Here is a 57,671-nt window from a genome sequence, read left to right as displayed (position 1 = left end):
ATTGAAGCTAGACAGGCTGACAAAAATATAGAAATAACAGTTCGAGACACAGGTCTAGGTATGACCGAACAGCAAATGGCAAATTTGTTCCATCCACGTATTACAGCCAGCTTTAAAGGAACCGCAGGTGAAAAAGGTGCGGGTCTTGGTTTGAGTCTTTGTAAGCGTTTTGTGGAGATTAATCAGGGGCAAATTAATGTCAGCTCCAAAGAAGGCGTAGGAACGTCATTTAAAGTTTTATTACCTTCTGCTCAGGAAAGCCACGAGACTCATGCCGAACATTACTCTTCAGCAGAAGCAAAATTAGTCTAATCCCTTTTCTTACCGCTACTCGAACTGCTATAACTAAAAACAGAGTACGAGGAAAAGAGCTTTTTATATGAATGCGGAGCAGTTACAAAAAACATTGCGTGCTAGTCAGTACGCAGAACAAGTTTTAGGCCTGCATCAGGCTGTTTTAGAACAAGATTACCAAATAGATCAATTTACTGCACCGCTCTCGACTGAACAGATTTATCAATTTGTAGAAACCACATTAGATGGAATTGGGGACGAAACGTCTTGGATGCGTGGATTACGCATTTTAAGAAGTCGTTTAATGTTCCGTTGGATTTGGCAAGATGCCAATCAGCTTACCGATGTTGTCACACTCACACGCGAACTTTCTGATTTTGCCGATGCCAGTATTTGTGCGGCAAAAGATTTTGCACGTGTAGCACTTGTGGCTAAACACGGTGAACCGATGAGTTACTCGGGCAAAGTTCAAGATTTGATTGTTATTGCCATGGGTAAACTTGGTGCGCAAGAGCTTAATCTGTCGAGTGATATTGACTTGATTTTTGCCTTTGATGAACAAGGTGAAACCAATGGTCGTAAATGCATTGATGTACAGCAGTTCTGTATTTTATGGGGACAAAAGTTAATTTATTTACTTGAACACATTACCGCAGATGGTTTTGTATTCCGAGTCGATATGCGTTTACGCCCTTGGGGGGATGGCTCGGCATTGGCGATTAGTCATGCAGCTCTGGAAAAATATTTAAGTCAGCATGGTCGTGAATGGGAGCGCTATGCGTGGATTAAAGCACGTGTTGTAACTGGTGGTAAAGAAGGGCAAGACTTGTTGGAAATGACTCGTCCTTTTGTGTTCCGTCGCTATGTTGATTACACCGCTTTTGCCGCTATGCGCGATATGAAAGCGATGATTGAGCGTGAAGTGTTACGTCGCCATATCGAGGATGATATTAAACTCGGAGCGGGTGGTATTCGCGAAATTGAATTTATTGTTCAGGTGTTCCAGTTGATTTACGGTGGCTCTAAACGTGAATTGCAAGACCGCCAGTGTTTAGTCAGTCTTGAGCACATTGGTGAAGCAGGTTTGTTAGAACGACAAGCCGTTTTAGAACTAGAAGATGCCTATTTGTTTTTGCGCCGTGTTGAACATGCGATTCAAGCCCTCAATGACCAACAAACCCAGCTATTGCCAGAAGAAGCAGACCTAAGACAACGCATTATAGATACCTTGGGTTTTGCGAGTTGGAATGAATTTATTGATGTTCTTAACGAGAAACGCCAGAAAGTAAAAGTTCAATTTAAGCAACTCATTGAAGATACAAGTTCAAATGCAGCAACTGAAAATTTTGGGCAATTAGAGCAACAGTTAGATGAAGTGCTAGATGACAAGGCGAAAAATCTGATTCATGAGTTCTGGCACGGGCACGCAATCAAAAAACTACCTTCAAACGCGGTTCAGCGATTAAAGACATTCTGGCCTCATTTAATTGAAGTGATTTTACAGTCTGACCAACCTCAAACTGCACTTTTGCGCTTAATGCCACTGATTGAATCGGTCATGCGCCGGACCGTGTATTTAGTCATGCTGATTGAAAGTAAAGGGGCATTGCAACGCTTAGTGAAAATGGCGACGGTAAGTCCATGGATTTGCGAAGAGCTAACGCAATATCCAGTACTGCTTGATGAGTTTTTATCGATGGGCTTTGAGTTGCCAAAGCGTAAAGACTTAGAAGACTCATTACGTCAGCAGTTGCTTCGTATTGAGATCGATCAGGTTGAAGACCAAATGCGAGCACTTCGACTGTTTAAAAAGAGCAATGTACTCACTGTTGCTGCAAGTGATGTATTAGCTGAAAGCCCACTCATGAAAGTGTCTGATGCATTAACTGATATTGCGGAAGTCAGTGTCAATGCAACCCTTCATTTGGCTTATCAAACAGTAGCAAAGCGCCATGGCTATCCATGTGATGTCGAGGGGAAACGTTGTTCACTCGATTATAAAGCCTTTGCTGTTATTGGTTATGGCAAGGTGGGTGGCATTGAGCTTGGCTATGGTTCTGACTTAGACCTTGTCTTTATTCATTATCTAGATGAACAATCCGATACGGATGGAACTAAGTCTATTAGTGGCTTTGAGTTTGCAATGCGTGTTGCTCAAAAGTTTATGTCGCTTATGACCACTCAAACCCTTGATGGCCGTGTCTATGAAATTGATACACGTTTAAGACCTTCCGGTGAGGCCGGTTTATTGGTGACAAGTTTGAAAGCCTATGAACACTATCAGTTGAAAAGTGCATGGCTTTGGGAGCATCAGGCACTCGTTCGTGCGCGCTCTATTGCTGGCGATGAGGAGCTTTGCCAGAAATTTGAAATATTTCGCCGCGAGATATTGACTCAGTCTAGAGATGAGGCTTATGTTCGTGAAGAAGTGTTGAAAATGCGTCAGAAAATGAAAGACCACCTAGGTTCATCTTCTGAACAGAAAAAACATGGTATTTTTCATTTAAAACAGGACGCAGGTGGTATCGTAGATATCGAATTTATGGCACAGTATGCTGTACTTGCATGGAGCGGGACTAACCCTGATCTCGCCCATTATTCTGATAACGTAAGAATTTTAGAAGATGCTGCTAAAGCAGACTGCTTATCCAGTGAAGATGCCACAGCATTAATTCGAGCCTATCTTAGTGAACGTGCCGAAAGCCACCGCTTAGCCCTTGCAAATCAATCCATGCAAGTAAGCGCAGCGGACTGGCGTAGTACCCGTGCGGTCGTTTGCAATTTATGGCAAAGATTAATAGACCCAACCGCCTCGGTTGAGTTGGATAGTGAATGATTTTATAACAATTTGGAGTGTTCCATGAATTTGGCTGATCGTGATGGTTTTATTTGGCAAGATGGGCAATTAATTGATTGGCGTGATGCAAAGATTCACGTTTTAACACATACTTTACACTACAGTATGGGCGTATTTGAGGGTGTTCGTGCTTATGAAACCCCTAAAGGTACTGCCATTTTCCGTCTGCAAGACCACACAAAACGTTTGTTAAATTCAGCAAAAATTTATCAAATGAAAGTACCGTATGACCAAGCAACACTTGAACAAGCACAAATTGATGTTGTACGTGAAAATAAACTAGCTTCTTGCTATTTACGTCCGCTTATTTGGATCGGTTCAGAAAAACTTGGTATTGCAGCAACGAATAACACGATTCATGCTGCAGTTGCAGCATGGGCGTGGGGCGCATACCTTGGTGATGAAGCAATGGCGAATGGTATTCGCGTTAAAACTTCATCATTTACTCACCATCATCCAAATGTGACCATGTGTAAAGCAAAAGCATCTGGTAACTACACATTGTCAATTCTTGCTCATCAAGAAGTTGCACATTCTGGTTACGATGAAGCGATGTTAATGGACCCACAAGGCTATGTGTGCCAAGGTTCTGGTGAAAACGTATTCTTGATTAAAGATGGTGTTTTACATACTCCAGATATTGCTGGTGGTGCACTTGATGGTATTACACGTCAAACAGTAATGACGATTGCTAGAGATCTTGGTTATCAAGTTGTTGAGCGTCGTATTACACGTGATGAATTCTACATTGCAGATGAAGCATTCTTCACTGGTACTGCTGCGGAAGTAACGCCAATTCGTGAATATGATGACCGTCCAATTGGTGCAGGTGGCCGTGGCCCAATTACTACTGAAATTCAAAAGACTTACTTTGATGCAGTTCAAGGTAGAAATCCGAAATATGAACACTGGTTAACTTACGTAAAATAAGTTAATCCGTTAACATAAAAAGGCGAACATAAGTTTCGCCTTTTTATTTTTGGCTTCGGGAGCTTTTATGCATATTGTCTATGTCTCTGATGGTAAGGCAGGGCACCGTTCACAAGCATTAGGCTTGTTTCAGGCAATGCAAAGACAACAGCCAGAAACAACTTTTGAAGAGGTCCTCATTGCTGATTTACCGATTATTTCTTTAATTCAGGCGCTTTTCTCTTCAAAAAAATCTTTATTAAAAAAAGTACCCGATTTTATATTTGGAGTGGGAAGCCACACTCATTTTCGTGTTTGGCTACTCGGCAAAATTTTTAGAAAAGCCAAAACTATTATTTTGATGAAGCCTAACTTACCTGTGGTTTGTTTTGATTATGCTGTTATTCCAGAGCATGACGGTATTCATGCAGATAGCCATGTGATTGTTACGCGTGGTGCATTAAATCCAATTCTTAATGAAAACCGCCATCAAAAAGACCGAATTTTAATTGCTTTAGGTGGTTCCTCTAAACGACATCAATGGAATCAAGATAAAGTATTAAGCAGTGTTCAAAAAATTGTTGAGAATAATCCAGACGCTGAAATTATTCTGACGACGTCACGCCGAACGCCACCAGAATTTATCGATATTTTAAGACAGCAAAGCTTTGCCCCGCATTTACAAATATTTCCGGTTGAGCAAACCCCTCAAGGCTGGATTTTCGAAGAAATGCAAAAAGCAGAAGCTGTTTGGGTGACAGAAGATAGCGTATCTATGATTTTTGAGGCGCTTACTGCGGGTTGTCGAGTTGGGGTAATGGCAATGGACCGTTTGAAAGATGACCGCATTACCCACTCAGTTGATCAAATGTTAGAATCAAAATTAATTTCACAGCAGACTTGTGTTGTACAGTTACCACAACCTTATGCTTTTAAAGAAGCAGACCGTGTGGCAACATATCTTTTAGCGAAAAATTAAATTTTTTATTTTGAGTAAATAAATGAAAATATTGCATATTGCGAATTTTGGCTTTAATAAACAAGGCGCCCATTTTTACTGTACAGACCGTAAAATTTCTGCCGGATTAATTGAAAATGGCCATTTCGTTTATGATTTTAGTTTTCGTGACATGGCTCGAATGGGAACCATTTTTAAAACAAAAAAACTGGGTGCCAATTGGGCCAATAAAGAAGTATTAAAGGTCGTTAATAATATTGAACCTGATCTGGTACTCATCGGGCATAGTGATTTAATGAGTCCGGATGTTCTCAGACAGATTAAAGAATCTTATCCAAATACTAAAATTGCATTTTGGTATGTTGACCCGCTTTATCTTGAAAGCAAACTCGACTTTGTTAAAGCATTCTCGCCATATTTAGATGCTATTTTCTGCACAACCGGTGGCGAATATCTAGAAAAATTAAAACAACCTCATTTAAGCGTGGCCTATTTGCCAAATGTTGGTCATCGTAATGTAGAGACCCTACAACAATTTTCAAACCCGAACACGGACAAGACCTTTATTTTTTGTGGCGTGGTTTATAAAGAACCTGAGCGTGAAAAGTTCTTAAAGGACTTGGCAGATGCATTGCAACAGGGTCATGTGAACTATCAATATTACGGCTGTTTTGAGCAGCCGGGTGTTTACGGTAAAGCGTATTATAAAGTTTTGTCTGAAACAAAAATGGGACTCAATTATTCACGCCGTAACGATGTAACCTTGTATAGTTCTGACCGTATTGTACAACTGACTGGTAATGGTTTACTCACTTTTAGCCCAAGAATTCCGGGTTTTGAGAAACTCTATACCGAGCAGGAAGTTGTTTACTTTGATGATCAGTTTGATTTAGCCAAGAAGATTCAATTCTTTGATCAGAACCCAGAGCAGGCTGAAAAAATAGCGAAAGAGGGGTGGGAGAAAACACGCAAATCTTTCAATGCTAAGCGCATCACCCAATTTATGGTTGAAGTGACATTTAAGCAGCCCCTTTCAGAAGATTATGAATGGTCACATGAGGTGTATGCATGATGTGGTTTTTGTACGTTGCGGTAGGCCTACTAGCACTTGCTGCACTGTTATATGTGCTGGGTAATTATACTTTCTGGCTTCCGTTTCGTTCGAACAAATTACCACGCATTGTGATGTTGCATCAGGTCACTCCTAAAGATGCAGCCTCTGGTATGAACATGCCTCCGGAAAAGTTTGAACAACTCTTAAAGTTGTTGACGCGTAAAGGAGCTACTTTTTGTTTTGTCTCTGAGCTTGAACAATATCGTAATCAAAAAAATGTCGTTGCTTTAAGTTTTGATGATGGCTTTATGGATAATTATCTTTATGCCTATCCATTACTTAAAAAATATAATGCAAAGGCAACCATTTATTTGGCGACGCAAATTGAAGGCATCGAAAAGCTCACTCATGAACAAATTCATGAAATGGCGAATTCAGGGTTCATTGAGTTTGGTGCACACACACAACATCATGTGAACTTACTTAAGCTTGACGATCAAACCGCTTATGATGAGATGCTTCAGTCTAAACGTGACGTTGAAGCATTAGTTGGGAAGTGCCCAAGCTTTGCCTATCCATTTGGTCGATTTAACGAAAAACATCAGAAAATGGCCGAAGAGATTGGCTTTAAAAACGCTGTATCGACGCGTAAAAAAATCGAAGCGTATGAGGCAGGCAATCAATTTAATATTCCACGTGTCAGCACGCATGGTGCCATGAATGCTTTACAGATGCGTATCGCCCTTGCTAAAGGACGTTATAAGTTATGAATAAAATTCCATGTAGTGTTTACATTGTCACTTTAAATTGTGGTGCTTGGTTAGAGCGGACTTTGCAAAGTGTCAGTGAGTTTGATGAAGTTATTATTTTAGACTCAGGTAGTACTGACAATACTTATGAAATTGCACAGCGCTTTGATAATACGAAAATTTCTCACCAAGACTGGCAAGGCTATGCTGGGCAAAAAAGTTTAGCTTTAGCACAATGCCGAAATGATTGGGTACTGAACTTAGATGGCGATGAAGTCCTATCTGAAGAGTTAAAACAAGAGATAGTTGAAACGATTCAGCAGAACAAGCTTGATGCTTTAATCACGCCGATTAATGATGTATTTTTAGGTGTTCCCAACAGCAAGCATACTAAAAAACATGCAAAGGTGCGCTTTTTTCGCAAGTCTAAAGGGCATTATGACCTTGCAAATAAGGTCCATGAAAATGTGATTGTGGAAGGTGAATCACAGCGTGCGCAACATGATATTTATCACTATGGCGAGTCGAGTATTTTCGTTAAAGTCGAAAAAAATAACCAATATTCTAATTTAAAGGCTTTAGAAAAATACCAAAAAGGAAAATCTCCAAGCGTTGCAAAATTGGTTTTGGTCATGCCAGTGACTTTCATGAAGTCTTATTTTATTCGCCGCAGTTTCTTAAATGGTTGGCGTGGTTTCGTAAATAGTATGATTAACGCGTTTTATGCTTTTTTAAAAGAAGCCAAACTATTTGAACAGACCATGAATAAAGATAAAAAATAAGTAGGCAAGCTATGAAAATTGTTCAGGTATTGGCAACTAGCGGTGGAGTGGGTGGATTAGAGCAGCATACTTTTAACCTTGTTAATGAGCTTGCTTTAAATCATGAAGTACATGTGATTGCACATCCTTGCTATCTAGACAAGTTTAGCCAACAAGTACATTTTCATGCTGTCGACTTTGCCCGTAGTCGCTGGAATATTTTTTTACTTTGGCAACTTAAAAATCTTATTCAGCAAATCCAACCCGCTATTGTTCATGCACAAGCAGGAAAGGCGGCTGAGCTGATTGCCCGAATTAAACCATTTTTAACTGGTCCAAAATTTGTGACGACTGTACATGGTACTAAAAAGAATAAATCTGCCTATTTAGCAGGTGATGCGGTTATTGCAGTGAGCCAAGCACTAACACAAGGTATTCCAGAGTCTAAAGCACACGTGGTTTATAACGGGGTATATCCTCAACCTGCTCTTACAGCTGAAAATAAAGAAAAGCTACTTCAATCGATTCAAAAAGATTTTGCTGAACTAGATGCAAACAAAAAAGTTGTTATGTGTATTGGGCGTCTAGAACCAGTAAAAAATATCAGTTTACTGATTGAGTCGATGCAACAGATTGATGCCAATTTATGGATTGTAGGCGATGGTTCACTTCGAGCAAGTTTAGAGAAACAAGTCAGTGAACTGAATATGCAAAATCGGGTCGCTTTTCTAGGATTTAGAACTGATGCGCGTGATCTGGTCCAGTTAGCAGATGTTGTGGTTTTATCATCAGACCGTGAAGGTTTTCCATTAGTGATGGTAGAAGCTTTACAGGCCGATAAAGCAATGGCTTCCACTAAAGTGAATGGCGTGATCGAGTGGTTACCAGAACAATATCTAGCAGAAATTGGAGATGCAGAGGGTTTGGCAAGCGCAATTCAAGCTGTACTTAAGCCCGATGCGCAAAATGACTTTAGTCCTTTGTATGCAAAAGCCAAGGCTGAACTGACTGTACCAGCCATGGCTGAGCAGACGCTTAATATTTATAAAGATCTGCTGAAGACTTAATTATTTTTTGGCGTAAGGCGAATGGCATCAAGTACCACGAAGTTATCTTCGACATTAATAGTATGGCAACCGTCATCTGCCTGATCCCAGTCTGGTAAAACCACTTCTAGTAATTTTTCTTCATAGACTGTTGGGCTAAGTTGAGTAATCGCTTTTAATTCGATATTGCCGCCATATCGTTTTAACGAATCTTGGCTTGGTCGAACCAGTTTTCCTTTATAAATAAAAGGTTTACCCGCCATACGGAATTGCTGACTGCCTCGGCACACTGGATTCATTGGGTGCTCTTGCCAGTTAGGATTTAAAATATCTTCGGTAAAGAATAGATCTAAGCGATCACCAAACTTCTTACAATCACGCCGTGTTGAAGTAAAAAGATACCATAAGCCTTCATGATAAAAAGGTGTGCTGTCGACTGCTTCAATATTCTCGATCAGATTAGAATGCTTTTCCCATTTCAGCGGAAAATCCGTACATTTCCAAAGTTCAATCGTCTTGTTGGCAGAAGTTTCTGGGATCATGTACCAAGTATTATCTATTTTAAATACACAAGGATATGAAAGGTGGTAATCGAGTTTTAAAATAGTCTCAGGTGGGGTGTAGGTGCCATCTTTAAAAACTTCCAAGACCGAAAGAAAGCCCACAGGGTGTTCCTCATCCACTTCTTCAAAAAAAATGAAATGACGGCCATTTTCTTGAGCATAAAAGCTATCTGCAAATGTAAACTTTTTAGGGGAGTGGATCTCAAACAGGGAATGTAATTGCTCAAGTGTTGTAAAAGGTTGTTCTAACCAGCCAAAACGCATATACCAATGAGAGTTAAAAGATTTTGCTTTTTTTGATTGTTGGTATTTATACCATTTTTTTTGAATCAGGCGATTTAGCATTAAATTTTACACTCGATATAACTATAATTAGATAGACTATCCCTGACTCATTTTAACATTTGAATGAAATGAAAAAATATTTAATCAGTATTGAATCTGCTAATAGTGAACGTTTAAAAAAGTTGTACTCTCAAGCAACATTTTACAAATATCGCGATGAATTTAAGCAGTTTGGGGTAATCGGTAAAAATTTAAGCGTCAGTGAATATTTTCAACAAGGTGTAGCAGGCAAGAAAAAACCGATGACGCCTGGTGAGCTTGGTTGTGCCATGTCTCATATTGCTGCACTAAAAGATTTTTTAAGCTCTGATGAAGAATATGCCATTATTTTTGAAGATGATGTGATCGAGCGTTTTGAAATTGATTTTCGGGATTTAGAAAAACACATTCGTTCTTTGAACCTAGGTCCGTGCTTTTTTCTAAGCTTGGGCGGTATTCAAATGAAAATATGCAATCGCGTTCGTGGAAAATATTTACCCGAAGAGTTGTATAACCAAAAAATTCTAAAAGTTGATTACGACTATCTCGAAAAACTAGCGTATGCGTATGCCTATGTTGTAGACCGTAAAATGGCCCAGATGTTAGTTGATTATCATCAACCGATAAAAATTTATGATCACTGGCAAGATCTTGTTGGACGAGGTGACTTTAGTTTCTATGTCTGTTTTTTATTCGATCACCCGATCATCGAAAATAATGATGCGTTAAGTTATTTAGAAAAGGAAAGAAGCTTAATTACTCCTACTTCACAAGATGACAGTGATTTTTTACGTTACTTAAGAGTTAAATTAAAGAAATATATACTTAATAAATATATAATTTAACCGTTTTTTTTAGGTTTTATTATTAGTTTTATGATTAAGCAAAAAAATATTATTATTGGGTCAGCAACTGGATACAGTGCTGATCTTATTTCTTCTTTTGTATATTCTTTGGAAAAGACAGACTTTGATGGCATTTTGACTTTAATTATCTATAAAGAGCAAATGCCAGAGTTTGTGAATGCATTTTCAGATATCAAAAATTTTAAAATTGAATTTAAAGTTTCGACTATTGGGAAATTTAAATCGAAGTCAAAATACTCAGGTATTTACAAGTTTAAGTTTATAAAAAATATTCTTAAGAAAATTATTGGATTAACTGTAAATGAAGCGCTTCCTGATTCAAAAATAAAAGCCCTTAAAATCACAGGCTATCCGCATGTGAGTCGCTTTTTTGAATATAAAGAAGTTGTAGAAAGTCATCCTGATGCTTCACATGTGCTGCTTAGCGATGTGCGAGACGTTTTTTTTCAGGGTAATCCTTTTAAAGATCTCGGCAAAGGACTCTTTGTTGGTATGGAAAATCCAGATTATACGATAGGCACTGAGCAATATAATCAAAAATGGATTATCGATGCATATGGAGATGGTTTTTATAATAGTGCAAAAGATGAGCAGGTTTCGTGCTCAGGCGTCACAATTGGAGATATGAACTCGATTAAAGTCTATATCAATAAAATGATTGAAGAGTTCTGCAAACAGCCATATCAAAAAATGTCTGAAAGAATTTATGATCAGGCAATGCACAATAAATTATTAATTACCAATGATTTAGATGGTGTAACTCGCTGTCAGCCGTTTGAGTCTATTATTGTAACTCTTGGATTATATCGAATAGATCAAATTACGATTAATGATCAAGGTTTCATTATTAATCGCAACCAAAAAATCATTCCTATCGTCCATCAGCATGATAGACATCCAGAATTGATACAGTTATGCGATAACTATATTAGGAAATAAATTTTAGGCTTATCTAAATTTTATGATGAGATGCGGATATTAATTTTTATCCGCATTTCCTTTTAAAACCATATAAATCAGCGCAACAAAAATAAGTAATGCACCTGCTAAGCTACTTACGCAGAAATAAAGAATACGTTGACTTGTAGTAATGTTAAATAATTCATTTGCAAGGATATAGCGCATGAGAAACCATTGCGCAAGAGAGAATACAATTACGATTAAAGCATGTCGACGTACATCAGGGCGCATTGCCATAATGAATCACCAAGGGAGAAAAAGTGGGGATATTATGCCATTTGCCTACTCTCAGCTCAATAGAGCCTTATTTTAAACAATTGTGTAGAAAAAATAAAAAATATGAATAAATTGTGAATTTTTATTAACATTAATAAACCTTAAATTCCATTTTTTATCTAAGATTTTCTAGTAAATTTCTGTACTTATTTGGATATATGTTTAATGCAGCCTGTTGATTTTGTAATGATTTGGGTGGATTCAACCGATACAAAATGGCAGCAACAATATATATATTATAAATCCAAAGAAACTAAAACCAATCTAGTTGAACTTGCTGAGCAATGCCGCTATCGCGACTGGAATAATCTTCATTACTGGTTTAGATCTGTTGAGAAATTTTGTCCATGGGTCAGAAAGATCCATCTGGTGACTTGTGGTCATTTCCCTGAATTTTTAGTCAAAAATCATCCTAAATTAAATTTGGTTACTCACGATCAAATTATTGAACCAAACTGTTTACCGACATTTAACTCACATGCCATTGAAATCAATATTCATAAAATTGAGGGGTTAGCAGAGCATTTTGTCTATTTTAATGATGATACCTTTATTAATAGGCCTTTAGAACCTGAGTTCTTTTTTAGAAATGGTTTACCTTGTGATGGCTTGCATTTACAGCCTCTCATGGTGGTAGGTGAAGAGAACTTTCTGGGGGCAGTTGCCCTAACGGATGTTGCGATTATTAATAAGCATTTTGATAAGCGAAAATTATTCCATAAAAATCCTTATGCACTTTTTAACTATCGCTATTCTATGAGCAGTAATTTAGGAAATCTTTTAAGTTTATATAATCGAAAATTTTCAAGTTTTTATAGTACTCATTTGCCTCAACCTTTTTTGAAAACCGTATTTGAAGAAGTTTGGAAAACCGAAGAAGCTTACTTAAAAGAAGTATCAAGTCATCGATTTAGACAGCCTTTAGACGTTAATCAGTATCTTTTTCGGTTGTGGCAGTTGTGCTCATCTCGTTTTTATCCTGTCAATATATTTGAGCGTGGACAAAACTTTAACTTAAGGCTACAAAATCTTCCTGAAATTAATCAGGTTATTAAGAATGAACAACTTCCACAAATTTGTCTAAATGACGATGAACACGTGGTCGATTTTGAAAAGCTTAAAACAGAAATCATTCAAATTTTTGATCAAAAATTTAAAACACTCTCAAGTTTTGAAAAAGAAATATCCCATTAAAATTTGAAAATTACTCATTAAAAAACCCTGCATAAGCAGGGTTTTTTAATTTAAAAATCTAAAAATTATTTAGGTTCTTCAGCTTTTGGCTTTTCACGTAAGCGAATGCCCAAGTCACGAAGCTGATTTGCTTCAACAGGAGCAGGTGCTTGAGTAAGTGGACATTCAGCAGTCTTGGTTTTAGGGAATGCAATAACGTCACGAATAGAAGTCGCGCCAGTCATTAACATTACTAAACGGTCAAGACCAAATGCCAAACCGCCGTGAGGAGGAGCACCGTAACGAAGCGCATTTAATAAGAAGCTGAATTTCTCTTCTGCTTCTTCATCAGAAATACCAAGCGCTTCAAAAATCGCTTTTTGCATTTCTAATGTGTAAATACGTAGAGAACCACCACCAACTTCAGTACCGTTCAATACCATGTCGTAAGCAACAGAAAGTGCTTCACCTGGATTGCTCTTCACTTCTTCTACGCTTGATTTTGGTAGAGTGAATGGATGGTGAACAGAAGTCCATTTACCATCTTCAGTTTCTTCAAACATTGGGAAGTCAACAACCCAAAGTGGAGCCCACTCACAAGTTGCAAGATTCAAATCATGGCCAATCTTCACACGAAGAGCGCCCATTGCATCATTTACAACTTTAGCTTTATCAGCGCCAAAGAATACGATATCGCCATCTTGCGCACCAACACGTGCTAATAGTTCAAGTACAATCGGTTCAATGAATTTCACGATTGGAGATTGAAGACCTTCAATTCCTTTAGCGAGTTCATTAACTTTGATGTAAGCCAAACCTTTTGCACCATAGATGCCAACGAATTTGGTGTATTCATCGATTGCACTACGTGGCAATGATGCTGCACCTGGAACACGTAAAGCAACAATACGACCTTTAGGATCTTTTGCAGGGCCAGCAAATACTTTGAACTCTACTTCTTGCATTAAGTCTGCAACGTCAACGAGTTTCAAAGGAATACGCATATCAGGTTTGTCTGATGCATAGTCACGCATTGCATCTGCATACGTCATACGCTGGAATTTATCAAATTTAACGCCAAGAAGTTCATCGAACATCTTCACAGTCAGGACTTCCATTAAGTCCATGATGTCATCGTCACTCATGAACGATGTTTCAACGTCGATTTGAGTAAATTCTGGTTGACGATCAGCACGTAAATCTTCGTCGCGGAAACATTTTGCGATTTGGTAGTAACGATCAATACCACCCACCATCAATAATTGTTTGAATAATTGTGGTGATTGCGGAAGTGCGTAGAAACTACCATTTTGTACACGACTTGGTACTAAATAGTCACGCGCACCTTCAGGTGTTGCACGTGTCAAAATAGGTGTTTCAACGTCTAAGAAACCATTCTCTTCGAAATAATTACGAATAAGATTGGTCAATTTAGAACGGAAGCGTAAACGATCCAACATTTCAGGACGACGAATATCTAAGAAACGATATTTCAAACGAATTTCTTCAGAAATATTGGTATTTTCATCATTTAACGGGAATGGAGGTGTTTCTGAAGCGGCAAGAACTTCGATGTCTTTACCTAAAACTTCAATTTGACCACTCACCATGTTGGCATTTTCAGTACCTTCATAACGGCGACGAACACGACCTGTAATTTTTAATACATATTCAGAACGTGCTTTATCTGCAGTTGCAAATGCTTCTGGAGTATCTGGATCAATAACCACTTGAACGAGACCATCACGGTCACGCATATCAAGGAAAATAACACCGCCATGGTCACGGCGACGATGTACCCAACCGCATAGTGTAACGGTTTGGTCGATTTGGGCTTCAGTTAAAGAGCCACAGTAATGAGTTCGCATCATGATGAAAAATATCCAAACTATATTGGCTGAAAAGACGGATGCGTAAACCGCGCACCGTCAAAAAAATAAGTTTTCGATTATGCCTTGTTGCATGGTTTGCCACAAGAACTAGATCAAAAAACCGCGGAAATTAAGCTGAAAATGAGCAATTTGGCAGCAAGTTTTCCAATTTATCCCATTCTTTGTTGCCGATCTAAAAACAAGAATAATAAGCATCCTAAGCTAAAGGTACTTAACCAACCTTGCATAAACTCATTAATAGAACGCCCTGTAAAATAATAGGTATCGGCATGCCAAACTTCATGGGGAATGTAGCGCGCATAATCCCAAAATGAAAATAAACCTAAGACTGTAGATAGAATAAACAGAGACCACGCGAAAATTTTAATTTTTTTACTTACTTTCCAGTGTTGTTTGTAGCGCTGGTAATAGTGAATACACATCCAACCAAGAAAAGGTAAGGCAAGAGCAGAGGTGCCAAGTTGTAAAAGACGATGCAAAGGGTAGGGATGACCAAAAAGATGAATAGTTGTCGCTAATACATCTTTAAATACAAACGTTCGAAAGTCTGAATGTGTTAAACCATCCCAAATCAGATGAGTCGCAATACCGACAATGAGTGCAAATATAACTCCAATAAAAAATATAAAAATACGTTTTAAAGAGCTGAGGCCAAGATCATGTTGCACACCGAAAAAACGGTACACCACTGGACGATAAAGAAAATACCAAACTGCACAAAAGACGAGGCCTAATGCAAGGTTGGGATAAATCAGACCTTTCCATTGGTGCGTCAGCATGCTGGACTGAACTGTAAATAAGCGGTAAAGATCGGGTGTCATACTCCCAATTGCTAACGCAGCAATCGGTAAAGCGTTTTTGCTAAGCTTGGACAGAGGTGGAGCTATAACGGCATGAGAGATCGTAAAAGGCATTAGAAATCAAAAATTACTCACATCATTTAGGTGATCAGTCTAACGAATCGTCTAATTAGAAATGTTTTTTATTGCAATACAACTGGAATGTTATAATATAACAAAATAAAACATATCGTGATCCGGGACACATCCAATGCAGTTTTATAAAAATATTTTGACCTTATCCATTTTAGCTGTCATATCCGTTCCTTCGTTTGCAGCAGAAAGTGAAAATGTTGAAAAGTTAGAAACCATTCGAATTAAGGCTCATCCACTTGAGCAAACTTCACAAGATTTTGCAGTTGCAGATACTGTTGTTGATCAAAAGCATTTATCGCAAGGGGCCGCCACTATTGGGGATGCGCTCAGTAGTGAAGTGGGAATTTACGCTAATCAGTTTGGGGCTGGCTCGAGTCGACCAGTGATCCGTGGACAAGATGGACCACGTGTTAAAGTACTCCAAAATTCATCAGAAAATATTGATGTTTCGACTTTGTCACCTGACCATGCTGTAACTGTAGATCCTGTACTTGCAAAGCAAGTGGAAGTGATTCGAGGTCCTTCTACTTTACTGTTCGGTGCAGGAACTGTCGGTGGTTTAGTCAACGTTATTGATAACAAGATCCCTACGCAAATGCCTGAAAACGGTTATGAAGGACAAGTTGGCTTACGTTACAACACTGGAAGTGATGAAAAACTAGCGAGCGCGGGTGTAACTGTAGGATTGGGTAGCCAAGTGGCTTTACGTGTTGAGGGGTTAACACGCGATGCGAATAACTACATTGCGCCAAATTATATTCATGAAGGCGAAAAAGAGCACCGTGTAGACAATACTTTTGCTCAGGGTGACTCTGTTAACGTCGGGTTATCTTGGATTTATGACCGTGGTTATACGGGTATCTCTTATAGCAACCGCCGAGACCAATATGGCTTACCAGGTCATAGCCATGAATATGAAAGTTGTAGTGCTCATCTAGGCGGAAGACCACATTTAGATTGTGGCGATCATGACCATGATCACGAAGGTCACAGTGATGAAGAAGCTCACGATCACGAACATGGCGGCCCATGGATTGACTTAAAATCTGAGCGTTATGATTTTAAAACTGAGTTAAATGATCCATTTGCAGGCTTCCAAAAATTACGTGCTCAGGCGAGCTATACTGACTATCAGCACGATGAAATTGAAGAAGGAGCAATTGCAACCCGATTCCAAAACAAAGGCTATGATGGGCGTATTGAATTAGTCCATAACCCTATTGCTGATTGGGAAGGGGTGATTGGTGCACAGTTAGGTCAACAAAAACTCAATTTAACTGGCGAAGAAGCTTTTATGGCTCCGACCACTACCAAAAAGTGGAGTGTATTTGCTTTAGAGCATAAACAATGGAAAGACGTACATTTTGAGCTTTCTGCACGTGCAGATCAGCAAGAAGTTGATGTGGACGATAACTCTAAACAAGATTTTGATGGGTCGGCATTTTCTTACGCAGGTGCTGCGAATTGGGAGTTTGCACCGAACTACAAACTTTCTTTTGTCGCTTCACATCAGGAACGTTTACCTTTAGCTCAAGAGTTATATGCAAATGGTGGGCACTTTGCGACAAATACTTATGAGTTAGGAAATGATCAACTCAGTAAGGAAAAATCGAATAATGTTGAGTTAGGTTTGCATTTTGATAATAACAAACTTGATTACCATCTTCATGTTTACCATAACTGGTTTGATGACTACATCTATGCGCAAACCCTTGACCGTTATAAAGACTTCCGTTTAGTTCAATACACTCAAGATAAAGCACGCTTCTATGGTGCAGAGGGTGAAATTGGTTATCAAATTACCCCAATGTACAAGATCAGTGCTTTTGGTGACTATGTGCGCGGTAAAATTGATGCAGAAGATAACGCTCCGCGTATTCCAGCAGGACGCTTAGGGACTAAAGTCGACGCAGATTTTGGTGATGGCTTTAGTGGTTCTGCCGAGTATTATCATGTCTTTAACCAAGATAAAATCGCGGCCTACGAGACCGAAACCGAAGGCTATAACATGCTCAATCTTGGTCTGGCATATTCTGGGCAATATGGTGCAAAAACAGATTACCGTGTTTATATGAAAGCCAACAACTTGTTAGATGACACGGTTTATCAACATGCTTCGTTCTTATCAAATATTCCGCAAGTTGGACGTAATTTTACAGTCGGTGTTGATTTTACCTTTTAAGGCTTTAACACGAAACTAAACTTGAAAAATCAATCCAAAAGACCTAATTTGAAAGCATCAAGTTAGGTCTTTTTTATGCGTATTTTTCAACGAATTCATCAAAAAATAAATTGGTCAGGGCGTCGTTATATGGCGGTATTACTTTGCGTTGTTGCTATTGCATATCTTGCATCGGCAATTTACCACACAGTAAAACCATTGCCACAAGGGATTAACTTTAGTGGCAAGCTTAGACATGCCGATGTCAAATTTTTAGCTGATAAAACCTACCTAGATGCGAAAGGGCAACAACAGGTCGATCAGCACATTTTTGATGAAATCTTGAAAATGATTGATGAGGCAAAAACCACGATAGTAGTGGATATGTTCTTGTTTAATTCAGAAGTGGGTGACTCAACACTGAAGCAAAGACCATTAATGCAAGAGTTAACTGATGCATTAGTAAGTAAAAAAAGACAAAACCGCCAAATTCAGATTGTGATGATTACCGACCCGATTAACTCTGTTTACGGAGGCCTAAGCCCTGAACACTACCGTCAGTTACGTCAAGCGGGTGTTGATGTGATTGAAACCAATTTAGCTCCTTTACGTGCTTCTAATCCATTCTGGTCAGGATTATGGTACATCTGCTGTCAGAATGTTGGAAATAACCCTGAAAAAGGCTGGCTACCCAATCCATTCGGTGATGAAAAAATTACACTGCGCAGTTATTTGAACTTATTTAACTTTAAGGCGAATCACCGTAAAACTGTAGTCGTCGATACCGATGCTGGTTGGAAGTCACTGGTGACTTCAGCAAACCCTCATGATGGTAGTTCTAGACACTCAAATGTTGCTTTGGTGGTAACAGGAGCGACAGCCGCAGACGTTTTACAATCTGAAGCCGCGGTTGCGCGAATGTCAGGTAGTAGTTCTCCATCGCTCATTTTAGGTGACTTTGAAAAAGACGTAACTAAACCTCAAGTTCAAGTGTTAACTGAAGAGGCGATTTATCAATCTGTATTGAAATTGATTAACTCAGCTAAGCCTAAAGAGCATCTTGATTTAAGTATGTTCTATTTATCTGAACGCAAGATTATTGAAGCTCTAAAAAGTGCTCAACAAAGAGGTGTGATTGTCCGAGTTTTACTTGATCCAAATAAAGATGCATTTGGCCGACAAAAGAATGGTATTCCAAACCGTCAAGTTGCCTCGGAGCTACACGCGGCAGGCATTCCAATTCGTTGGTGTGACACACATGGCGAGCAGAATCATAGTAAAATGATATTGAAATATAACGCCCAACAAGCTGAGTTGATTGTAGGGTCTGCTAATTTCACTGCCCGTAATTTAAAAAATTATAACCTTGAAACTGACATGTTGGTTGTGGGTAATGTTCAAGATCAAGTCTTTAAAGATGCGCAAGATTACTTCAATACCTCTTGGTCAAATCTACAAGATAAACAGATGAGCGTGGATTACGCGAAGTATGCAGATGAGTCTAAAGTGAAGTATTGGATTTATCGTTTTATGGAATGGTCAGGGTTGTCGACTTTCTAATTCTATTTTTTATATAAACGTTGAGGCGATATGTACACGACGAGGTCTTACTTAGTTTTATTCTAAACTTAGAGCTCATTCGTTACCGTGATTTTGTACACAATTGGGACGGTAATTGGCGACATGGATGTTGCCGTTTCACTGTGTTGCAGGGAAGCAACATCAGTGAAACAAAGGTTTTTGTCACTTTTGACCTCTCAAAAGTGAGGCATTAGCCTATACAAAAGACATTAGAACATCCCAGTAAGTAAAGGCTGTGCCATCAGTCCGACTTAAGGCGCAGGCGGAATCAACTGATCCAAAGTCTTATCATCTAACTTTTCTAATTCACTCAAATCAGTCTTAATTTTCCATTGCGACTCATCATCTACAGGATTTGGTAAACGAGCTTCAAGCCAGTCACAGACCACATCTGGGTTAAACTCAGGATGGTTACACTGAATAATCCACGATAAAAAGTCTTTTGCTTCACCATTCATATAAGGTGGTGGTGAAACAGGGAAGAATAATGTGGGTAGGCGTTCATTTGTCGAGAGATAATTTAAAACGTGACCGAGTTCTTGAACTGTTTGCCATGCTAGCGGATGTTCTACATCAATACTGAACTTAAACCACCAAGCATGTTCGCCGTCTGCTCCATGAGCCATGATACGGGCTTCTTGTACGGTTGGAACTTTGCAAAAAAATTGATGAAGACGTTCAAAACTGATTTCAGACACAGCAATTGACCTAGTTTGAAAAATGGTAATGGTAGCACAGATACAGATTCTTCATATTTTCTTTATAGTCATTACAAACAATATCAATCAAAGCTGTTTTATTCATGGTTTCTCCTTGACTCTCTTTTAATCTAGCTTCAGATCAAGATAAAAGGAAATAGGGCATGAAAAAGCCAATCATTCTTGTACTTTCAACATTAATGTTGGGTATGTCAGCTACTGCGATGGCCGATACAAATCATCGTTGGGATAATAATCATGGTAAAAACTATGATCGATATGAGCATCGTGATGACCGCCGTCATGACTACCGAAATGATCATCGCGCTCCACAGTGGTCAAATGCCGATCGCGGTAAGCACTATGGTCGATATGTAGCATTTAAACGTGGCGATCGTATTCCTGCTGAATATCGCAATAGCCGCTATTATATTTCGGATTGGAGAGCGCATCGTTTATATGCGCCACCACGTGGATACCATTGGGTTAAAACCCCTAATCAATATTTGTTAGTCGATTCAAGACACAACATTTATCGAGTTCGTTAAATGTAAAATAAAAAAAAGGCCTCAATATTGAGGCCTTTTTTAGGCTAACTCATCATCTTGAGGTTGTGGTGGCTTTAACGTTGTTGGTGTTTTTGCATGTTTTTCTTTCATCACTGAAGGATAATTCCAAGATGCAAAACGGACCACCAATATAGAAAGGGCTAAAATAAGAATTGAGCCTGTAATAATGACTTGGTCCATATCTGCTTTATGGTCATGTTGAATATCTGAAATGAGTAGGCGGGTTAATGCTGTAATCGCAACATAAATAAGAAAGCGTACTGGCATATGATTGGTTTTAAAGTAAATTCCAACCATTGCCCCCAGTTCTAAGTATATAAATAATAATAAAATATCATCAATCGAAGCATACTTTTTGACGGTCAAAATTTCAAAAACAGTATTGGCTGCCGACCAAGCCACCATACATCCAATAATAAACAAGGCTAAATAGTGAAAGGCTTCTACGGCGTAATGACCAAAACGGTCAAGTATTCGCTCGTATTTTTTAGGATCAGGCATAGTAATATCTTTGTTTGCTTTGTAATGTTTAGAAATTAAACAAATTTCATGCCAATGGAAATAGTAAATACAAAATAAAAAAGCGCCTGAATATTCAGGCGCTTTTTTTTAATTTTAAATATTAAGCTTGGTTCGTGAAGTAATCTTCACTAAAGCCCATAATTAAGTCAGAACCCGCTTTAATCTTAGCAATACGCGCATCAATATCCGGCAAGATACGTTCAACAAAGTATTGAGCTAAAGCAAGTTTGTTTTGGTAGAAATCACCAGATTTATCTTTTGCTGCCGCTGCGATTTTAGCAAACATATATGCAAAGCTGAGTAAGCCGACTGCATGTAGATAATCGACTGCCGCAGCATTCGGGAAGTCTACGTTTTCAGCAGCTTGTTCAATAATAAACTGAGTGATTGCTTCAATTTCAGTTGCAGCATCTAAAGTTGCATCTTTAATGAAGTTTAAATCGGTGTCTAGATCATTTGCAAAGTCACGAATTTCAGTGATGTATTCAGCAATGAAAGCACCGCCACATTTAATGGTTTTACGGCCAATTAAATCTTGAGACTGAACGCCATTTGTTCCTTCGTAGATTTGAGCAATACGAAGATCACGGATACATTGCTCCATACCCCATTCACGGATATAACCGTGACCACCAAACACCATCTGAGCATCTAAAGTTGCTTGGAATGCTGTATCTGTAAGGTAAGCTTTAGCAATCGGTGTTAAAAGCGCAACACGATTATTAGCTTTTTTCACAGCTTCGGCATCAGTTGAGAATTTAGTGATATCGAGCTGTTGACCTACATAGACTGCAAATGCACGCGATGCTTCATTGTTCGCACGTACGTTTAACAACATACGACGCACATCGCCATGTACCAAAATGCTGTCAGCAGGTTTATTTGGTGATTGAACACCAGCTGCACTACGACCTTGTAAGCGGTCAGTCGCATAGTGTGCTGCATTTTGATATGCAAACTCAGATGCACCTAAACCTTGGATACCCATAGATAAACGTTCGTAGTTCATCATGACAAACATGGCAGCAAGACCTTCGTTTTCTTTACCAACGAGGTAACCTTTAGCCCCATCAAAGTTCATCACACAAGTTGCAGATGCTTTAATCCCCATTTTATGTTCGATAGAACCTGGACCAACGAGGTTACGTTCACCTAATGAACCATCTTCATTTACCAAATATTTTGGTACGATGAATAGTGAGATACCACGTGAACCCGCAGGGGCATCAGGCGTTTTAGCAAGTACCAAGTGAATGATGTTTTCTGCTAAATCGTTGTCACCGCCAGTGATAAAGATTTTAGTACCCGTAATATTATAAGTACCATCTTGATTAGGTTCTGCTTTGGTTTTAATAATACCTAAGTCAGTACCTGCATGTGGCTCGGTTAAGCACATCGTGCCTGACCATTCACCTGAATAAATCTTTGGTAAGTAAGTTTCTTTTTGTTCTTGAGATGCATAGCTGCTTAAAGCCATGCCTGCACCCACAGAAAGAAGCGGGTAGAGCATAAATGATGGGTTAGTTGCAAATAACATTTCATCAGAAAGAACGGTGAGCATTTTTGGCATGCCTTGACCGCCCCATTCTTCATCGGCACCTAAGCCAATCCAACCACCTTCTGCATATTGACGGAATGCATCTTTAAAACCAGCTGGTGTGAACACCTCGCCGTTTTCATAGCGAGCGCCTTCTTCATCACCAGTACGGTTTAACGGATGAGTCACGTTCTGAGCAAATTTAGCCATTTCTTCTAAAATTGCTTCAGCTGTTGCAGCATCTACATGAGCGAGTTTCTCATTAGATTGCCAAAATTGTTCTGCTTTAAATACATCATTTAAGATGAATTTCATATCAGCTAAAGGAGCATTGTAAATTGGCATAATCGTTCACCTTTTTTGTGCACATTGGCCTGTGCTAGATATCCTGTAAAACGAAATGGATATGGAATTTAAAGTGTAAATTTATCATTGATTTTATAAAAAAAGGACCGTCAAAACTGAGCAGTCCTTTTTTGTTTTTTAACATTGCATATCGCAACTAACTATGGTTAGAAAGCGAAATGTTCAGCATCTAATGACATCAATGGGTCTAGACCACCTGCAATCACATCAACATGTGAGCGAACACGTGGCAAGATTTTTTTGAAGTAGAATCGAGCTGTAGTGACTTTTGCGTTGTAGAAGTCAACATCGCTAGTACCTGCTGCCAACTTCTCTTGTGCAACAAGTGCCATACGAGCCCATAGGTACGCTAAAGTAATGTAACCTGAGAAGTAGAGGTAATCTACAGCAGCAGCGCCTACTTCATCTGGGTTTTGCATTGCACGCATACCAATTTGCATGGTGAGATCGCCCCATTCTTTGTTAAGAGCAGCAAGCGGCTCAACAAATTCTTTCATGGCAGCGTTGTCTTTATTTGCTTCAACAAATTTGTGAATCATTTTTGTGAAGTCTTTTAGCATTGCACCTTGAGTTTGCAATACTTTACGACCTAACAAATCGAGTGCTTGAATTTCGGTTGTACCTTCATACAAGCAAGCAATACGTGTATCACGTACGATTTGTTCCATGCCATGCTCAGAAATAAAGCCATGGCCACCGAAGACTTGAACACCATGCTTAGCAGATTCAGAACCTGTTTCAGTTAAGAATGCTTTTGCAATTGGAGTCAATAACGACAAGATGTTGTCAGCAAACTTACGCTCTTCTTCTGTTTCGCCTTTTTCAACGATGTCAGCGTATTGAGCAAGTAAGTAAACAAGTGCACGGCCACCTTCAGCAAACGCTTTTTGAGTTAAAAGCATGTTACGTACAGCTGGGTGAACAATGATTGGATCTGCTTCTTTTTCTGGAGCTTTAGGACCAGAAAGTGAACGCATTGCCAAACGTTCTTTTGCGTAAGTCAACGCACCTTGGAAAGATGATTCAGACGCTGCTAAACCTTGAACAGCAGTACCAATACGTGCTGTGTTCATGAAGGTGAACATACAGTTCAAACCACGGTTCTCAGGTCCAATCAAGTAACCTTTAGCTTGATCAAAGTTAATGACACAAGTTGCGTTACCATGAATACCCATTTTATGTTCGATTGAACCACAACGTACTGCATTACGCTCGCCTAGTGTTCCGTCTGCATTAACGTTGAACTTAGGAACGATGAATAGCGAAATACCTTTAGTACCTTTTGGTGCACCTGGTAAACGAGCAAGAACGATGTGGATGATGTTTTCAGCCATATCATGTTCACCAGCAGAGATAAAGATTTTCTCGCCAGAGATTGAATAGCTACCATCAGCATTTGGTTCTGCTTTAGAACGAATAATACCTAAATCTGAACCTGCATGAGATTCAGTTAAGCACATCGTACCTGTCCAAACACCTGAAACAAGGTTTGGTAAATAAGTATTTTTCTGTTCATCAGAACCATGATGTTCTAATGTACGTACAGCTCCGTGAGATAAGCCAGGGTACATACCCCATGCCCAGTTAGAGCTACCTACCATTTCAGAAATTGCAATGCCTAAAGAGTTAGGTAAAGCCTGGCCACCGTATTGTTCTTCTGCTGATAAAGACGGAAAGCCGAGTTCAATATATTTTTGATAAGCTTCTTTAAAGCCTGTTGGAGTGGTAACTACGCCATCATTCCAAGTACAACCTTCGCGGTCGCCAACTTGGTTTAAAGGAGAAAGTTCATTTTCACAAAAGTCTGCCGCAGCTTCTAAATATTGATCAACCAATTCACGGCTTACGTTACCTTGGAAATCAGGTAATTTTGCATAGTGTTCTTCAGCATTTAATAATTCATGCAAAACGAATTGCATATCACGTAAGGGCGCTTTGTATTGTGGCATATCGGGTTCCTCAATACTGGTGAAACCAGAGTTATAATCTTAATCTATGAGAATGTGCCATAAGGCACCTTGGACTATTACATCGTGCAACAACTTGCATAACTGCACAAGCACCTCAGGACCTTTACTTTGTGACTGCAAAGTCAAGAAAAAAATGCTTAAACTAGCTAAGTGCTTTGAGTGTAAACACTTTTGGTTATGTTTATATGATACAAATAGTCAAAATCGTAAATAGTTATGTATAAACAAAAGGCGCCTATAGGCGCCTTTTGTTTCACGATTTTTAGAATTATTTTGCTTGAGCTGATGCAGGAGCAGGGGCGTTAACTGGTGGTTGAGGGCGCTTTGGTTCAAAACGAAGGTTACAAGTACCTTCAAGTGTCTTATCTCCAACTTGCACATTTACTGCTTGTCCGTTGGCCTTGCCATCGCATGCTTTTTGGATTTGTTCAAACCGAGCTTGACGTTCTGCACGGTGCTGTTCCCATGCTGCTTTTTGTTCTGGTGTGAACTCACGATGTTTCATACGGTGGTGGCCTTCACGTGGGCCATCTTGCATCATGCCACGCTCTGGCTTTGGCGGTTGAGTCGTCGATTGACACGCCGCTAAACTTCCCATTGTTACAATTGCCGCACTGAATAATGCAAGTTTTGCCGTCATTTTCATATTTAAAGCCCTCTAATGTTGTGTTTACTGATGGCTTAAAGATTAGATAATAAAGATGTAGAAACAATGGAGAGTTTTTCTTTTCGTTGTTGGTTACAATGCCAAATATAGGGTAAAAATGAGAGAGTGCTTTTGAACGTTCTACGTGTTCCCATTGCATTGCGGTTATTTTTAACAGTCTTGCTCACCACATTGCTTATTGCGACTGCAAGCTTGAGCGTTTTGCACTGGACCATGCAAAAGAACTTTGCCAAATATGTGGCCGACGTTGAAATGCAGAAGCTCGACCGTCTCATTACCAATCTGGGCGATGTTTATAGGGTGTACCATGATTGGGGAAATGCGATTCAGGCACAGATTTTACAAATTGAAGGGAATGCGGCTCCCGATGACTATGACCGCCTCTCACAGTGGTGGCTTCGTCGCCAATATGATATTGCTATACAGCAGCATTCTTTCGATGAACATGCTCTTATCAATCTTTCACCTCAAGTTGCATCGACAAATAAAAATACTATTTTTAGTGATGAAGAGTTAAGAACACTCGAACAAAATTTACCTTCTCAATATCAACCCTTTGAAGGATTAAGATTCCCTTTAAGTGCAAACCAGTTTCGTCCAAGTGATGATAAAAATAAGTCAAAGAAAGGGAGCTTAAAAGATATTGAAACTCAAAATGGTAAAAAGCGTTTTATTGCTTTGCCTGACCGTTTGGGTTTGAGCTCTCGTTTATCTTTATATGATGCACGTCACCAGTTTGTGGTTGGTGAGCCGCCTTCTTCAGATCAGATGTCGTTTCGCCCGATTATCTTAAACAATCAAGTTGTAGGTTATTTAGGCTTAAAACCTGTTTTAGATAAAGAAGATGCTTTGAGTATTAATTTCTTTAGTAATCAAAAGCGCTATTTACTCTTAATTTATGCTTTAACCTTACTTTCAAGTTTAGTTGCAGCGCTATTGATGGCAACTTATTTTAAGAAACCGATTCAGCGTTTATTAAATGCGACAAATGAATTAACGAAAGGAAATTATCAACATCAAGTTGTTATTAAGCGAAATGATGAGTTGGGTGATTTATCAACTCAATTGAACCATTTGGCAGAAATTTTACACCAGCATGAAGAATCACGACGTCAATGGGTGGCAGATACTTCTCATGAGTTAAAAACACCACTCGCTGTATTACAAGCGCAAATTGAAGCGATGCAAGACGGGATTCGAAAAGCAACTCCTGAACATTTAGATGCGATGATGCGTCAGGTTTCAAGCCTGAAAAAATTGACTCAAGACCTTGCAGACTTGGCACAGGCAGATGCCCAGCAGCTTAAGTGTTATTTGAGTTCTGTAAACCCGTGGGAAGTGGTATTACAAGAAGTTGAAAACTTTAAACCGAAACTTGAGCAGGCTGGTCTCGAAATTCAAGTTGAAGGAACAAGTTCTCCGTTATTGTTAGACTGTGATCGCTTTAAACAGATTATTGTTAATTTAATTAGTAATAGTATTCGTTACACAGAAACAGGTGGCAAAATTCATATTCATACAGCTCAAACTCCGCAGGAGTGGAGTTTGTATGTCGATGACAGCCCATTTGGTTTAAACGATGAGCAGTTGTCTCGTTTAGGTGAACGTTTCTATCGCGTAGATGATTCGCGTACGCGTAGTACAGGTGGAACAGGGCTAGGCTTGGCTTTGTCTTGTAAAATTGCGCAGGCGCTTGGTGGTACACTCAGTTTTGAACATTCACCGCTAGGTGGTTTACGTTGTGTGCTCACTTTTAAAAAGCAGAGTTAAATATAAAAGGAAAAATATCTCATGAAACATGTGATGTTGGTTGAAGATGAAGTCGAACTAGCGCATTTAGTGCGTGATTATCTTGAAGCTGCCGGTTTTGAAGTAAGTATGTTTCATGATGGTCAAGATGCCTATGCGAGTTTCCAGCAACGTAAACCGAATTTAATGGTTCTGGACTTAATGGTTCCAAGAATGGATGGTTTGACCATTTGCCGTAAAGTTCGTGAACAATCAGATTTACCGATTATTATGGTGACTGCCCGTACTGAGGAAATTGACCGGGTATTAGGTCTCAACATGGGTGCTGATGATTATGTCTGTAAGCCATTTAGCCCAAAAGAGTTGGTGGCTCGTGTGCAAGCAGTTTTACGCCGTTTAGAACGTAAGGCAGAGCCTGAACAAAATGATTCTTTCCGAATTGATAAAGCACAGCAAAGAATTTGGTATCAACAAAAATCGTTGAGTTTAACGCCAACCGAATTTCGCTTACTTGAGCTATTTTTAGAGCATGTAGGACAAGTATATTCACGTGCACAATTATTGGATCATATTAATCCAGATAGTTTTGACGTTGCCGACCGTGTAATTGACAGCCATATCAAAAACTTGCGCAGAAAAATTAGTGAAGCAGCTGAAACTGGTAACCGTCATGAATGGATTCAAGCTGTTTATGGTGTAGGTTACCGCTTCGAATATCCTGAAGAGTAAAACACTAGCGAAAGTTATTCTGTGGATAACCACAATGTTATCCACAGAAAATGTGGATAGTTTTAAAGATTTTATGGATAAATTATAATCTTCGTATGATCGGGTACTAATTGCCAAATCTCGTCTATATCTACATTTCTAACCGCGATACATCCTAATGTCCAATCCTTATGTGGCATATACGTCGAGCTAAAAGGCATCGATAAAAAGGATTTTGGAACTGATCCATGAATCATGATATTTCCACCCGTTGGTTGGCTATGTTGCTTGGCATAAGCAATATCTTTCATATCGGGATAGGAAATATGCAAAGATTTATAGTACGCACTTTGTGGATTTCTCCAGTCTATCGAATAAACACCTTCAGGTGTTTTGCCATCATTTTCAAAGTGTTTATGTCCGTTAGGATTAAAGCCAAGACGGAGAGGATAACGGCGAATCACGTCCTGATTACTCTTGAGCAGAAGTATGCGTTGACTTTTGAACACTTCAATTGAAGTGATGGGCTTTGTCTTGATAAGTTCTACGATCTCTTCATTTGAAAGTGCTTGATGGCTTGGCGTAAAAGTTGGTAAATATTTTTCATAATTATAAAAAGCGATTCCGAGTGGAACTATAAGAAGTGTACAAATAATGATAGGTCTAATTTTCATATATTATTCTTTGATGTTTAAGAAACTCTCTTAAGCGACTTAAGAGAGTTTTAGTCTTTAAAGTATTAAGAAGAACAACTGACTGCTACGTCTGGTACGTCACTTGGTAAAGGACCTAAATCTTGTGGCTGTTCCAGCTCTGATTGTCTTGTATATGGCTGATCAAGTAGTTTGAATAAACGATCTACTTCGCTAAAATCATCTCGTTCCGCAGCTTCAATAGCACGCTGTGCCATATGGTTACGTAAGATATAAACTGGATTTGCTTTTTCCATATTCGCATCAAGTTCATCGGTATCTTGATGTTCACGGATGCTTTGATATTGCGTAATGAAAGCATCAAATTGTCGGATATCAAGGCAATCATCTCGTAGAGTTTTATATTCTTTATTTTGAAGTCGAATAAAGCTCTGAGTGTAATCGAGTTGTTCAGTTTGTAAGATTTTTAAAAAACTAAAACTACAATCAAGACTGTCTTTATGAAAATGGGGAAGTCCCATTTTTTGACATAAACCAGTTGTGTAATGTTCAATAAAAGTCGGTTCAAATTGTTCTAAGCAACGCGCTAACTCTTCTTTGAACTGATCCTTTTGCTCAGGTTCAGCGAGAGGAATTAAGTTGTTTAACCAAGTCCATAAATTCCAATGACCTATGCTTGGCTGATTTTGATAAGTATAACGGCCTTGATAATCTGAGTGGTTATTGATCCAATTCGGGCGGAAGCGTTCCATAAAACCATATGGACCAAAATCGAGTGTTGAACCGGTAATATTTAAGTTATCGGTATTCATTACGCCATGAGCAAACCCAACCAATTGCCATTTCGCAATCATGATTGCAGTCCGTTCTATTACTTTCTTTGCAAAAGATAAAATAGGATTCTCAGTTTCTAGACATTCAGGATAATGCCATTCAATACATTTTTGAGTGAACTCTGACAGTAACTCTGGAGCGTATTGATTAATCCATTCAAAATGTCCTAAGCGGATATGACATTCAGATGTTCTGAGTAGCATTGCTCCCAACTCTAGTTTTTCACGCTGTACCCCTTGAGTAGAGGTCGTAAAACCTACCGCGTGACTAGAAGCGACGCCTAAGGCATTTAATGCATGCCCAGCTAAATATTCGCGGACGACAGAACGCAATACCGCGCGCCCATCTCCCATTCTTGAGTAGGGTGTCGGGCCTGCACCTTTTAGATGTAAATCTATAGTTTGGCCCTTTGTATTCAGTATTTGCGCGATAAGTAAGCCGCGTCCATCACCAAGTTGTCCTGCCCACTGTCCGAATTGGTGGCCAGCATAGACCATAGCAAGAGAAGGGAATTCAGGGAAAGTACGCTGCCCGCTACAAATTTCAACCCATGCATTTTTTTCGTCCTCTGACCATCGCAGTTCATCTGCCAAAGCGGTATTAAAATGTCCCGCTTTTGCACCACGCAAAGGTGATGGCTGCTGAACATGGAATAATTTAGACGGAAGTGAAGGGTAGAGCGGATTAAATTGCATGGGCTTGGCAAAATAGAGAGAGCGGATTTCACTATACCATAGTTAAAAAGCAGGCATAAAAATAGCTCCCGAAAGAGCTATTTTAGATCAGAATTTATTTTAGTCTGATACCACATTAGTATTCTTTTTAACACTACGCATAAGTGTTTCTAAGCATTCGCGGTGATGACTTAGACGGTGTTCAAGCAATTGAAAATCAACTTTAAGCTTGTGATCCATTCTATGAATCTTTTCAGCCATTGCTGCTTTTTTCACTTGCAACTCTTGTTCTTTAAGTTTTGCCCAATCATTTAAAGTATGAGTAAATGCTTCGTATTCTTGTGCAATACGTTGCTTCATTTGACTAATGTCAGCATTTACATCATGACCATAAATAGCAAGATCTTGCTCGGCATATTTAAACTTCATCGCCAGTTCAGCTTTCTTAATATTAAAGCTTGGAATACGACGTAAATTTTTAGCTAAACCAAGTTTAGAACAAGACCAAATCAACCATTTTGTTGGGTCATATTGCCACCATTTTACCCCATTACGATAATCGTATTGGAAGATATGGTGGTAGTTGTGGTAACCCTCGCCCCAAGTGGCGATAGCTAACCAGAAATTATCACGTGCTGAGTTTTCGTCTGTATAAGGACGTTTACCCCACATGTGGCAAAGCGAGTTAATGAAGAAAGTCACTTGATGGCTAATGATTAAACGCAATAGACCACCTATGAGAACTACACCCCATAAATCGCCAGTTGCCCAACCAATTAAACCTAAAATTCCAACGTGAACTGCAACTACGAGTAAACCGTAGTATTTATGCTGGAACATAACCAATTTATCATTGAGCAAGTCAGGTGCATTTTTAAAGTCAGGCTCAGATGGTGAATGATCACGGATCATCCAACCCATATGGGCATACCAAAAACCACGCTCAATTGAATATGGATCTTCGTCAACATCATCAACATGACGATGGTGGGTACGGTGACCAGATGCCCAAAACAAAATACTATTTTGCACGGCAAATGTTCCACCGATCATTAAAAGAATTTTAAGCGGTAACGACGCTTCGTAAGCTCGGTGAGCCCACAGGCGGTGATAACCAGCAGTAATCCCCATACTACTTAGAGCTAAAAGAAAAAATAAGCTTACCCATGCGCTTACACTAAAATCATAATAATACGCGTAAATCGGGATTATGATTGCGGCAAGAATTGGTAAACCAATTAAGGTAATGCTAGCGGTCCAGTTAATTGGGGCTTTGAGTGGGGCGGAAGTCATATCCGGCAGCGCTCCTAGAATCCTTGTTAGACAAGGTACAAAGACAAAACGACATAGCAAAACCAATCATCAAGATATATTGCTATTCTATCCCTCATATTAGCACGTGCTTAGTGAGAATCACTAACATTATTGTACAGATGTATTGAAAGAACGGTAACAGATTTAAACTATGTCACAGAGTTTTTCAAGTAGGAGAAGTTGTTTAATGAACGTACAACGATTGAAAAAAAAGAACAGCATTGATATTGCAAGAAAATTATCATTGAAGTGTATCTTGGTCACAATCAGTCTTGTATTAGCCGCATGTCAAAGTGCCCCCGATCAAAATACAAAAAAAGTTCAAACAAAAAAAACAGTTCATCATGTTCAACCTCCAGTTGTAAAAAAGCGAGTGAGTACCGATGGCATTCAAGATATTGATTGGCAGATCACTCAAATCAGTGGTCATAAAGCAAAATTCTTTACACAGTGGCCGACTCTTTCTTTAAATTCTGCGATCAAAACAGTATCAGGCCATACTGGCTGTAACGGCGTTTTTGGTCGATATACATTTGATTTCAGCCAGCAAAAACTTGATATGCAGGTAAATGCAGGGCATTTAAGCTGTGATGGTGCTTTGGCTCAAGAGGCAGAGTTGGTGGATGCTTTACAACGTATTCAACGCTTCCAGTTAGTAGGTAATACCTTATATCTGCTCGATCAGAGTGGACAACGCCTTATTCAGGCACAAAAGAAATAAAAGGTGGGTTTACCACCTTTTTTATATTTATAGGGCTTGTAACATCGTGGTTGGAATATCTGTAATTAGCCCTTGTACATCTAAATCCTTGAGCCTTTTTGCTCTTTCTACATCATTGACTGTCCAGACACTAATATTTAAATCGGCCTGCTGGGAAAGTTGAATCATTTCATCTGTTGCGAGTTGATCATGCCAGCCAATATGACAGCAACCATATTGATGAGCGAGTTCAATTGCGATTGCACCCACTGGAAGCTCAACCAATAAGCCTCGTTTAAATTGAGAATTTATCTCACCTAAGGCCGTTAAAATTTGAAGATCAAAACTTGTGATAGTGACAACTTTTTCATAACCCTGTAATTCAATCTCAAGCTTTTCAACAATTTTTTCTGCTAAAGCCATGTCTCTTACAGCTTTAACTTCAACTTCAATATGTTCAAAGTTATCAAGTAATTTTAAAACGCCTGTAAGGGTAGGTGTTGGTTCTGAATTTGGCCAGTCAGGCCAGTTTTGACGATGATCAAATGACAACGCTTGAGCCAAATTAGATTGCTCAACAATGTGGTCGACTCCAGCTGTACGTAAAAAATTATCATCATGGATCACGACCAACTCTTCGTCTTGAAGTTGACGAATATCAAATTCGACACCACGAATACCTAAATTTTTTATGTGCTGAAACCCACCTAGTGTATTTTCAGGAGCTTCTCGGCGTGCACCACGATGACCAATAATGCGCATAATTTTCTTCTATGAAATATTTTGACTATGGTCTCTCAAAAGAACAGAGACCATTCTTAATCTAATCTATTTTTAAATAATCTCATTAATATTTTTTTGCCAAAGCACTTCTTGTCCACCTTCCGCACGTTGTAAAGCACGAGATGCGACAAACAACCAGTCAGACAGGCGGTTTAAAAGTTGGAGCGCCGTGGTTTGAATATTTTGGTCGCGTGTTTGTACCGACAGCAGTGATCGTTCTGCGCGGCGGCAAACGGCACGGGCTTGATGGGCATAACTGCAAGATAAAGAACCAGACGGGAGAATAAATTCTTTAAGCATCGGCAAGTCTTCATTCATACGGTCAATTTCTTTTTCAAGAAATTCAATACAAACAGGCTCAAGCAAATTGTAGTTTGGAATACAAACCTCTCCCCCTAAATCAAAAAGCCAGTGTTGAACAAGACTCAGGCTTTTATCCCAATCCGCTTTATTGGTCACTTGACTAGCTGTGATTTGAGCACGAAGTACCCCAATAATGGCATTGAGTTCATCGACATCACCAAGTGCTGCAATTCGTAAATCATCTTTGGCAACACGAGAACCATCGCCTAAACCTGTTGTGCCTGAGTCGCCTGTGCGTGTATAGATTTTGCTTAAACGGTGTCCCATGATGGATATCCTGAACATAAAAAAGGGATAATGTCGGTCAGAACATTACCCCGAAACTGGAGTTAAGAAAATATTTTTATAATCAGAGTGAAAAATTAATAACGGAAAGTGACCCCAACAGAAGCTTGGCGGCCACCATTCACATACCAATTACCAAAGTTGTAAACCGTTTTATATTCAGAATCACCCACATTTTCGATATTAGTAAATACTTTAACGTTTGGATTGATATTCCAGTAAGCATTTAAATCGACAGTAGCATAGCCTGGGACTTTTTGTGGATTAGCACTATTTTGAGCATTAGAGTTAGAGCGGGCAATAAGTGAAGCACTGATACCGTAAACAGTATTTTCTAAACCTGTAGTTAAGGTGAGTGTTTGCTTAGGACGATAAGCAATCTCTAAACCAGTTTCTTTATTTTCGGTTTTTACATAGGCATATTCAGTCGATAAAAATAGATCATCTTGTTTCCATTTAAAACCAACCTCTCCACCAGAAAATTGTGCTTTGTTTAGATTTTCATAAGTACTTGTCGTTGTGTTAGTTGCAGCATCAAAACTAGAACTTGATGCAATTAAATTTTTGACGTCTGTTTTGTATACCGATAAATATGCTGTTAATGCAGGAGTAAACTGATGGTCTAAGCCAATTTCATATGAAGTACTTTCTTCTGGTTTTAGATTGGTATTCCCATAAGTATGATAAATTCCACCAGAACCATAATCAGCTTCGCTGTGATAATACAATTCAGTAAGTGAAGGAGCTCTAAAAGCTGTTCCGATATTTGCATAAATACTGGTTGACGGTAATACAAAATAACGAACAGCTCCTTGCCCCACATTATGTGTTCCAAATTTTTCATTATCTTCGAGGCGTACGCCTAATTGCGTGCTGATTTTATCAGTTTTATATTGGTGTTGTAGATAATAGCCAGTAGAATCAATATCTTGCTTTCCATTTAAAATAGAGGCATCCTGATACTCTGTATTATCAATACTTGCGCCAACCAAGATATTTTGTGCCTGTGTAAATTGCCACTTAACATTTAAATCACCTTCATTGCGTTTAGTGTCAGCATGATAAGGTGATGATTCACGATACTCTTGTGTATCTTTAAAATTAGAATATCTTGTATTGATAGTGATATTAGATGTCGGTTTGTATTCGACTCTGGTACTGACTAACTGATTGTCAAACTCACGTTTAGCTGTATTGCTTATGCCACCATTGTCTGAATAATTATTAGCGCCCTTATTTTGAGAAATTTCAACACTTGTATTTAAATTATTCTTATTGTCATAACCTAATTTTGCGCTATAACCTTTTTGATCATAAGCAGCTTTTAAATTGTCTGGTTGTGTGTTGAAAATATGTGTTCCATCACTTTCCATACTTTGCCCACGAATCTGAGCAAAGAATCCTGCATCACTGACTAAATCTGTTCCAATAATCGCCTTATACGTATTATCCTCACCATAAATACCTGTAACGAATGCAGAGTTTCTTTCAGGTGTAGATGTAATCATTTGGATCACACCACCAATCGCATCAGTACCATATTGAACTGATGCAGGACCTTTTAAGATTTCAATGCAGTCAAGATTAGTTGTATCTAAAAGTTCAGGATAAATTGGGGAAAGGGTATTTGGAGTATTTAGACGTGCCCCATCTTTTAATAACAGTACATGATTTGGATTTGTACCACGAATCAAAAGATTAGTACCTTGCCCAAGACCACCATTTTGTTTTACATAAATAGATGCATCTTTTTGCAAGATATCAGATAGATTTAAAGCAGGATTTTTTTCAATTTCTTCTTTAGAAATCACTGAAATTCGCGCCGGAACCTCACTCGCTTTTTCAGCACTTTTTGAAGCAGTGATTACAATTGGATCAAGCTGAGTTGCGTTCGTTGTATCTTCAGCAAAAATAACAGGTGAAAACCCCATCGCAATAGCGATAGCCCCTACCAGACGAGTAGGTTGAAAAGTCTTAGACATAACATGCTCCATACATTCACCCCACGTGAATGATCGGGTAGATAGATGAAACAAGTAGGTCTCCGGACTTCAACGCCATATTTAATTTATGGACATATTCACCTTCCCACATTACTGCAGTGGTGTAAGTCGATAGCGACTTAAAAAATATGCTTTACATTGTTACCGTTGCGGGGGCAGTGCCGGACTTTCACCAGCTTCCCTAAAGCATTAATTGCTTACACTTGCTTCTAATTTTACGCAGTATAAAGTGGCGATTTATTTCATACAATGTCATTTAGTCCAATTCCCAGAGAACTTTTACGCAAGGGACAAAAATTGCATTACAATGGCGTTTATTTTAAGAAATGGTTGTAGTTTAGGCAGATCATGAGCCCTTCAAACCAAAAACGTACACGCGCAAAAATCTGTGGAATTACTCGCATTCAAGATGTTCAGGCAGTTGTTACTGCTGGAGCAGATGCGATAGGTTTTGTTTTTTTCCCGCCAAGCCCAAGACATGTAACAGTTGAACAGGCCCAAGAATTAGCAAAAGTAATTCCACCTTATGTACAAATGGTTGGTCTGTTTGTTAATGCAAGTGCCACTGAAATTCAGGATGTACTTGATTGTGTTCCCCTAGATGTATTACAACTACATGGCGATGAAACTCCAGAACAATGTCAGGAAATAGCTCGCCATTGTAAACGTCGCTGGTATAAAGCGATTCAGGTTAAACCTGATTTAGATGTAATTGCTGAAATTCAAAAATATCAGGCGGCAGGAGCCAGTGCTGTATTGCTCGATGCGTGGCATCCTGAGCTTAAAGGCGGTACAGGACATCAGTTTGACTGGTCTAAATTTCCAAAACTTGATATTCCATTAATCTTGGCAGGCGGGTTAACCCCTGACAATGTCATTGACGCTATTCATACTACCGGTGCTTTTGCAGTAGATGTGAGCGGAGGCGTAGAATCCGCAAAAGGTATAAAAGACCAACAACTCATTGAACGATTTATGCAAGGAGTCCAACGTGGATCAGCAAAACAATGTGATTGACTATACACAGTACCCAGATGCTGCAGGGCATTTTGGTATCCATGGCGGACGTTTTGTGTCAGAAACTTTAATGGCGGCATTAGAAGATTTAGAAAGTCTCTATTCTCGCATGAAAAATGATGAACAGTTTCTGGCAGAATTCGACCGCGATCTCGCCTACTATGTAGGTCGTCCTAGTCCACTTTATTATGCTGAGCGATGGTCAAAAGAGTTAGGTGGTGCGCAAATTTATCTTAAACGTGAAGACTTGAACCATACAGGCTCACATAAGGTAAATAACACGATTGGACAGGCATTATTAGCAAAGCTTTCTGGTAAAAAACGTATTATTGCCGAGACTGGTGCTGGGCAACATGGTGTAGCAACTGCAACAATTGCAGCGCGTTTAGGGCTTGAATGTGTTGTTTATATGGGTGCCGAAGACGTTAAGCGCCAAGCGATGAACGTTTATCGTATGCGTTTGTTGGGTGCCACAGTTGTTCCTGTACAAAGTGGTTCTAAAACGCTGAAAGATGCCATGAACGAAGCGATGCGTGATTGGGTAACCAACGTTGATACGACGTACTATGTAATTGGTACAGTTGCAGGCCCACATCCATATCCTCAACTCGTTCGTGACTTCCAGTCGATTATTGGCCGTGAAGCACGTAAACAGATCTTGGAGCAAGCAGGTCGCTTACCAGATGCATTGGTTGCATGTGTGGGTGGCGGTTCAAATGCAATGGGCTTGTTCTATCCATTCTTAAACGATACCAACGTGAAAATGTATGGTGTTGAAGCTGCTGGTTTGGGTATTGAAACTGGTAAGCACTCCGCGCCGTTAAATGCAGGCCATGTGGGCGTATTGCACGGTAACCGTACTTACTTGATGAGTGATGAGCAAGGTCAGATTATTGAGACACATAGTATCTCAGCGGGCCTAGATTATCCGGGTGTTGGTCCTGAACATAGCTTCTTGAAAGATATGAAACGCGTAGAATACGTGCCGATTAATGATACAGAAGCTCTGCAAGGTTTCCGTGATTTAACCAAAATCGAAGGGATTATCCCTGCACTTGAAAGCTCGCACGCAATGGCATACGTTTCTAAGCTTGCACCAACAATGTCTAAAGATCAGATTATTATTGCGACTGTTTCAGGCCGTGGTGATAAAGATTTAATGACAGTTGCACGCATTGATGGCGTAGAAATGGTCGAGATGTAAGAGAACTATAATGCCAAGCTTGTTTATGGTGATGTTAGGTGGGCGTCATGCACGCGCTAATACAGAAGTTCATGATGTAGTCATGGCTGTAGGGGATACTTTGGAAGAAGTTTATCCTCAACTTAAACAGGCTTGGTTTGGTGAGACTCAAGGATTACATATTGATGCTTGGGCTAAACTCTCTGGTGTTAGCTCTCAAGGGCAAAATTATCAAATTCATTTTACAGATGCTGCTCCACAACCAGATGATTTAAAATTATATTTAATTAATCTGGGTGGATATAATGCTCGTGAATTCGGTGAACTTCACCGTTATGAGTTTGTAGTTGCACCAAATACTGTCATTGCTAAACAATTAGGTAAACAATTTATAGATCAACAGTGGCAAAAACCACACACAGATCGAGTCATTGATATTGATGACTGCTTAGCGATAGATTGTGTAGCAGGGCGCTATATTCATTTAATAAAAGGCGATTTTGCTGCAACGATTTGGGAAAATACGTATTTGACCGTGGTATAGGTCATTTGAAATCTAATATTCATATGGAAGTGGGTAAATGGATTTAATTCAAGAAAATGGACAGCCTCGTTACGGGCGTTTTGAATCTGTACCGTCAACCATTCATGTACAACATTATATTTATAAAACGCCTTATGGTAAGGTCTTAAAAGGCTGGCGTAAGCAATTAAAATATAAGAAATTTAAATTCTGCGGCATTCAACATAAACACTATAGTATTGGTCTGGCAATTGCAGATATCGGCTGGGTTGGGCATGGTTTTTTCTATATTTATGATCATGAAACTCAGCAGGTCATTGAGTGGAATGCAATTCAGCCTTTAGGACATAAAACCTATCTTGATGAACAGCCGTTGTTTAATCAAAGCTATTTTTCTAAATCGCCTTATCAGTTTGATATCCAGCATGGCAATGGTGTGCGATACATTCGAGTCACTAAATATGGCGAGATTCAACTTAGCGCTCGAATTTTTTGTGCTGGAACCGATATCTTAAGTTTGTGTACACCGACAGGAATTAACGGTTGGACCTATACCCAAAAGCAGACCACGCTAGGTGTAGAGGGGATGTTTATTAATAAACAAAACCAAGTTGTACAATTTGATGAAAAGACTTTTGCATCGCTAGATGATACTTGTGGCTTTTTGCGACCTGAAACGGCTTGGTTCTGGCTTTCATGTAATTTCTGGGATGAGCAAGGGCGGCGTATCGGTTTAAATTTAGCTTCAGGGGTTAATGAAAGCTTTGGTAATGAAAATTGCTTATGGATTAACGGAGTTTTATTTCCACTGACTGATGTTTTATTTGAAAAAGTAAATGATGAGCTTTGGAAAATTAGCTCTCTAGATCAAAAACTTAATCTACAGGTCCATATTGGTTGGTGTCGATACGAAAATATTAATTTAAGAATGATTGGAAGCCAGTTCAATCAGTGGCAAGCTAAAATTAGCGGCACGATTGAGCATGAGGCAACCGATATAATCAATTGCAATGAGCAATACGGTTTACTCGAACAACATTATGCAAAATGGTAACAAGCAGGTTATAAACCTGCTTGCCAAAATGCTTCACCAGCTGCAATAGGGTCATTTGTCTTTTCGAGTGTTTCAATCCAAACAGGGTATTGACGAATGACCGGATGTTGACTTGGATGAAAATCTTTTTTAAACCAATCTAAATATTGGCTTTTCATGGCGGTTAATGTGCCATTTTTACCAAAGAACCAAGGTAAGCCTTTAAGGTTCATTAAAAGTCGTTCTCTAGAACTAAAGCCATCACATTTCAACATGATATTCGTGCGATAGAGCGTAAAACCAAACATCAGAACCGTCGTAAGAACTAATACAAAACGACGAGTCGACTCTGGTACTTCACCGACCTGTTTCATAACATCAAAAGCAACATCTCGGTGCTCCATCTCTTCAATGGCATGCCATGCAAACAGCGCTCGGACATACGGATGTGCATTTTCCAATGTTTTTTTATTGCTATAAAAGGTTTCTGCCATTAATGCAGTTAAATGTTCTGCCGCCGCCGTCATCGCAATATTGTATTGCGGTGAGCGTTTGGTAAGTTCAAAACGAAAAATTCTTTTTAGTGTGGTTGTGAATTGGTCAACAGGCATACCTTGCTCTTTCATGAGCTGATTCATTTTGTCATGAGCAATACCGTGTTGAGCTTCTTGTTTAATAAAGTCCACAACTCGTTTTTGTAGTTCTGGATCATCAATTTTGTCTCGGAACATACGAACACATTCGATAAAATAACGCTCTCCATCTGGAAAGGTTAAGCTGAGTGCATCAAACATACGAGTCAAAAAAGGATCATTATTAAACCAAAAGCGAGGTGCTTCGTTTAAGTGAAAATCTAGATCTTTACGAACCACTGGCTCGACTTGATAAGAAACATGTGCGTTCATATTTTTATTTCTCGCATCTAACTTGTTTACTAGTATGTCGCGGCTAGTCGGCTTTGTTTTGACAGTTATTGCCAATTTTTATACAGTTTGCGACAAGATGGCAGTAAAAAAAGGATGCGCCATGCAGGATTTTACGATTTCAAATGGATATTTTTACCTTTGGAATACTTACTTAAAAGAAAGGAAAATGGACTGGCAGGCATTAAATCTGACGGATGTTCAGGCCCGCCAAATTCAAAATATTTTAGCTTCGTCTATTGATGCTCAATCATCTTTAACTTTTTTTCTTGAGCTTTTAGAGCTAACCGAATCTCAGCTACAAGTTTCCAATTTAGCTCTGGAAATGGCCACTTGCATTACACCTGCCAATTTTGGAGTGTTGGGCTATATGGCATCCCGAAGTGGCAGTTTTGCAGAGGTTCTTGAATACATTATGAAGTTTCACCGTCTGGTGATTGACGGTGAGCAAGTGGTACCTATGCAAATTGAGCAAGATGCTTCAAAAATTCGTTTGTATTGGCCCTTGGTTGATGACAGCAATATCATACTTTGTGAATTGACCTTGGCAGCGATGGTACAGCTTGCTAAACAGATAGCTCCACTACATGATTTTCTCTTGCAACAAGTTGAGTTCGTTCACCGTGCACGTGGTCCGTTAGTGCACTATCAGCGTTTCTTTCAATGCAAATTATCATTTGAAAAACCTTACTATGCATTAACTTTTGCAAGTGAGGGATTAAGTATACGCCCTCAGCATGCAGACCCGACCTTAATACAACTTTTGGTGAAACAGGCAGAAGAAGCGTTAGCTCAGCGTAAAATACATACAGATTTAGCTCAGCAAATTCATTGGATTGTTCATGAATATTTTAAGCAAAGGCAGCAGGCCCCTAAAATAGAAGATATTGCCATCGAGTTGAATATTTCAGTACGAAGTTTGCAGCGCCAACTACAGTCATTAAACACTTCATTTAAATTAATTTTAGATGCAGAGCGTATGAGACGCTGTGAGATATTACTTAACCAAAATGCCAGCCTCACTTTAATTGCTGAACAATTGGGATATTCGGACCAGTCAGCACTTGCACGTGCCCATAAAAATTTGACAGGACAAACTCTATTAGCAAGAAAAAGACAATTACAGCTAACAAATAAAAATGCAATAAAATAGCCTTTCTGTGGCGATTTTCTATTCAGATGACGATCTAATAATGGCTCGAAAATAGGAAGCTTTGATCATTGAGAAAAGTTTCAAAATATTGATAAATGTACGCCATGGGTTGTATGAATCATACAATCGAATATCGCCATAACGTTAGACCTGTTCAATGGACAAAAAATAGCGTTAAAATGCGATGTTCTTGTATTTCTACAAACAACTCCTCAATTTTAAATAATTCAAGGAAAGCACAACCCTATGTCACGTCTTGCCACCCGTTTTGAAAAGCTTAAGTCCCAACAACGTAAAGCGCTTGTATCTTATGTCATGGCGGGTGATCCACAACCGCAAGTAACAGTTCCGTTACTGCATAAAATGGTTGCGGCAGGAGTAGATGTCATTGAGCTTGGTTTACCATTTTCAGATCCAATGGCCGATGGTCCAGTAATTGCGCTTGCAGCTGAACGTGCGCTTGCAGCAGGGACTAACACATTAGATGCTCTTAATATGGTAAAGGAGTTCCGTGAACAGGATCAGGATACACCTGTTGTTTTAATGGGTTATCTGAATCCGGTTGAAGTGATTGGTTACGAGAAGTTTGTTTCTCATGCGAAAGAGTGTGGTGTAGATGGCTTATTACTGGTGGATTTACCGCCAGAAGAGTCAAAAGAGTTTGGTGCTGTGTTGAAGCAACATGACATGGATCAAATCTTCTTGCTCGCACCCACTTCTACAGACCAACGCATTCAGCATGTGGCAAATCAGGCAAGTGGATTTATCTACTATGTTTCACTTAAGGGTGTAACGGGAGCCGCAACACTAGATACGGCAGAAGCTGCTGCACGTATTCAAAAAATCAAAAATGCCACTGATATTCCAGTAGGTGTTGGTTTTGGTATCAGTGATGCTGCTTCAGCAAAAGCAATGGGTAGCGTTGCTGATGCTGTGATTGTAGGTAGTGCTTTCGTTAAAAATTTTGCAACGTTGGCAGCGGATGACGCTGTTGAACAGACGGTGAATAAAGTCAAGGAGCTTCGAGCAGCGCTCGATGAGTTAGTATGAATCAAGAAGTGAAATCAGGGAAAGTTCTTAGCCCTTCGACACCATGGACAAAACGTCCGGTTCCAGGTATTGAAGTCGCAAATGAGCAACAAATTCTCAAAGCAACATTTACTGAGCCAACGATTGAATGCCCTGAATGTCATGCTCTAGTGACACGTACAGCAATCTCTTTCAATGCATATGTTTGTCCACAGTGTGATGAACACTTACGAATGAAAGCTCGTGATCGTTTGAACTGGTTCTTCGACAATGTCGTAGCAGAATTAGGGCAAGAATTTAGCGCGAAAGATCCGTTAAAGTTTGTCGACACCAAGCCATATCCAGAACGCATGCGTGAAGCGCAAAGCAAAACTGGTGAAACAGAAGCTTTAATCGCCATGCAAGGTAATTTAAATGGCGTGGATATGATTGCTTGTGCTTTTGAGTTCGACTTTATGGGCGGCTCTATGGGTACTGTAGTAGGCGACCGTTTTGTTCAGGCTGCTGAACTTGCTATTGAAAAACGTCAACCATTGATCTGTTTCGCAGCTTCTGGTGGCGCACGTATGCAAGAAGGCATGTTGTCACTTATGCAAATGGCGCGTACTTCGGCTGCGATTCAAAGATTAAAAGATGCAGGCTTACCTTATATCGTGGTGTTAACACATCCGGTGTATGGTGGTGTAACTGCTTCTTTAGCAATGTTGGGCGATATTCATATTGCTGAACCTAAAGCGATGATTGGCTTTGCTGGTAAACGTGTAATTGAGCAGACTGTACGTGAAACGCTAGAAGAGCCGTTCCAACGTGCTGAATATTTGCTTGATCATGGTGTAATCGATCAGATTGTTCATCGTCATGCTTTACGTGATACTGTATCTCGACTTGTATCGAAATTGATGAACTTACCTTGAATCAACAAGCTCCACTTTCAATAGACTCTTTAGATACATGGCTCAATTATTGGAGCCATGTTCACGTTACAGGGATAGATCTTGGTCTGGAACGTGTAATTCCTGTTGCAGAAAAGCTGGGTGTAACTCAGCCTACTGCTAAAGTTTTTACAGTAGCCGGAACGAATGGTAAAGGCTCAACTACAACCACACTGGCCGCGATATTAAACGCACAGGGTTATAAAGTTGGGTTATATCAGTCACCGCATATCTATCGCTTTAATGAGCGAGTCAAATTGGGTGGAGTCGAAGTCGATGATCAAAGTCTGATTGATGCTTTTGTTCAAGTCGATCAGGCTCGTCGCGATTGTGATTTAAGCTTATCTTTTTTTGAAGCAACCACTTTGGCTGCTTTTGTTATTTTTAAACAACAACAATGTGATGTATGGGTGCTCGAAGTCGGTTTGGGCGGGCGTTTAGATGTCGTTAATGTCATTGATCCCGACGTTGCAGTTATTACTAATATTGGCTTAGATCATACTGACTGGTTGGGCGATACTATCGAAAAAATTGCTTTTGAAAAAGCAGGCATTATTCGTCCACAAATTCCAGTTGTCTTTGCTGGCGAACAGCTTTTACCGCAAGCAATTCAAGATAAAGTAGAAAGTACGCAAGCAATTTTATGTACCGTTAATCGTGATTATTTTTATAAACTCGCCGATGATGGACAGAACTGGTACTTTGCCTCAGAAGGAACCACTTTAAAGCTTCCTTTAGGTCATTTAGCTATTGAAAATATTGCGGGAGCGGTTGCAGCTATTTTAAATAGCGGACTTGAAATTTCTCAGTCTGCTTTAGAAAAAGGTATTCGAGCTGCACGTTTAGCAGGACGTTTTGAACAGCGTCAAGTGGAAGGGAAAACGGTAATTTTTGATGCCGGACACAATCCACATGGTGTTGAATTTTTGTTAAAGCAATTGCGAAATTTCTTAGAATACAATAAACAGTACACAGAAGTTGTCGCAGTATTTTCAATGCTGGCAGATAAAGATATAAAATCAGTAGTCGATTTATTGAAACCTACTGTTTTACATTGGAAAATTGCTGAGTTGAATGTGCCGCGTGCTGCATCAATTCAGCAACTCAATGATGCCTTGCAAGGTCAGAGAGTACAACAATATGGCAATATCAAAGAGGCTTTTAAATCAGCGCTTGAGCAAACAAATAACAATCAGCTGATTTTGGCCTGTGGTTCGTTTCATACTTTAGAAGCGATTTGGGAGTATTTGGAAGAATGTCAATGAATAACAAACAACGCTGGATGGGTGGTGTTGTTTTACTGGGAGGTGGTGTTTTATTGGCAGCATTACTTCTAAAAGGAAATGAGGAAATAAAACAGGTTGAAGTTCAACCACCCGCATCCACATCGCCAAAAGCTCAAACTAAACCAAAACAAGCAACCGAAGGACAAATGGTACAACTACAACCTCTAGCGGTTGATGTTGAAACAGAAAAGCGGTTGCTAGAAGAACAACGTCGTTCACGTGAAAAAGCTGTTGCAGAACAAGAAGCACGTGCAGCGGAGTTTTTAGCAATGCAGCAGCAAGCTGAAGCTGATGCGGCTCGTAAAGCTGCAGCAGAGTACGCTGCAATTAATGCACGTCGTACAGCAGCGCAAGAAAGTTCAGATAATATTCCACCAGAGTTAGTGGGTGAGGCGAAAGCTAAAAATCAGCAAACCAATACGGCGAATAAACCAACTGATACTTCAAAAATAGATGCAGACAAAAAAGCAGCTGAAGCAAAACGCCAAGTAGAAGCTGATAAGAAAGCAGCTGAAGCAAAACGCCAAGCCGAAACTGATAAGAAAGCAACTGAAGCAAAACGCCAAGCAGAAGCTGATAAGAAAGCAGCTGAAGCAAAGCGACAGGCAGAAGCTGATAGGAAAGCAGCTGAAGCAAAACGTCAGGCAGAAGCAGATAGAAAATCAACTGAAGCAAAACGCCAAGCAGAAGCTGATAAGAAAACAGCTGAAGCAAAACGCCAAGCAGAAGCCGATAAGAAAGCAGCTGAAGCAAAACGCAAAGCTGAAGCAGATAAAAAAGCCGAAGCTGAAAAAGCACGTGAACTGCTTGAAAATGGTGATAAAAAGTGGATGGTGCAGGTTGCATTGGCTGCTAACCAAGCAAACGCAGATGCCGTTGTTTCTAAATTACGAGCTAAAGGCTATAAGGTAACCACGAGTCAAACTAGTAAGGGAATCCGTATTATGGTAGGACCTGCGAAAGATCGTGATACAGCAGATGCAGCCCGTAAGAAAATTACTTCTGATTCAAGTTTAAATATGAAATCGGCTTGGGTCATTGATTGGGTGCCGTTAGACCAACGCTAGTCAAATCAAAGTTTACACTCAAAAAATTATTAAGATGGATTCGACAGTTGCTGTTGAATCCATCTTACATTTTCAGGTGTAAATAAACGGTCAATGTTCTTCCAAATAATATGATAACCATAACCCCCTTGTTTCATTTCTTTAATCGCATCATCAATTGCCCAATTCTCAAAAATAATTCGATACATCGCAACACTAGCTCCTGTACGGTCTGAACCATGGTAGCAGTGCAATAAGACACGTTGATTATTCTGTTTTGCAATCTTAATTTGTTGCATGACTTCTAATAAGTCTTGTCGGTCAATAGCCCATGTATTGATAGGAATATGCACAAGATTAAAGTTTTCATTTTTAAAAACTAAAGTATCTGCATCTTTAGCTCTTAAATTAATAATAGTTCCAATTCGATTACGTTTTAACTCAGGAATCATCGCTGCATCGGGTTGTTCACTGCGAAAAACATCATTACTAATTTGATAAAAATTATGAGTCTGCGCGACTATAGTGTCCCATTCTTGTGGTCGATGCTCATGTGCAATATTTTCATGCTGCATACATCCCTGTAAATTTATACAGATGAGCAGTGTGATGAGCGTTAATTTTTTCATTTTTGATACCGGTTAAGCTCATAAGGATCATGAGCACAAATTATTTCAATCGTTGGCTCATGTTGAGCTAAATGCTGTAAGCGTTTGAGATTAACAAGGCGTTTCTCATTATCCTCTGCAAATGTTTTTTCCAGCAGACTGAGTGATCTTAATTTATTTTTAGGGTTTAGCTCTAGGTGAGAGTAGTAGGCATCCCCACAAAATAATAACCATTGATTTTGTTGTTTTATCGCAATTCCACAATGGCCGGCTGAATGCCCTAATAGAGGCACCATTAAAATTTCATCTTGAAACTGAGGAAAGCCTTTTACTTTTTCGAGGTTAAACCATGCTTCACCTTGCTGATATTCAACAAAGTTCCAGTAGCGATGATCTTTATATTGATTGGTTCTATAACGAAGTTTGCCCTTAAAATTAGGAAGTTGGGCTGCGTTATATTCTGCTGCTAAAACATGCACAGTGGCATGTGGAAAATCTGAAATTCCGCCTGCATGATCAAAATCAAGATGAGTGACAAAGATGTGTTGTACATCCTTTGGATTAAACCCGAGCTTTTGAATTTGCTGAATAGCACTAAACTCAAGGTTAGGCTCAATTTTGCCTAAACGTTTAACTAATGAACCTAGGCGTTGTTTCATATGTAAGTAATCTTGCAAGCCAAAACCTGTATCGATAAGCACTAGACCCCGATCAGTTTCAACCAGAAGGCAGTGACAGATGACTTCAGCCCGGAAACCTTTTTGACCAAAGAGTGGAGCGCAAACTGGGCACATGCTGCCACACTTTAAATGATGAATTTTATAGATCATAATTTTTATTTTTTATACCGAATCGCTTCGAGTTATAACTGATCTGAACAGTAAAAACCATGTGTATTCAATACATAAATAAAAAGCCATCGCGTTGGATGACTTTTCAAGGGTGGGATATTTACTTATTTTGCTTAAGATTTACTACGCGCTTCGTTTATCTCGTAGCCAACTTTTCGAATGCTTGCCTACGCGCTTCGCTTGTCTTGCGCTTCAATTAAAGCCTTTTTAAAAGCTTTAATCTTGCTCAGGCTGTGGCGTTAAGCGTAGATAAGGCTTAACCGCTGTATAACCTTTAGGGAAACGTTGTTTAATTTCTTCTTCATCTTTAAGTGAAGGCACAATAACGACATCTTCGCCTTGTTGCCAGTTCGCAGGCGTAGCGACTTTATGCTTATCGGTTAATTGTAATGAGTCAACAACACGTAAGACTTCATTAAAATTTCGACCTGTTGAAGCAGGATAGGTAATAATTAAACGAACTTTTTTATTTGGGTCAATAATCACTAAAGAACGAACGGTGAGCGTTTCACTGGCATTAGGATGGATGAAATCATATAGCTCAGATACTTTACGATCTTTATCTGCAATGATTGGAAAGTTTACAGTTGTATTTTGTGTTTCGTTAATGTCATTGATCCAACCCTTATGAGACTCTACATCATCTACTGACAGTGCAATCGCTTTAACATTACGTTTTTCAAATTCATCTTTTAATTTTGCTGTGTAGCCTAACTCTGTTGTACATACTGGAGTATAGTCGGCTGGATGTGAAAATAAGATTCCCCAACTATCTCCTAGAAAATCATAAAAATGAATAGTGCCTTCGCTCGATTCTTGTTGAAAATCGGGGGCAGTGTCTCCTAATCGTAGTGTCATGGTCGTTCCTTAATTGCTCATAATTTGTTATGTGTTCTAATGAATATGCAGCATTTACTTTATGATTAAAATTATTGTTTTTGTATTTTATTATGAACTTTTTATATAAGTGTAAATATATATGACTAAAACTCACTATTTTATATGCTTAATCAATGTAACTTTAAGGTAAATTTGCTAAATTAGATTTCTCGGAAGTTATGCGTAATAGATGAGCGCTAATGTTACGTTTTTAGGTGCAAGGCACATTACGGGGGACTAGAGGAATGATAAAACCATTCGTCTAACTATCAGATTTTTTTTAGGGGTTTTGTGCAAACCCCTTGTACTTCAAATTTCTGGCACCATAATAAACGACTGAGAAAAAGTTTATTCATTTGACCAAGCAAGATTTAGAGAGTTTATCCATGTTGGCAAGTCTGATCGGAGGTATCTTCGGTACAAAAAATGAGCGCGAACTCAAACGCATGCGCAAAATTGTTGAGCAAATCAATGCGCTCGAGCCGACGATATCAGCTTTAAGCGATGCAGACTTATCTGCAAAAACTCCAGAATTCAAACAACGTTATAATAATGGCGAAAGTTTAGATAAATTACTTCCAGAAGCGTTTGCAGTTTGTCGTGAAGCAGCCAAGCGTGTAATGGGCATGCGTCACTATGACGTTCAGCTTATTGGTGGTATTACCTTACATGAAGGTAAAATTGCCGAAATGCGTACCGGTGAAGGTAAAACCCTGATGGGTACTTTGGCGTGTTATTTAAACGCATTAAGTGGCGAAGGCGTTCATGTGATTACTGTGAACGATTATTTGGCACAACGTGATGCTGAGTTGAACCGCCCATTATTTGAATTTTTGGGTTTATCGATTGGTACGATCTATTCAATGCAAGGCCCGTCTGAAAAAGCGGAAGCTTATCTTGCTGATATTACGTATGGTACCAATAACGAATTCGGTTTTGACTACTTACGTGACAACATGGTGTTTTCTTTAGCAGAAAAGAAACAACGTGGCTTGCACTATGCCATTATCGATGAAGTTGACTCAATCTTGATTGACGAAGCACGTACACCATTAATTATTTCTGGTCAAAGTGAAGACTCTTCGCATCTGTATGCTGCAATTAATACAATTCCCCCTAAATTACATCCGCAAAAAGAAGAAAAAGTGGTAGATGGTGGGCATTTCTGGATTGACGAAAAGCAGCGTTCAGTTGAAATGACTGAAATTGGTTATGAAACTGTTGAACAAGAACTCATTCAGATGGGGCTGTTGGCCGAAGGGGAAAGCTTATATTCAGCAACGAATCTCAGCCTTGTTCACCATGTATCTGCCGCTATTCGTGCACATTTCTTATTCCAGCGCGATGTTCACTATATTATTCACGATGGTGAAGTCGTGATTGTTGATGAACATACTGGCCGTACAATGCCAGGTCGTCGTTGGTCAGAAGGTTTGCATCAAGCAGTTGAAGCGAAAGAAGGTTTGGAAATTCAACCTGAAAACCAGACTTTAGCGACCACAACATTCCAGAATTACTTCCGTCTATATAAAAAGCTTTCAGGTATGACAGGTACTGCTGATACTGAAGCTGCGGAAATGAAAGAAATTTATGGCCTTGACGTGGTGATTATTCCAACTCACCGTCCAATGATTCGTAACGACCAAAACGATTTAATTTATTTAAACCGTAACGGTAAATACAATGCGATTATTCAAGAAATTATGAATATTCGTCAGCAGGGTGTTGCTCCGATTCTGATTGGTACAGCAACCATTGAAGCCAGTGAAATTCTATCTTCTAAGTTAATGCAGGCTGGTATTCACCACGAAGTTTTGAATGCAAAGCAACATGAGCGTGAAGCTGACATTATTGCTCAGGCAGGTAGCCCGAATGCAGTAACGATTGCAACGAACATGGCTGGTCGTGGTACTGACATTATCTTGGGTGGTAACTGGAAGGCGAAACTTGCCAAGCTTGAAAACCCTACTGCTGAAGATGAAGCACGTCTGAAAGCACAATGGGAACAAGACCACGAAGATGTATTGCAAGCAGGTGGTTTGCACATCATTGGTTCTGAACGCCATGAATCACGTCGTATTGATAACCAATTACGTGGTCGTGCGGGCCGTCAGGGTGACCCTGGTGTTTCTCGTTTCTATTTGTCTCTTGAAGATGACCTTATGCGTATTTTCGCAGGTGACCGTGTCGTTGGAATGATGCGCGCAATGGGTTTAAAAGAAGACGAAGCGATTGAACATAAAATGGTGAGTCGTTCAATTGAGAACGCTCAGCGTAAAGTTGAAGCGCGTAACTTTGATATTCGTAAAAACTTATTGAAATACGATGATGTGAATAATGAACAACGTAAGATCATTTATTCACAACGTGATGAAGTGTTAGCTGAAAATACTTTAAAAGAATACGTTGAAGAAATGCATCATGAAGTGATGAAAGGCGTGATTGCTAACTTTATTCCGCCAGAGTCGATTCATGACCAGTGGGATGTTGAAGGTTTAGAAAACGCTTTACGTATTGATTTAGGTATTGAGCTACCAATTCAAGAATGGTTAGATCAAGATCGCCGTCTAGATGAAGAAGGTTTGGTTGAGCGAATCAGTGATGAAGTGATTGAGCGCTATCGTCAACGCCGCGCTCAAATGGGTGATGAATCAGCAGCAATGCTTGAACGTCACTTCGTTTTAAACTCTCTTGATCGTCATTGGAAAGATCACTTAGCTGCAATGGATTATTTGCGACAAGGTATTCACTTACGTGGCTATGCGCAAAAGAATCCTGAACAGGAATACAAGAAGGAAGCTTTCAACCTGTTTGTAAATATGCTGGGTATTATTAAAACTGATGTTGTGACTGATCTGTCTCGCGTACATATCCCAACACCAGAAGAACTTGCAGAAATGGAAGCTCAACAGCAGCAGCAAGCTGAATCGATGAAGCTTTCTTTTGAACATGATGATGTAGATGGTTTAACTGGAGAAGTTACACTTTCTCAAGAAACCATGAACGAGTCTGATGATCAGCAAGCTTTCCCTGTTCCAGAAAGTCGCAATGCGCCATGCCCATGTGGATCTGGCCTAAAATATAAACAATGTCACGGTAAGATCTAATCTGCCTTACGAAAAAAAGCAGAACAATTGTTCTGCTTTTTTTATGTTTGTAGTAAGCCTGTGAATAATGTTTGCAGTTTTAAGCATTAAATGCTATTTACTTCTCATCCAGAGTGTATGTTGGAAAGACAATGAAAAAAGTATTACAACCTTTATTTTTAACTGTTCTTGCTGTGCCTAGTTTTGTTTTCGCAGCAGAAGCAACTTCAGCCCCTCAAACGACAACGGTTGATAAAGTACTTGCAGCAAAAGGGCCAACTTCGGCTCAGGCTGTAGTGAAGCAAGAAAATACAACAGTGATTAGTCCGCGTACAGGCATTCGCTATACGTTGGGTAATACAGGTAATCGCCCAATTATTTTACAAACTACAGCGATTGCTCCAGCAAATTCAGCAAATATTAATCGCATTGTGGCAACTAATCCTGCTTTATCTGCGAAGAGCCAAGAAAAAGCAAAAGTGGCACTCATTGGTGAAGCTGCTGTTGCCGGACCAGCTGCTGTTGCAGCAAGCAATTTAACAGCTCCTGCTGTAACGAATAGCATTGCACCTTCGAATCCAGCATCAATAAATTAAGTCATATATTTATAAAAAAAGCCGGTCAATCATGAACCGGCTTTTTTTATATAAGAATTTCTAATTTTTAGATCTGATTATTCACATCATCATTTTTTGTTTCACGAATGAGTAAGAACGCGATGAGTGATAAAAGGGATGCCGCGGTAAGATAATAACCAACCGCATATAAACCATAAGTTTCAGCAAGCTTCGTTGCAATAAGTGGCGCAAATGACGCACCAAAAATACCAGCCAAGTTAAACGTTAATGCTGAACCTGTATAACGCACTGAAGTTGGGAAAAGTTCAGAAAGAACTGTACCAATTGGACCATAAGTCAATCCCATAATTGCCAAGCCAGTACATAAGAAAAGGAATACGATTAAGGTATTTCCAGACTCTAACATACTAGAGAAGAACAAACCGAAAATCGCAGCTGCAATACAGACGCCAATTGAAGTTGTTTTACGGCCAAATTTTTCTGCAAAAATAGCAGATAAAGGTATGAATGCAGCAAAGCAAAGTGTGGCAAAGAGTTGAAGTTCTAAGAATTCACCACGCGCATAGCCAAGCTTTGTGGTTCCCCAGTTTAAGGCAAATACGGTAGTAAGATAGAACACGACAAATGTACAGATTGCTGCAATCGTACCAAGAATCAGCTTACCCGTATGTTTAGTGATAACTTCTTTAAATGGAATATTTACTTCTTTTTGCTTATCCAAAACTTTTTGGAATGCTGGCGTCTCATGGAGCTTTAAACGGATATATAAGCCCACAATCACTAATACAGCACTTGCAATAAAGGGAATACGCCAGCCCCATTGCATAAAGGCTTGCTCAGGAATAGTTGCACTCAATAATAAAAATGAACCAGTTGCTAAAATAAAGCCAATTGGAGCACCGAGCTGTGGGAACATGCCATACCATGCTCTTTTCCCTTCTGGGGCATTTTCAGTCGCGAGTAATACTGCACCGCTCCATTCACCACCTAAACCCAAGCCTTGTCCTAAACGACATACGGCCAATAGTAAGGGTGCGAAGATTCCGATGTGTGCATAGGTTGGAAGTAAACCAATACAGACGGTTGAAATACCCATTGTCAGTAAAGCTGCAACTAATGTGGCTTTACGACCAATACGGTCTCCTAAATGACCGAATATTGCTGCACCGATGGGGCGGGCAATAAAGGCAATTGCGAAGGTTGCTAAAGATTGTAAGACTGCGGCACTGCCACTACTAGCAGGGAAAAACAGGTGAGGAAAAATAATAACGGCAGCCGTTGCATAGATATAAAAGTCGAAGAACTCAATAGTTGTACCGACTAAGCTTGCAAACAGAACCCGTGTTTTCGAATTAGTGGCTACCGCCGGAGCAGCAGTCGCAGAGGTTGACTCCATATAAGACCTTATATCAGTTAAAATTTATTTTTGATTTACTATTCTTTTTAAAGAGGTATTTTTCTAAAAGAATAGCGTGAAAGAACATCATCCATGACTCTTTCAGGATCACTGAATAAGAGTGAAAAATGAACTAAACTATGTACCAATAGATAGCAAGGAAATGTGCTCCTGCACCTAAAAGCACAAAAATGTGCCAGATCGCATGGGTATATCTTACCTTTTTTAACGCGTAAAACAATGCTCCAACCGTATAAGCTAATCCACCAATGATCAAGAAAATCAATGCGTCTTTACTTAAATAGGTGCGCATATCGTCCATTACAAAAACGGCAAGCCATCCCATTAAAATATAAGCGAGCAAAGAAATTTTTTGAAAGCGGTGAATAAAAACTAACTTGAAAAGTGTACCAATTGCAGCAATGCTCCATAGTGCAATTAGCAGATAATGAGCTTTTGTAGTAGGAATCGCGATGCTTAAGAAAGGGGTATATGTTCCTGCAATTAAATAATAAATGGCTGTATGGTCAAGCTTCTTATACCAGTAACGTAGATTTTGTGTTTGAGCAAAGTGATAGAGTGTAGAGCTAGTGAAAACTAAAATGAGACTAAATGAGTATACCCATAAACCAACCCACTGAGCAGTTGGAAGATAAGATCCCTTCATAATTAAAAAGATAGAAGCAACAACTGCCATAACCACACCAGCACCATGGCTGTAGGCGTTAAATAATTCCTCTTTAGGATCGTAAGTTTCCAGTACAGATTTACTCATAAGTTTAATTTTTTTGATTAAAAATACGAATGTATAGAAATACAAAACAGTCGTAAAGTTATTTTATTTTTAATCCTAGACCCTTTAAACTTCTATTCTATATGAGTCTTCATTTTTAGGTATATCCGTGTCGGTTTTTTCCTTTGAGCAAGAGCAACAATTCTTCCATGAAATTAAGCAAATGCTTGATCAACAAATTTTTGAGCGTTTGATCTTGAGCCAGTACAAGGGAGAGTTGGAACAGCTGGAGAAAATCACTTTCCGTGTTGTAGAGTTACATGGGCAAAAACAGCTTTCAGCGTTATATCACCACACTACTCAGGATGTGACCAAAAACTATTCATTTGAAGAAGGTTTGCAGCAGATTAAGCAATTAATCATGGAGTGTAAGCAAGCGAATTTATTTTCGACTACTCAAGAAATTCAACTCAAAAAAAATAAGAAAAAAGCCTTATTGAATATGGGTAAAAAGCAGGCGGTAAATGCGACACAAACGGTTCAGACACATGATCGTGAAAAGCATCGCTATGTACAGCAGGGCAATGCGTTTTTAAAAGAGCTTGGTATTACCGATGAAAAAGGCCAAGTTATTCCAAGCATGGCGCGTAAATGGAAACAAATTAATAAATTTATTGAAATTTTTGCGAGTGCTTATGAGCAAATTGATGCCTCTCAGCAAGAACTACGAATTGTAGATTTTGGTTCTGGCAAAGGTTATTTAACTTTTGCGTTATATGATTATTTGCAAGAGCAGCAAAAAACACCATTGATCACTGGAGTTGAATTACGCCCGAATTTGGTTGAGTTTTGCCTGAATGTTGCAGATAAAGTGCATTTTAACCACTTAGACTTTTTTGAAGGTGACGTCCGTAGTTATCAGCCAGAAAAACTGGACGTTATGATTGCCTTACACGCGTGTGATATTGCAACAGACTTTGCCATTCATACTGGAATTCGTTTAAACGCTTCAATGATTATGTGCGCGCCGTGTTGTCACAAAGAGTTACGTCCACAGCTACATAGTCCTGAAGTGTTACAGCCAATGCTGCAATTTGGTATTCATGCGGGGCAACAAGCTGAAATGCTGACTGATACGTTACGTGCGTTACTTTTAAAAGCGTATGGCTATGAAACTAAAGTTTTTGAGTTTGTATCGCTTGAACATACCAGCAAAAATAAAATGATTTTGGCGACGAAACGCAAAAACGTTTCTGAACCTGATGCCAAGATTATGGCTCAAATCCAAGCATTGAAAGAAATGTACGGTATTAAAAAACAAACGTTGGAATTGTTGTTACAAGATCAATTGCCGATCGAAAATATTGGCTGCAAGTGTTAGGGCGGTGAGCGGATGTATAAAATTATAGAGGGTGGTTGGGAACAGCTCGAGAAAGATGCGAAATACATCCGTGAACAAGTCTTTATTCAAGAACAGGGAATTGCGCCTGAAGATGAATGGGACGACTTGGATGCCACAGTTTTGCATTTTATTGTTTATGACAAAAAGCAGCCTATCGCTACAGCACGTCTGTTGCCACAGCATAGCGTAGGGCGTGTTGCTGTTTTAGTGCCTTATCGAAAGCAGGGTATCGGTAAAATTTTAATGCAGCATATTATTGACTATGCGCACCATCATAAACTGCCTTATTTAAAGCTTTCAGCACAAACGTATGTGACCACTTTTTACGAAGCTTTAGGTTTTCATGCGAAAGGGGAAGTTTATGAAGACTGTGGCATTCCACATATTGATATGGTTTTAGAGTTAAATTGAGACTCCTTTTAGAAAGAAATCTCAATTTTAATTTATTTCATTGCATTCCAGCTTTCAATTGCCTGTAGACCTGTTTCTAAACCGACTTCGTAACTGTAGCGAAGTTTTTTCGGATTGGTAGTTAAACGGCCAGCCATATTTTTAAGAGGCGGTGGACAAATTTCTAAAATTTGCTGGTCTGGGTTTTGACCACGCACAAAATCTACTGAAGCGTTATAACGAGCGCAACGGCTACGCAAACTATTTGCAAAACCATAATGATGTTTAAATGCATATTTCGCGAGGAATTGATCACCGCGACTACTGGCCTTAAAGTAATTTTTCGGACGAGTGCGTAAAACCAATAGTTTTTTGACGTCACTTTGCTGAGCCGTCCAGCGAACGGGTAGGGCATCTGCAACGCCACCATCAAAGTAGGGTTCACCCATAATATCGACCGGATGACGCGTTAAAACTGGAATTGAGCTAGATGCACGAAGCGCATTTAACAGGTTATCTTTACCGGCACGAAGGTATTCAGCATGGCCTGTTTTAGCATGCGTCAACACCATATAAAAATCTGGATTTTTGGCAAATAGACTTTGCTGATCAAGTGGATGCTCTTTTTCACCAATTTCCCACATCCATTCTAAATCGAGTAAATCACCACCTTTAAAGAAGCGCTTGTAATCGATAAATTCAGGGCGAAGTGAGTGATCGACATAAAACGTTAGAGTGCGGCCTTGTTGACCAGCTAAGTAGTTTGCAACATTGGTTGAGCCAGATGACACTCCAACGTATAGATTGAAAGGATTGAACTGTTGTTGTAAAAACGTGTCAAGTACACCACTGGTAAAGGCACCACGCATGCCTCCACCCTCTACAACCAATGCATTACGGGAAAAATCTGTCATTTGAAAAATATCTGTTTACTGAGTTGAATGCTGATGTTCTGACATGTCCATTTCAGGCATGTTATCGCTATGTTGAGCTGGTTGTTCGGTAGAGTTTCCAGCTTTTTGTTGCATCTGCTCTTGTTGTGCTTTGCGCTGTGCTCCTGGCATATAGTCAGGTTCATTACTCATCGCTAAATAGAAAAAACCAAGGAAAATCGCACTTAAAACACCAACAATCAGAACAAATTTCCAGCCTAAAATTGCTGACTCGGAAGAGTTTTTATCGGACATAAGGATTTCTCGAATGTGCTTTAGAAGCACAAAAATGAAGTCTATTTATAGCATATTTAGGCAGTCGGCTGAAATCTTAAAGGTCATAAACAAAAACCCATATAAATAAAATATATTTATATGGGCAAGGTTTATGCAGTTTTTAAATATTCAATATGTCTAAGTTATTGAATATTTTGTTTCTGCTCTGCTTTGGTTTTTAGTAAAGCTGGCGGTGTAAAACGTTCACCATATTTTGTAGCCAATTCTTCGGCGCGTTTTTGTGCTTTATCAGTACCGTATTGATTGAGGAATTGAATTGCTCCACCCGTCCAAGGCGCGTAACCAATCCCAAAGATAGAACCGACATTGGCATCAATCACAGACTCTAATACGCCTTCTTCATAACAACGTAAGGTATCTAAAGCTTGTACAAACAGAATGCGATCAATCATGTCTTGTTCAGAAATGTCATGATCTTTTTGCCAGCGGTTTAAGCCTTCCCAAAGATGCTTTTTACCATTTTCAGGATAGTCATAGAAACCTGCACCAGCCGCCTTACCTTTACGGTTTAACTCATGAATCATGGTGTGAACCACTTCATCTACAGAAGTTTTAGGTAAATCTTTACCTTCGGCTTGTAATGCTTTGCGTGCTTCATTAGCAACATGTTCGGTTAATGTTAAAGATACTTCATCTTGAA

The 57,671-nt window shown here is 39.4% G+C and carries 54 protein-coding genes and 1 riboswitch (2 of these 55 cut by a window edge); of the genes, 30 read left to right on the top strand and 24 right to left on the bottom strand.

Features of this window, described 5'->3' with window-relative positions:
- The 8 genes from OD757_RS15585 to OD757_RS15550 all read left to right on the top strand — a co-directional run.
- A protein-coding gene (locus tag OD757_RS15585; RefSeq protein ID WP_009389428.1) for a sensor histidine kinase crosses the window boundary here: on the top strand, positions 1-312 show its 3' portion. The gene continues 960 nt to the left of window position 1, outside the view; only the last 312 of its 1,272 coding nucleotides appear in the window; the start codon falls outside the window, past its left edge; the stop codon is at positions 310-312.
- A 67-nt stretch (positions 313-379) separates the two neighbouring features.
- Positions 380-3,130, top strand: a complete 2,751-nt coding sequence (glnE, locus tag OD757_RS15580) for a bifunctional [glutamate--ammonia ligase]-adenylyl-L-tyrosine phosphorylase/[glutamate--ammonia-ligase] adenylyltransferase (RefSeq protein WP_263032426.1) — start codon at positions 380-382, stop codon at positions 3,128-3,130.
- Positions 3,131-3,154: 24 nt separating this feature from the next.
- Positions 3,155-4,081: a branched-chain amino acid transaminase gene (locus OD757_RS15575; protein WP_017392416.1), complete on the top strand. Its 927-nt coding sequence runs from the start codon at positions 3,155-3,157 to the stop codon at positions 4,079-4,081.
- Positions 4,082-4,148: 67 nt separating this feature from the next.
- Positions 4,149-5,039 carry a mitochondrial fission ELM1 family protein gene (locus OD757_RS15570; RefSeq protein WP_263032425.1) on the top strand — a complete coding sequence of 297 codons (891 nt, stop codon included), beginning with the start codon at positions 4,149-4,151 and terminating at the stop codon, positions 5,037-5,039.
- Between the two features lie 22 nt (positions 5,040-5,061).
- Positions 5,062-6,090 carry a glycosyltransferase gene (locus OD757_RS15565; RefSeq protein ID WP_009389348.1) on the top strand — a complete coding sequence of 343 codons (1,029 nt, stop codon included), beginning with the start codon at positions 5,062-5,064 and terminating at the stop codon, positions 6,088-6,090.
- On the top strand, positions 6,087-6,842 hold the full coding sequence (locus OD757_RS15560; RefSeq protein ID WP_263032424.1) for a polysaccharide deacetylase family protein: 756 nt from the start codon (positions 6,087-6,089) through the stop codon (positions 6,840-6,842). The genes OD757_RS15565 and OD757_RS15560 overlap by 4 nt, the downstream gene beginning before the upstream one ends.
- The gene (locus OD757_RS15555; RefSeq protein WP_263032423.1) at positions 6,839-7,603 is read left to right on the top strand and encodes a glycosyltransferase family 2 protein; all 765 of its coding nucleotides are present in this window, start codon (positions 6,839-6,841) and stop codon (positions 7,601-7,603) included. The genes OD757_RS15560 and OD757_RS15555 overlap by 4 nt, the downstream gene beginning before the upstream one ends.
- A gap of 11 nt (positions 7,604-7,614) precedes the next feature.
- Positions 7,615-8,649, top strand: coding sequence for a glycosyltransferase (locus tag OD757_RS15550; RefSeq protein WP_263032422.1), 1,035 nt, complete (start codon positions 7,615-7,617; stop codon positions 8,647-8,649).
- Here the strand turns inward: OD757_RS15550 and OD757_RS15545 are convergent.
- A complete protein-coding gene (locus OD757_RS15545; protein ID WP_263032421.1) occupies positions 8,646-9,536 on the bottom strand; it encodes a hypothetical protein in 891 nt (296 codons plus the stop codon). The two genes, OD757_RS15550 and OD757_RS15545, sit on opposite strands and share 4 nt — an antisense overlap.
- 68 nt (positions 9,537-9,604) lie before the next feature.
- On the opposite strand from OD757_RS15545, the gene OD757_RS15540 reads away from it, so the two are divergent.
- Positions 9,605-10,360 carry a glycosyltransferase family 25 protein gene (locus OD757_RS15540; RefSeq protein WP_263032420.1) on the top strand — a complete coding sequence of 252 codons (756 nt, stop codon included), beginning with the start codon at positions 9,605-9,607 and terminating at the stop codon, positions 10,358-10,360.
- 30 nt (positions 10,361-10,390) lie between these two features.
- Positions 10,391-11,320: a lipooligosaccharide outer core biosynthesis glycosyltransferase GtrOC6 gene (locus OD757_RS15535; protein ID WP_263032419.1), complete on the top strand. Its 930-nt coding sequence runs from the start codon at positions 10,391-10,393 to the stop codon at positions 11,318-11,320.
- A 39-nt stretch (positions 11,321-11,359) separates the two neighbouring features.
- Here the strand turns inward: OD757_RS15535 and OD757_RS15530 are convergent, their stop codons facing one another.
- Positions 11,360-11,578, bottom strand: coding sequence for a hypothetical protein (locus tag OD757_RS15530; RefSeq protein ID WP_009389608.1), 219 nt, complete (start codon positions 11,576-11,578; stop codon positions 11,360-11,362).
- 204 nt (positions 11,579-11,782) lie between these two features.
- On the opposite strand from OD757_RS15530, the gene OD757_RS15525 reads away from it, so the two are divergent.
- Positions 11,783-12,811, top strand: a complete 1,029-nt coding sequence (locus OD757_RS15525) for a stealth conserved region 3 domain-containing protein (RefSeq protein WP_263032418.1) — start codon at positions 11,783-11,785, stop codon at positions 12,809-12,811.
- A gap of 65 nt (positions 12,812-12,876) precedes the next feature.
- Here OD757_RS15525 and aspS read toward each other — a convergent pair whose 3' ends face one another.
- Positions 12,877-14,661 carry an aspartate--tRNA ligase gene (gene aspS, locus OD757_RS15520; protein WP_263032417.1) on the bottom strand — a complete coding sequence of 595 codons (1,785 nt, stop codon included), beginning with the start codon at positions 14,659-14,661 and terminating at the stop codon, positions 12,877-12,879.
- Positions 14,662-14,831: 170 nt separating this feature from the next.
- Positions 14,832-15,596 (bottom strand): DUF4184 family protein, encoded by a 765-nt coding sequence (locus tag OD757_RS15515; RefSeq protein WP_263032416.1) that lies wholly within the window; start codon positions 15,594-15,596, stop codon positions 14,832-14,834.
- A 136-nt stretch (positions 15,597-15,732) separates the two neighbouring features.
- Here OD757_RS15515 and znuD point away from each other — a divergent pair, with 136 nt between their 5' ends.
- Both znuD and OD757_RS15505 read left to right on the top strand, forming a co-directional pair.
- The gene (gene znuD, locus OD757_RS15510; protein ID WP_263032415.1) at positions 15,733-17,799 is read left to right on the top strand and encodes a zinc piracy TonB-dependent receptor ZnuD; all 2,067 of its coding nucleotides are present in this window, start codon (positions 15,733-15,735) and stop codon (positions 17,797-17,799) included.
- 75 nt (positions 17,800-17,874) lie between these two features.
- On the top strand, positions 17,875-19,338 hold the full coding sequence (locus OD757_RS15505) for a phospholipase D family protein (RefSeq protein WP_263032414.1): 1,464 nt from the start codon (positions 17,875-17,877) through the stop codon (positions 19,336-19,338).
- Between the two features lie 272 nt (positions 19,339-19,610).
- Here the strand turns inward: OD757_RS15505 and OD757_RS15500 are convergent, their stop codons facing one another.
- A complete protein-coding gene (locus OD757_RS15500) occupies positions 19,611-20,057 on the bottom strand; it encodes a hypothetical protein (protein WP_004789125.1) in 447 nt (148 codons plus the stop codon).
- Between the two features lie 164 nt (positions 20,058-20,221).
- On the opposite strand from OD757_RS15500, the gene OD757_RS15495 reads away from it, so the two are divergent.
- A complete protein-coding gene (locus OD757_RS15495) occupies positions 20,222-20,605 on the top strand; it encodes an RcnB family protein (protein WP_263032413.1) in 384 nt (127 codons plus the stop codon).
- A 39-nt stretch (positions 20,606-20,644) separates the two neighbouring features.
- Here the strand turns inward: OD757_RS15495 and OD757_RS15490 are convergent, their stop codons facing one another.
- From OD757_RS15490 to OD757_RS15475, 4 genes are all read right to left on the bottom strand, one after another.
- On the bottom strand, positions 20,645-21,127 hold the full coding sequence (locus OD757_RS15490) for a phosphate-starvation-inducible protein PsiE (protein ID WP_005036172.1): 483 nt from the start codon (positions 21,125-21,127) through the stop codon (positions 20,645-20,647).
- Between the two features lie 121 nt (positions 21,128-21,248).
- On the bottom strand, positions 21,249-23,030 hold the full coding sequence (locus tag OD757_RS15485) for an acyl-CoA dehydrogenase C-terminal domain-containing protein (protein ID WP_263032412.1): 1,782 nt from the start codon (positions 23,028-23,030) through the stop codon (positions 21,249-21,251).
- Positions 23,031-23,197: 167 nt separating this feature from the next.
- Entirely contained in the window at positions 23,198-25,000 is a 1,803-nt protein-coding gene (locus tag OD757_RS15480) for an acyl-CoA dehydrogenase C-terminal domain-containing protein (RefSeq protein WP_009389485.1), read from the bottom strand.
- Between the two features lie 289 nt (positions 25,001-25,289).
- Positions 25,290-25,667: a hypothetical protein gene (locus OD757_RS15475; protein WP_009389720.1), complete on the bottom strand. Its 378-nt coding sequence runs from the start codon at positions 25,665-25,667 to the stop codon at positions 25,290-25,292.
- Positions 25,668-25,799: 132 nt separating this feature from the next.
- Between OD757_RS15475 and baeS the strand changes: the two genes are divergently transcribed.
- Positions 25,800-27,458 (top strand): sensor histidine kinase efflux regulator BaeS, encoded by a 1,659-nt coding sequence (baeS, locus tag OD757_RS15470; protein WP_263032411.1) that lies wholly within the window; start codon positions 25,800-25,802, stop codon positions 27,456-27,458.
- Positions 27,459-27,479: 21 nt separating this feature from the next.
- Positions 27,480-28,166 (top strand): response regulator, encoded by a 687-nt coding sequence (locus tag OD757_RS15465; protein WP_003655179.1) that lies wholly within the window; start codon positions 27,480-27,482, stop codon positions 28,164-28,166.
- Positions 28,167-28,237: 71 nt separating this feature from the next.
- On the opposite strand, the gene OD757_RS15460 is transcribed toward OD757_RS15465, so the two are convergent.
- From OD757_RS15460 to OD757_RS15450, 3 genes are all read right to left on the bottom strand, one after another.
- The gene (locus OD757_RS15460; RefSeq protein ID WP_263032410.1) at positions 28,238-28,819 is read right to left on the bottom strand and encodes a murein L,D-transpeptidase family protein; all 582 of its coding nucleotides are present in this window, start codon (positions 28,817-28,819) and stop codon (positions 28,238-28,240) included.
- Between the two features lie 65 nt (positions 28,820-28,884).
- Entirely contained in the window at positions 28,885-30,327 is a 1,443-nt protein-coding gene (locus OD757_RS15455) for a protein adenylyltransferase SelO (protein WP_263032409.1), read from the bottom strand.
- A gap of 99 nt (positions 30,328-30,426) precedes the next feature.
- Complete coding sequence (locus OD757_RS15450) at positions 30,427-31,599, bottom strand: acyl-CoA desaturase (protein ID WP_009389696.1); 1,173 nt, start codon at positions 31,597-31,599, stop codon at positions 30,427-30,429.
- A 208-nt stretch (positions 31,600-31,807) separates the two neighbouring features.
- Here OD757_RS15450 and OD757_RS15445 point away from each other — a divergent pair, with 208 nt between their 5' ends.
- Complete coding sequence (locus tag OD757_RS15445) at positions 31,808-32,341, top strand: META domain-containing protein (protein WP_009389246.1); 534 nt, start codon at positions 31,808-31,810, stop codon at positions 32,339-32,341.
- 27 nt (positions 32,342-32,368) lie between these two features.
- Here the strand turns inward: OD757_RS15445 and OD757_RS15440 are convergent, their stop codons facing one another.
- The 3 genes from OD757_RS15440 to OD757_RS15430 form a co-directional block, all read right to left on the bottom strand.
- The gene (locus OD757_RS15440; protein ID WP_263032408.1) at positions 32,369-33,082 is read right to left on the bottom strand and encodes a glycerophosphodiester phosphodiesterase; all 714 of its coding nucleotides are present in this window, start codon (positions 33,080-33,082) and stop codon (positions 32,369-32,371) included.
- A 72-nt stretch (positions 33,083-33,154) separates the two neighbouring features.
- Entirely contained in the window at positions 33,155-33,733 is a 579-nt protein-coding gene (locus OD757_RS15435) for a cob(I)yrinic acid a,c-diamide adenosyltransferase (RefSeq protein WP_009389416.1), read from the bottom strand.
- Between the two features lie 95 nt (positions 33,734-33,828).
- Positions 33,829-35,745 (bottom strand): TonB-dependent receptor plug domain-containing protein, encoded by a 1,917-nt coding sequence (locus OD757_RS15430; protein WP_263032407.1) that lies wholly within the window; start codon positions 35,743-35,745, stop codon positions 33,829-33,831.
- Between the two features lie 23 nt (positions 35,746-35,768).
- Positions 35,769-35,976: riboswitch (cobalamin riboswitch) on the bottom strand.
- Between the two features lie 126 nt (positions 35,977-36,102).
- Here OD757_RS15430 and OD757_RS15425 point away from each other — a divergent pair.
- The 4 genes from OD757_RS15425 to OD757_RS15410 are packed head-to-tail and all read left to right on the top strand — an operon-like array spanning position 36,103 to position 39,531.
- Positions 36,103-36,771, top strand: a complete 669-nt coding sequence (locus OD757_RS15425; RefSeq protein ID WP_263032406.1) for a phosphoribosylanthranilate isomerase — start codon at positions 36,103-36,105, stop codon at positions 36,769-36,771.
- Complete coding sequence (gene trpB, locus OD757_RS15420) at positions 36,746-37,975, top strand: tryptophan synthase subunit beta (protein WP_263032405.1); 1,230 nt, start codon at positions 36,746-36,748, stop codon at positions 37,973-37,975. The genes OD757_RS15425 and trpB overlap by 26 nt, the downstream gene beginning before the upstream one ends.
- Before the next feature lie 10 nt (positions 37,976-37,985).
- Positions 37,986-38,498 (top strand): DUF1543 domain-containing protein, encoded by a 513-nt coding sequence (locus tag OD757_RS15415; protein ID WP_263032404.1) that lies wholly within the window; start codon positions 37,986-37,988, stop codon positions 38,496-38,498.
- Between the two features lie 37 nt (positions 38,499-38,535).
- Entirely contained in the window at positions 38,536-39,531 is a 996-nt protein-coding gene (locus tag OD757_RS15410; protein ID WP_263032403.1) for a DUF2804 domain-containing protein, read from the top strand.
- 8 nt (positions 39,532-39,539) lie between these two features.
- Here OD757_RS15410 and OD757_RS15405 read toward each other — a convergent pair whose 3' ends face one another.
- The gene (locus OD757_RS15405; RefSeq protein WP_263032402.1) at positions 39,540-40,415 is read right to left on the bottom strand and encodes a metal-dependent hydrolase; all 876 of its coding nucleotides are present in this window, start codon (positions 40,413-40,415) and stop codon (positions 39,540-39,542) included.
- Positions 40,416-40,536: 121 nt separating this feature from the next.
- On the opposite strand from OD757_RS15405, the gene OD757_RS15400 reads away from it, so the two are divergent.
- From OD757_RS15400 to OD757_RS15380, 5 genes are all read left to right on the top strand, one after another.
- On the top strand, positions 40,537-41,586 hold the full coding sequence (locus OD757_RS15400; RefSeq protein ID WP_263032401.1) for an AraC family transcriptional regulator: 1,050 nt from the start codon (positions 40,537-40,539) through the stop codon (positions 41,584-41,586).
- A 246-nt stretch (positions 41,587-41,832) separates the two neighbouring features.
- Positions 41,833-42,636, top strand: a complete 804-nt coding sequence (trpA, locus tag OD757_RS15395; protein WP_049838105.1) for a tryptophan synthase subunit alpha — start codon at positions 41,833-41,835, stop codon at positions 42,634-42,636.
- Complete coding sequence (accD, locus tag OD757_RS15390; RefSeq protein ID WP_009389706.1) at positions 42,633-43,529, top strand: acetyl-CoA carboxylase, carboxyltransferase subunit beta; 897 nt, start codon at positions 42,633-42,635, stop codon at positions 43,527-43,529. The genes trpA and accD overlap by 4 nt, the downstream gene beginning before the upstream one ends.
- Complete coding sequence (folC, locus tag OD757_RS15385; protein WP_263032400.1) at positions 43,526-44,812, top strand: bifunctional tetrahydrofolate synthase/dihydrofolate synthase; 1,287 nt, start codon at positions 43,526-43,528, stop codon at positions 44,810-44,812. The genes accD and folC overlap by 4 nt, the downstream gene beginning before the upstream one ends.
- Positions 44,803-45,900, top strand: coding sequence for an SPOR domain-containing protein (locus OD757_RS15380; protein ID WP_263032399.1), 1,098 nt, complete (start codon positions 44,803-44,805; stop codon positions 45,898-45,900). Before folC ends, OD757_RS15380 begins: the two co-directional genes overlap by 10 nt.
- 29 nt (positions 45,901-45,929) lie before the next feature.
- On the opposite strand, the gene OD757_RS15375 is transcribed toward OD757_RS15380, so the two are convergent.
- The 3 genes from OD757_RS15375 to OD757_RS15365 all read right to left on the bottom strand — a co-directional run bounded on the left by OD757_RS15375 (position 45,930) and on the right by OD757_RS15365 (position 48,196).
- A complete protein-coding gene (locus OD757_RS15375; RefSeq protein ID WP_263032398.1) occupies positions 45,930-46,508 on the bottom strand; it encodes a dual specificity protein phosphatase family protein in 579 nt (192 codons plus the stop codon).
- A complete protein-coding gene (locus OD757_RS15370; RefSeq protein ID WP_263032397.1) occupies positions 46,505-47,317 on the bottom strand; it encodes an MBL fold metallo-hydrolase in 813 nt (270 codons plus the stop codon). The genes OD757_RS15375 and OD757_RS15370 overlap by 4 nt, the downstream gene beginning before the upstream one ends.
- A gap of 237 nt (positions 47,318-47,554) precedes the next feature.
- On the bottom strand, positions 47,555-48,196 hold the full coding sequence (locus OD757_RS15365; protein WP_009389675.1) for a peroxiredoxin: 642 nt from the start codon (positions 48,194-48,196) through the stop codon (positions 47,555-47,557).
- 407 nt (positions 48,197-48,603) lie between these two features.
- Between OD757_RS15365 and secA the strand changes: the two genes are divergently transcribed.
- Entirely contained in the window at positions 48,604-51,324 is a 2,721-nt protein-coding gene (secA, locus tag OD757_RS15360; RefSeq protein WP_009389430.1) for a preprotein translocase subunit SecA, read from the top strand.
- Between the two features lie 131 nt (positions 51,325-51,455).
- Positions 51,456-51,899, top strand: a complete 444-nt coding sequence (locus OD757_RS15355) for a hypothetical protein (RefSeq protein ID WP_204389097.1) — start codon at positions 51,456-51,458, stop codon at positions 51,897-51,899.
- A gap of 67 nt (positions 51,900-51,966) precedes the next feature.
- On the opposite strand, the gene OD757_RS15350 is transcribed toward OD757_RS15355, so the two are convergent.
- Positions 51,967-53,277, bottom strand: coding sequence for an MFS transporter (locus OD757_RS15350; protein ID WP_004789185.1), 1,311 nt, complete (start codon positions 53,275-53,277; stop codon positions 51,967-51,969).
- Positions 53,278-53,410: 133 nt separating this feature from the next.
- On the bottom strand, positions 53,411-54,052 hold the full coding sequence (gene trhA / locus OD757_RS15345) for a PAQR family membrane homeostasis protein TrhA (RefSeq protein WP_009389402.1): 642 nt from the start codon (positions 54,050-54,052) through the stop codon (positions 53,411-53,413).
- A gap of 127 nt (positions 54,053-54,179) precedes the next feature.
- On the opposite strand from trhA, the gene OD757_RS15340 reads away from it, so the two are divergent.
- Complete coding sequence (locus tag OD757_RS15340) at positions 54,180-55,391, top strand: class I SAM-dependent methyltransferase (RefSeq protein ID WP_263032396.1); 1,212 nt, start codon at positions 54,180-54,182, stop codon at positions 55,389-55,391.
- Positions 55,392-55,403: 12 nt separating this feature from the next.
- Entirely contained in the window at positions 55,404-55,823 is a 420-nt protein-coding gene (locus OD757_RS15335) for a GNAT family N-acetyltransferase (RefSeq protein ID WP_263032395.1), read from the top strand.
- Between the two features lie 32 nt (positions 55,824-55,855).
- Here the strand turns inward: OD757_RS15335 and OD757_RS15330 are convergent, their stop codons facing one another.
- From OD757_RS15330 to OD757_RS15320, 3 genes are all read right to left on the bottom strand, one after another.
- The gene (locus OD757_RS15330) at positions 55,856-56,716 is read right to left on the bottom strand and encodes a patatin family protein (protein WP_263032394.1); all 861 of its coding nucleotides are present in this window, start codon (positions 56,714-56,716) and stop codon (positions 55,856-55,858) included.
- A gap of 15 nt (positions 56,717-56,731) precedes the next feature.
- Positions 56,732-56,989 carry a hypothetical protein gene (locus OD757_RS15325; protein WP_263032393.1) on the bottom strand — a complete coding sequence of 86 codons (258 nt, stop codon included), beginning with the start codon at positions 56,987-56,989 and terminating at the stop codon, positions 56,732-56,734.
- 164 nt (positions 56,990-57,153) lie between these two features.
- Positions 57,154-57,671, bottom strand: partial view of a 3-hydroxyacyl-CoA dehydrogenase NAD-binding domain-containing protein gene (locus OD757_RS15320; protein ID WP_263032392.1) — the final stretch only. It continues 1,618 nt past the right edge of the window; only the last 518 of its 2,136 coding nucleotides appear in the window; its start codon lies off the right edge, out of view; its stop codon occupies positions 57,154-57,156.

The organism is Acinetobacter sp. AYS6 (assembly GCF_025630795.1).
GTDB lineage: Bacteria > Pseudomonadota > Gammaproteobacteria > Pseudomonadales > Moraxellaceae > Acinetobacter.
This window is presented reverse-complemented; position numbering and strand designations above follow the sequence as displayed.

Bases quoted from the DNA above. Each gene is read 5' to 3' on its own strand.
- OD757_RS15380 (WP_263032399.1), top strand. From the start codon at position 44,803: ATGTCAATGAATAACAAACAACGCTGGATGGGTGGTGTTGTTTTACTG.
- znuD (WP_263032415.1), top strand. From the start codon at position 15,733: ATGCAGTTTTATAAAAATATTTTGACCTTATCCATTTTAGCTGTCATA.
- accD (WP_009389706.1), top strand. From the start codon at position 42,633: ATGAATCAAGAAGTGAAATCAGGGAAAGTTCTTAGCCCTTCGACACCA.
- trpA (WP_049838105.1), top strand. From the start codon at position 41,833: ATGTCACGTCTTGCCACCCGTTTTGAAAAGCTTAAGTCCCAACAACGT.
- OD757_RS15555 (WP_263032423.1), top strand. From the start codon at position 6,839: ATGAATAAAATTCCATGTAGTGTTTACATTGTCACTTTAAATTGTGGT.
- OD757_RS15330 (WP_263032394.1), bottom strand. From the start codon at position 56,716: ATGACAGATTTTTCCCGTAATGCATTGGTTGTAGAGGGTGGAGGCATG.
- OD757_RS15450 (WP_009389696.1), bottom strand. From the start codon at position 31,599: ATGACTTCCGCCCCACTCAAAGCCCCAATTAACTGGACCGCTAGCATT.
- OD757_RS15565 (WP_009389348.1), top strand. From the start codon at position 5,062: ATGAAAATATTGCATATTGCGAATTTTGGCTTTAATAAACAAGGCGCC.
- OD757_RS15365 (WP_009389675.1), bottom strand. From the start codon at position 48,196: ATGACACTACGATTAGGAGACACTGCCCCCGATTTTCAACAAGAATCG.
- OD757_RS15415 (WP_263032404.1), top strand. From the start codon at position 37,986: ATGCCAAGCTTGTTTATGGTGATGTTAGGTGGGCGTCATGCACGCGCT.
- OD757_RS15465 (WP_003655179.1), top strand. From the start codon at position 27,480: ATGAAACATGTGATGTTGGTTGAAGATGAAGTCGAACTAGCGCATTTA.
- OD757_RS15505 (WP_263032414.1), top strand. From the start codon at position 17,875: ATGCGTATTTTTCAACGAATTCATCAAAAAATAAATTGGTCAGGGCGT.
- OD757_RS15410 (WP_263032403.1), top strand. From the start codon at position 38,536: ATGGATTTAATTCAAGAAAATGGACAGCCTCGTTACGGGCGTTTTGAA.
- OD757_RS15545 (WP_263032421.1), bottom strand. From the start codon at position 9,536: ATGCTAAATCGCCTGATTCAAAAAAAATGGTATAAATACCAACAATCA.
- trhA (WP_009389402.1), bottom strand. From the start codon at position 54,052: ATGAGTAAATCTGTACTGGAAACTTACGATCCTAAAGAGGAATTATTT.
- OD757_RS15405 (WP_263032402.1), bottom strand. From the start codon at position 40,415: ATGAACGCACATGTTTCTTATCAAGTCGAGCCAGTGGTTCGTAAAGAT.
- OD757_RS15530 (WP_009389608.1), bottom strand. From the start codon at position 11,578: ATGGCAATGCGCCCTGATGTACGTCGACATGCTTTAATCGTAATTGTA.
- OD757_RS15570 (WP_263032425.1), top strand. From the start codon at position 4,149: ATGCATATTGTCTATGTCTCTGATGGTAAGGCAGGGCACCGTTCACAA.
- OD757_RS15540 (WP_263032420.1), top strand. From the start codon at position 9,605: ATGAAAAAATATTTAATCAGTATTGAATCTGCTAATAGTGAACGTTTA.
- OD757_RS15435 (WP_009389416.1), bottom strand. From the start codon at position 33,733: ATGGGACACCGTTTAAGCAAAATCTATACACGCACAGGCGACTCAGGC.
- OD757_RS15325 (WP_263032393.1), bottom strand. From the start codon at position 56,989: ATGTCCGATAAAAACTCTTCCGAGTCAGCAATTTTAGGCTGGAAATTT.
- glnE (WP_263032426.1), top strand. From the start codon at position 380: ATGAATGCGGAGCAGTTACAAAAAACATTGCGTGCTAGTCAGTACGCA.
- OD757_RS15445 (WP_009389246.1), top strand. From the start codon at position 31,808: ATGAACGTACAACGATTGAAAAAAAAGAACAGCATTGATATTGCAAGA.
- OD757_RS15575 (WP_017392416.1), top strand. From the start codon at position 3,155: ATGAATTTGGCTGATCGTGATGGTTTTATTTGGCAAGATGGGCAATTA.
- OD757_RS15460 (WP_263032410.1), bottom strand. From the start codon at position 28,819: ATGAAAATTAGACCTATCATTATTTGTACACTTCTTATAGTTCCACTC.
- OD757_RS15355 (WP_204389097.1), top strand. From the start codon at position 51,456: ATGAAAAAAGTATTACAACCTTTATTTTTAACTGTTCTTGCTGTGCCT.
- OD757_RS15425 (WP_263032406.1), top strand. From the start codon at position 36,103: ATGAGCCCTTCAAACCAAAAACGTACACGCGCAAAAATCTGTGGAATT.
- OD757_RS15335 (WP_263032395.1), top strand. From the start codon at position 55,404: ATGTATAAAATTATAGAGGGTGGTTGGGAACAGCTCGAGAAAGATGCG.
- OD757_RS15495 (WP_263032413.1), top strand. From the start codon at position 20,222: ATGAAAAAGCCAATCATTCTTGTACTTTCAACATTAATGTTGGGTATG.
- OD757_RS15560 (WP_263032424.1), top strand. From the start codon at position 6,087: ATGATGTGGTTTTTGTACGTTGCGGTAGGCCTACTAGCACTTGCTGCA.
- aspS (WP_263032417.1), bottom strand. From the start codon at position 14,661: ATGATGCGAACTCATTACTGTGGCTCTTTAACTGAAGCCCAAATCGAC.
- OD757_RS15430 (WP_263032407.1), bottom strand. From the start codon at position 35,745: ATGGAGCATGTTATGTCTAAGACTTTTCAACCTACTCGTCTGGTAGGG.
- OD757_RS15480 (WP_009389485.1), bottom strand. From the start codon at position 25,000: ATGCCACAATACAAAGCGCCCTTACGTGATATGCAATTCGTTTTGCAT.
- OD757_RS15515 (WP_263032416.1), bottom strand. From the start codon at position 15,596: ATGCCTTTTACGATCTCTCATGCCGTTATAGCTCCACCTCTGTCCAAG.
- OD757_RS15375 (WP_263032398.1), bottom strand. From the start codon at position 46,508: ATGAAAAAATTAACGCTCATCACACTGCTCATCTGTATAAATTTACAG.
- secA (WP_009389430.1), top strand. From the start codon at position 48,604: ATGTTGGCAAGTCTGATCGGAGGTATCTTCGGTACAAAAAATGAGCGC.
- OD757_RS15550 (WP_263032422.1), top strand. From the start codon at position 7,615: ATGAAAATTGTTCAGGTATTGGCAACTAGCGGTGGAGTGGGTGGATTA.
- OD757_RS15485 (WP_263032412.1), bottom strand. From the start codon at position 23,030: ATGCCAATTTACAATGCTCCTTTAGCTGATATGAAATTCATCTTAAAT.
- OD757_RS15525 (WP_263032418.1), top strand. From the start codon at position 11,783: ATGCAGCCTGTTGATTTTGTAATGATTTGGGTGGATTCAACCGATACA.
- OD757_RS15475 (WP_009389720.1), bottom strand. From the start codon at position 25,667: ATGAAAATGACGGCAAAACTTGCATTATTCAGTGCGGCAATTGTAACA.
- OD757_RS15400 (WP_263032401.1), top strand. From the start codon at position 40,537: ATGCAGGATTTTACGATTTCAAATGGATATTTTTACCTTTGGAATACT.
- OD757_RS15440 (WP_263032408.1), bottom strand. From the start codon at position 33,082: ATGCGCATTATTGGTCATCGTGGTGCACGCCGAGAAGCTCCTGAAAAT.
- OD757_RS15350 (WP_004789185.1), bottom strand. From the start codon at position 53,277: ATGGAGTCAACCTCTGCGACTGCTGCTCCGGCGGTAGCCACTAATTCG.
- OD757_RS15490 (WP_005036172.1), bottom strand. From the start codon at position 21,127: ATGCCTGATCCTAAAAAATACGAGCGAATACTTGACCGTTTTGGTCAT.
- OD757_RS15370 (WP_263032397.1), bottom strand. From the start codon at position 47,317: ATGATCTATAAAATTCATCATTTAAAGTGTGGCAGCATGTGCCCAGTT.
- OD757_RS15455 (WP_263032409.1), bottom strand. From the start codon at position 30,327: ATGCAATTTAATCCGCTCTACCCTTCACTTCCGTCTAAATTATTCCAT.
- OD757_RS15535 (WP_263032419.1), top strand. From the start codon at position 10,391: ATGATTAAGCAAAAAAATATTATTATTGGGTCAGCAACTGGATACAGT.